This is a genomic window from uncultured Allobosea sp. (assembly GCF_945956895.1).
Classification (GTDB): Bacteria; Pseudomonadota; Alphaproteobacteria; order Rhizobiales; family Beijerinckiaceae; genus Allobosea.
This window is the reverse complement of sequence record NZ_CAMFJF010000029.1, coordinates 1-47,606: the sequence shown is the minus strand read 5'-3', so window position 1 is coordinate 47,606 and position 47,606 is coordinate 1. Positions and strand designations below refer to the sequence as shown.

The following is a 47,606-nucleotide window of genomic DNA, read 5'->3' as shown; positions in this document are numbered from 1 at the left end:
CGAACAGCATCGGCTCGGCGAAGGCGACGGCCGCCAGCACGATATTGGCCAGCGCCAGGATGACGCCAAGCCGCTTTTCGGGGCCGAGTTCACCGAGGACGCGGGCATAGAGCGAGAGCAGAGACATCGCAACGAGCTTTAGAGCATCGAATCAAGGCTGTCATTCCGGGTTCTTCGCTGCGCGAAGCCCCGGAATGACAAGCGTGGTGCCTATCACGAACGATCCATCAATCGTCCACGCGGCCTAGGAGCGGAGGGCTTCCGCCAACGCTTCCGCCGTCACCTCGGCCATCGCCATCTGCAATTTGTAGGCGCGGGTCTTCTCGCCGGGCTTCATCACCAGGATCACCGTCTCGTTGCCCGGGCAGGCGGGGTCGGCACAGATGATCTCGTTGACCGCGATTGCCGCCGCCTCGGGCAGGCCGAGCAGTTCCCTGACCTGCGCCTTCAACCGCTCGGCCAGAGCCTTCGCCTCGGCCTTCGCATCGCCGCCCTTGCGGGTCTCAGGCTTGCCGAAGAGACCGAAGCGCATGGCACTCAGCTCGGCAGGACAAGCACGCCGGCCGCGCCATCCTCGGCGCCGAAGGCGAGCCGCTTGCCGGCCTTGTCCCAGGCGAAGGCACTGATGCCGCTGTCGCGCAAAGCCGGCCGCACCAGCAATTCGGAGCCATCGGTCAGTCGGACCATCAGGATGCAGCCGTCATCATAGCCGATCGCCAGCACCAGCGCGCCCGGATGGAAGGCGACGCGGGTGACGCGGGCATGGCGCACGCCGCATTCGCGCGGCGCCTTGCCCTGCGGCCCATCGCCCTGGAACGGCCAGACGATCGCGCCATCCGCCCCGCTGGAGGCGAGCCAAAGCCCGTCATGCGACCAGGACAGCGAACGCGGCTTGGCGGGATAGCCGGTCATCCGCATATGGCCGGGCTTGTCGCCGAGCTTCCAGCCATGCAGCGCGTTCTCCTGCATCGAGGAGACGACGAAGCGCCCGTCCGGCGACCAGACGACGTCGAGATGCGAGCCCTTCCAGTCCAGGAATTCCGGCTTCGCCTCAGTATTGGGATACCAGAGCGAGACGCCGTTCATCTGAGCGATGGCGAGGCGATAGCCCTTCGGCGCGAAGACGAGGCCCTGCGGCGTGCTCGCGGCCTCCAGTGTGCGGATACGACCCTTCTCGTCGCGCGCCTGCACGGTCTTGCCGGTGTTCCAGGCGAGGTTGCCCGAAGGCGACAGCGTGATCGCATCGATCCAGCGGCGTTTCGGGTCCTTGGCCAGCTCCTCTGGCTCGCCCTCGGAGCGCGTCGCAACGACGCGCCCGTCATCGCCACCGGTGATCAGGCGCTCGCCATCGCCGATGGCGCAGAGGATGCCGCCGGCATGGGCCTCGACGCTGTCCACCACCGCGCCATCTCGCCAGCGCAGCACGCGCCCGTCAGCGAGCGCGAGCACGAGCCCCTGCTTCAGCCAGTGGACCGCGACGACATGCGTCTCGGCAGTGATCGGAGTGACATGCTCGCGCAGCGAGACGGGTGGGGTCATCGTCGTCATGCCGCCGGTCTAGCGCAGCTTGCAAGGAGAGGGAACGCGCTTGCCGTCATTCTCGGGCGGAGCGAAGTGCAGACCCGGGAATCTCGTCCAGGAAGAGGCTCCCGGCGCGTCAACGTCATGAGATGCCCGGGTCAAGCCCGGGCATGACGTGCCTGGTGTCACGCCGCGCAGGCTTCAAACCCCTTGCGCAATTCGTTCTCGTTGAGATCACGCCCGATGAAGACGAGGCGGCTCTCGCGGGTCTCGCCATCCTTCCAGTCGCGCTGCAGGTCGCCGTCCAGGATCATATGCACGCCCTGGAAGACGAAGCGGCGCGGCTCGTTCTTGAAGGCCAGGATGCCCTTGGAACGCAGGATGTTCGGTCCCTGGATCTGGGTGAGGTCGTTGATCCACGGCATGAACTTCTCGGGGTCGACATCCCCGGGAACCGTCAGCGAGATCGAGCGCACATCCTCGGCATGGTGGTGGTGATGCCCGGCCTCGAGGAAATCCGGCTCGATATCGAGGATACGGTCGAGATCGAAGGCGTTGCGGTCGAGCAGCGCGGCGATATCGACATTGGCGCGCTCGGCCTTGTGCAGCTTGGCATAGGGGTTGATGGCGCGGATCGCGGCCTCGACGTCGGCGAGCTCTTCCGCGGTCACCAAGTCGGTCTTGTTGAGCACGATCACATCGGCGAAGGCGATCTGGTTCTTCGCCTCCGGCGCATCCTTCAGCCGATCCTTGAGCCACTTGGCGTCGGTCACGGTCACGACCGCATCGAGGCGAGTGGCATCGCCAACATCCTGGTCGACGAAGAAGGTCTGGGCGACCGGCGCGGGGTCGGCAAGGCCGGTGGTCTCGACGATGATCGCGTCGAACTTGCCCTTGCGCTTCATGAGGCCATCGAGGATGCGGATCAGGTCGCCGCGCACGGTGCAACAGATGCAGCCGTTGTTCATCTCGAAGATTTCCTCGTCGGCACCGACAATGAGGTCGCCATCGATGCCGGCTTCGCCGAACTCGTTGACGATGACGGCGAATTTCTTGCCGTGGTCCTCGGTCAGGATGCGGTTGAGGAGCGTAGTCTTGCCGGCGCCCAGATAGCCGGTGAGCACCGTGACGGGGATTTTCTCGGACATGGCTTGACCTGCTCGATATTCAGGAATGGTTCTAGCTCGAACCGAAATCAAATCCGCAACCGTCATCCCGGCCGAAGCGCCGGGATCCATCATAGGGCGACGCCCTTCGATGGATCCCGGATCGGCGCCGCTTACGCGGCTTGTCCGGGATGACGGAGTGGTTCCTGCGGATTTGTCTCTCAGACCGGGCCGGCGGCGAGCGCCTTTTCGATTTCGCTTATATTGTGCTTCATCATCCGGATGTAAGTCCCCGCCGGCCCGGTCTCGGACGAGAGCGCATCCGAATAGAGCCGGCCGCCGACCTTGGCGCCGCTTTCGCGCGCGATCTGCTCGACGAGGCGGGGATTGGTGACGTTTTCGAGGAAGACGGCCGGTACTTTCTGCGCCTTCACCTGCCGGATGATGCGGGCGACATCCTTGGCGGAGGCCTCGGCCTCGGTCGAGACGCCCTGCGGCGCCACGAACGCGATGCCATAGGCCTTCACGAAATAGCCGAAGGCGTCATGGGTGGTGATCGCCTTGCGCCGCTCGGCCGGAATGCGGGCAATGGCAGCCTTCACCTCGCCTTCGAGCTTGTCGAGCTCGGCGAGATAGGCCGTGGCATTGGCCTCGTAGCTCGCCTTGCCCGCCGGATCGGCCGCGCTCAGCGCATCCCTGATATTCGCGACATAGAGCTTCGCATTGGCGATGCTCTGCCAGGCATGCGGATCGTCATGGCCATGGGCATGCGCGTGGCCGCCCTTGCCCTTCTCGTCATGGTCGTCATCGGCTTCGAGCGGGGTGACGCCCTTCGTCGCTTCGGCCATGGTCGCCTTGGTGCCGGAGGATTTCACGAGGCGCGGCAGCCAGCCCTCGAAATGCAGCCCGTTGACGACGACGAGCTTCGCCGCGGCCATCGCCTTCGCATCCGCCGGCGTCGGCGAATAGACATGCGCGTCGCCGTCGGGACCGACCAGCGTGGTCACGCTGACGCGATCGCCGCCGATCTGCCGGGTGAAATCGCCGAGAACCGAAAAACTCGCCACGACCGGCAACCTCTCCTGGGAGAAGGCACAGAGCGGCGCAGCGACTGCGGCAAGCCCGAAAGCAAGGCCGGCGACGAAGGCGCGACGGTTGGGCATGAGCGGCTCCAGAAAATGTAACGATATAACGTTTCTATCTCTGAAGATGGCCGCGAGGCAAGAGGCGTCGCGCAAGCCCGTCCTGCGAGCCGAACAGGAGCGAGCCGATATAGATCGCCCCGGCTGCGAGGATGATCGACGGCCCCGCCGGCAGGCTCGACCCCGCCGCATAGGACGTCACAAGCCCGGCATAGCCGGAGACCATGCCGAAGCCGGCCGCGAGCAACAGCAGGCGCGTGATATCCGCCGTCCAGAAGCGTGCCGCAGCGGCCGGGAGCATCATCATGCCGACGGCGAGCAAGGTCCCCAGCGCATGGAAACCGGCGACGAGATTGAGCACGACCAGCGCCAGGAAGGTCAGATGCACGAACCCACCGGAGCGGCTGACCGAACGCAGAAAGCCCGGGTCGACGCATTCCAGCACCAATGGCCGATACAGCGCCGCCAGCGAGAGCAGAGACACGGTCGCAACACTGGCAAGCAGGATCAACACCTGATCGTCAAGCGCCAGCACATTGCCGAACAGCACATGCAGCAGGTCGATCGCCGAGCCCCTCAGCGAAACGATGGTGACGCCGAGCGCGAGCGAGATGAGGTAGAAGGCGGCAAGCGAAGCGTCCTCCTTGAGCACCGTTGCTCGCGCCACGGCACCGGCCGCAAGCGCCACCGCGAAGCCGGCCGCAAGCCCGCCGATCGTCATCGCCGGCAACGAGAAGCCGGCAACGAGATAGCCCAGTGCGGCGCCGGGCAGGATCGCATGCGCCATGGCGTCGCCGGTCAGGCTCATCCGCCGGAGCATCAGGAAGACGCCGATCGGCGCTCCCGAAACGGAGAGCGCCGCCACACCGACGAGGGCGCGGCGCATGAAGTCAAATTCGGCGAAGGGACCGATGAGGAGATCGTAGAGCACGGGCGGGTCTGTTCCGTCGGTTGTCCTCAGCCCTCATCCTGAGGAGCCGCGAAGCGGCGTCTCGAAGGATGTTTCAGAGTGCACTGGAACATCCTTCGAGACGCAGCCTGAAGGCTGCTCCTCAGGATGAGGGCTTGATCTTTTACGCTGCGTCGCGCTGGCAGGGAGTGGCGTGGCTGTCGAAGGCCTCGACCATGCGCCGCGCCTTCAGCAGGTTCTCAGAGGTCAGCACGGTCGCAGTTTCGCCCCAAGCCACGGCCTCGCGCGCCAGCAGCAACGTCTGCGGAAAGGCCTGCCGAACCGTCTCGATATCGTGCAGCACGGCGACGACGGTACGGCTCTCGCCATGCCAGCGCCGGACCAGATCAAGCAGGTCAGCTGTGGTTCGCGCATCGATCGCGGTGAAGGGCTCGTCGAGCAGGATCACGTCGGCATCCTGCAGCAGGAGCCGCGCGAACAGCGCCCGCTGCATCTGCCCGCCGGAGAGCGTACCGATCGGCCGGCGCTCGAAGCCGGTCAGTCCCACCGCCGCAATGGCATGCTCGATCTTGTGGGCCGCTCTCGCGCCGATGCGGCCGAAGATACCGGCCCGGTTCCATAGGCCCATGGCGACGAGATCGTAGACATGGATCGGGAAGGAACGATCAAGATCGGCCGATTGCGGGAGATAGGCAAGCCGCTTGCCCTTGGCGAGCGAAACGCCGCCCGACAGCGGCGCGAGCGCCCCCGCAATGCCCTTGAGCAGGGTCGACTTGCCGGCGCCGTTCGGCCCGACGATGGCGGTGAGGCTCCCGGCCTCGATCTCGCCGGAGAGGTGATGCACCGCCGGATGGCGGTCATAGCCCAGCGTCAGGTCGGTCAGGCGGATGGCAGACATCGAACGCAAACTCACAGGATCACGGCCAGCGTCGCCAGCCAGAGCAGCGCGACGACGACAGCGGCCAATCCCACGCGCGTTCCCGCCGACAGGCGCAACAGCGACCACCCCGGGGCTTCCGAGGCAGCGCGATGCGTGCGAGGGGCGTGCGCGTGAGCCATGAGAAACGATATAATGTTACGCTCACGCCGGAGCAAGCGCGATTCCGCACCCGTCCCCGTTCAGAACGGCAGGTATTGGTAGAGCCAGGTCTCGGTCAGCACGGTATCGCCGGCCTTGAGATAGCAACGCATCTCGACGGGATCGCTGCCGGCAACGGAAAGGTCGAACTGGGCGCGCCAATGGCCGGGCACGTCGTCCGGCATCGCTTCGGCGAAAACATAGGAGAAGCTGCCGCGCGAGGTCGAGAGCACCACCTCCGGCTTCACACCAAAGGGAACAGACTCCAGTGCCGGCCCGAGGAACTCGACCATGAACTTGCGCACGCCGCGCGGCCGCGCCGTCCCCGGCTGGCCGCCATTGCCCAGCCGTGTCGCGACGACCCGGCCGAGCTGGGTAGGGAACGGCTCGTCGGCGAGCCAATGCAGCGTGTAGCGGAAATTGTAGGCGTTGCCGGCCCGGGCGGGCGCCTCCGGCACCCACATCGCGACGATGTTGTCGTGGATCTCGTCATCGGTCGGGATCTCGATGAGCTGCACGGAGCCCCGGCCCCATTGGCCATCCGTCTCGACCCAGAGGCTCGGGCGGCGCTCGTAATGCATACCGTCGAGATAATGCCCGGTCTCGCGGTCGCGCTGCATCAGGCCGAAGCCGCGCGGATCACTGTCGACGAAGGCCGAAGCCATGATGCGCGGAGGATTGTTCAGGGGGCGCCAGGCCCGCTCGCCCGGCCCGGTCCAGAGCGCGAGCCCGTCGGAATCATGCACCTCGGGGCGCCAGTCGATGGCGGTCGGCTTCGCCGTCTCGGAATACCAGAACATCGAGGTCAGTGGCGTGATGCCGAGCCGCGAGACATCCTTGCGCAGATGAAGCGCGGTCTCGATCTCCATGGTCACGCCCTTGCCGCGATGCATGCGGAAGCGATAGGCGCCAGCGAGACTTGGCCCCGAGAGCAGCGCGTAGATGACGACATATTCGGCGCCCGCCTTCGGCGTCTCCAGCCAGATATGGGTGAAGTCGGGAAACTCCTCCGCCTTGCCGGAGACGGCCGGATCGACCGCGACGCCGCGCGCCGACAGACCGTACTGGTAGAGCTCGCCGATGGCCCGGAAATAGGAAGCGCCAAGGAAAGCGACCCAATCGTTCGTCTTCCAGTCCAGCGCCTCGCCATTGCGCCCGGGATGACCGCTGCGGCTCTCCTGCAGGCGAAAGCCGGCGAAGCCCGCGCCGGCAGGCAGCTCGCGCGCCGGCGAATTCGCCGGCATCTCGAAATAGCTGGCATCGTAGACGATCTCGCGGGCCTTGCCGTCCTCGACGACATGCATCCTGACCGGCTTCTGGAAGAAGCGGCCGAGATGGAAGAAGGTCACCGGCCAGGGCGAGGGGCCATTCGCCCAGAGCGCCGAATCCGGCTTGAATGCGATCTTGCCATGCGCGTCATAGTCGATCCGCTGCATCACCTCGGGCCGCGGACTGGGCGGCGCCTCATAGGGCTTGGCCGCCATCTCCTTCGCACGCGCCTTCAATGTGTCGAAGCTGAAATCCCTGGAATCGACGAGCTTCAGCCCCTGCTGCGCCAGCGCTTCCGGCGCGAAGCCGAGCGCGGCAAGCGCCGCTGTCGCACCCGCGCCTGCGAGAAGAGTTCGTCGGTCGAGGCGAAGCCCCTGGCTGCTACCCTGCTCGGCGCGGTCGTGCATGTCGTCCCTGGTCACTCGTTGTTCGGAGGGCCCGGCCGGCTCGCCCCTGGCGAGATGGCCGTGTGAAACCGGAGATAGGCAGTCAATCATGGCGAAACCAGTCCGGCGCTTCGGCTAAAGGCGGACTGCCACCTGTCGTCGAGCGCTTTCCCTTTCCGGTTCAGCATGCTCTAAAAACGCGACAACTGGCCGCGTGAGCCGGACCTGACCAGGGAGACATCATGACATCGCTGTTCCGCAGCCGCCTTGCCGGCCTTGCTGCCGCCGTCGCGCTCGTCGCCGCACCGGCCGCCGCCAGCGCCCAGGACTTCATCAACGTCCTGACCGGCGGCACCTCCGGCGTGTATTATCCGATGGGCGTCGCGCTCTCGAAGATCTATGGCGAGAAGATCCAGAACGTCCGGCCGACCGTGCAGGCCACCAAGGCCTCGGTCGAGAATCTCGTGCTGCTGCAGCAGGGCCGCGGCGAGATCGCCTTCACGCTGGGCGATTCGCTCGACGCCGCCTGGAAGGGCGACGAGGAGGCCGGCTTCAAGGCCCCGCTGAAGAAGCTGCGCGGCATCACCGCGATCTATCCCAACTATGTCCAGATCGTCGCCTCCAAGGAGAGCGGCATCAAGACGCTGGCCGATCTCAAGGGCAAGCGCCTCTCGGTCGGCGCTCCGAAATCCGGCACCGAGCTCAATGCCCGCGCCATCCTCGCCGCCGCCGGCATCACCTACAAGGACCTCGGCAAGATCGAGTACCTGCCCTTCGCCGAGTCGGTCGAGCTGATGAAGAACCGCCAACTCGACGCCACCCTGCAATCGGCCGGGCTCGGCGTCGCCTCGCTGCGCGATCTCGCGACCTCCGTCGAGATCAATGTCGTCGAGGTGCCGAAGGCCGTCATCGACAAGGCCGGCCCACCCTTCATCAGCGCCCCGATCCCGGCCAACACCTATACCGGCCAGGCCAGCGACGTGAACACGGCCGCAGTCGTGAACTACCTCGTCACCCATGAAGGCGTGAAGGAGGAACTGGTCTACCAGATGACCAAGGCCATCTTCGAAAATCTCGGCGATCTCGCCGCCTCGCACGCGGCCGGCAGGGAGATCAAGCTGGAGAAGGCGCTCGACGGCATGCCGATCCCGCTCCATCCGGGCGCCGCGCGCTATCTCAAGGAAAAGGGCCTGAAGGCCGGCTCGTAAGGCGCCTGTCATCCCGTGCGCGCTGCAGCGTGTAACGCTGCTGCGCAGACACGGGACCGCGTGAAAAGAGCACTTTTTTCTGAAGACGATCCCGCATCTGCACCGCAGCACTGACGTGCCGCGGCGCGTGCGGGATGACACATGAGCATCGGCAGGACTTCGACCATGGCCGCTACCGAGACCGACCAGTTGGAAACCCTCTCCGGTGCGAAGCCGGGCGAAGTCGAGCGTGCCGATCTCGACAATTTCGAGCATGGTTTCCCGCCCGGCTTCGGCCCCGGCCGCTGGGGCGTGCTCGCCTATGGCCTGGGCCTCGCCTTCGCCGCCTTCCAGATCGCGATCTCCGCCTGGAACTTCCTGCCGAGCCAGGCGGCGCGCGGCGTCCATGTCGGCTTCCTGCTGCTGCTCTCCTTCGGCCTCGTCGCCAATTTCCGGGCCAAGGACACCCCCGGCCGGCTGCTCGGCTGGGCGCTCGGCGTCCTCGGCTTCGGCCTCGGTCTCTATCAGTGGATCTTCTACGCGGACCTGATCCTGCGCGACGGCGACCCCTCGACGCTCGATCTCGTCGTCGGCACGCTCCTGATCGTGCTGATCTTCGAGGCAGCGCGCCGGCTGATGGGCAATGCCCTGCCGATCATGTGCGGCATCTGCCTGCTCTACTGGTTCTTCGGCCAGTACCTGCCCTCGCCCTTCAACCATCGCGGCTACGGCTTCGACCAGATCATCGGCCATCTCTCCTTCGGCACCGAAGGCTTCTACGGCACGCCGATCTACGTTTCCGCGACCTATATCTTCCTGTTCATCGTCTTCGGCTCCTTCCTCGAGAAGGCCGGGATGATCCATCTCTTCAACGACGTCTCGCTCGGCCTCTTCGGCGGCACGCGCGGCGGCCCGGCCAAGGTCGCGGTGTTCTCGTCCGGCCTGATGGGCACGATCTCCGGCTCAGGCGTTGCCAATGTCGTCACCGTCGGCCAGTTCACCATTCCGCTGATGATCAAGTTCGGTTATCGGCGCGCCTTCGCCGCCGGCGTCGAGGCGACCGCCTCGATGGGCGGCCAGATCATGCCGCCCGTGATGGGCGCCGTCGCCTTCATCATGGCCGAGACGCTGGGCGTGCCTTATGCCGAGATCGTCAAGGCGGCGGTGATCCCCGCTGTGCTCTATTTCGCTTCGGCCTTCTGGATGGTGCATCTCGAAGCCGGAAAATACGGGCTCAAGGGCATCGAGCGCGCGATGCTGCCGAGCCCGCTCAAGGCGCTGCGCGAACGCTGGTACCTCGTGCTGCCGCTCGCCGTCCTCGTCTTCATGCTGTTCCACGGCTTCACGCCGCTCTTCGCCGGCACGATCGGGCTGGCGCTCACCGTCGGCCTGCTGCTCGGCGCGGGGGTCGCGGCAGGGCTGAACACGCAGACGCTGCGCGTAATCTTCTGGGTCGGGCTCGGCCTGATCGCCGCCGCGCTCTTCCGCGAGGGCATGGATATCCGCGTCGTCGCCGGGCTGATAGCGGTCCTGATCCTCGCCAACGCCTTCACGCTGGGCGGGCGTACAACGCTCGCGATCAGCCGTGACGCGCTCGCCGACAGCGCCAAGACGGCGCTGCCGGTCGGCATCGCCTGCGCCATCGTCGGCACCATCATCGGCCTGATGACGCAGACCGGCATCGGCACCACCTTCGGTGCCTGGATCATCGGGCTCGGCCAGCACAGCCTGTTCCTGGCGCTGATCCTGACGATGATCCTGTCGATCCTGCTCGGCACCGGCATCCCGACGATCCCGACCTATATCATCGTCGCCGCACTCGCCGCCCCCGCGCTGGAGAAGCTCGGCGTGCCGCTGATCGTCAGCCACATGTTCGCCTTCTACTACGGCATCATGGCCGATCTCTCGCCGCCGGTGGCGCTCGCCGCGCTCGCCGCAGCCCCCATCGCCAAGGAGAACCCGGACAAGATCGGCTGGGAAGCGATGCGCGTCGCGCTCGCGGGCTATGTCATTCCCTTCATCGCGGTCTATTCCCCGGCGCTGATGCTGCAGCCGGGCGATCCGATGGCCAATGTCATCGGCTTCTGGCCGGCCGTGGTCTACGCCACCTTCAAGGCGACAATCGCCATCGGCCTCTTCGGCATGGTCGCGATCGGCTATCTCTTCGGCAAGCTCACGGTACTGGAACGCGTGCTCTGCTTCGGCGCAGCGGTGCTGCTCTTCGGCGAATTCGCCTATAGCGACCCGCTCGGCTATGCACTCGCCGCCGCTGTCGTGCTGCGGCACTGGTTCACAGCGCGCAAGGCCGAGACCACCACCGCATGAGCCTGTGCCTCGCGGCCGGCGCGCTCGTGGTCGTGCTCGGCCGGGGCGAGATCACACTGGGCTGGCGCCATTCGGTGCAGAAGACGCTGTGGGAGGAGGTCTGGCGCGAGACGCCCGCCGGCCTCGAGATTGTCGAAGCGCGGATAGAAGGCTCCGGCGCCGGCATGGACCCGCCCGACGGCGCGAAGCTTGTCGGCGGCTTCTGGCGCTGGCATCCGGCGCTGCCGCCGCTAAGGGAAGTGGTGATGCGGCGTTCGGGCGTGACCGCCGACTGGCGCGTCTGCACAGCGTCGGGCTGTCGCGCGATGGGCGACTATCTCCCGGCTGATGCCGATCCGGTCACGTTGAAGATCTGCGACTAGAAGCGCCGTCATTCTCGGGCGATGCGAAGCGCAGACCCGGGAATCTCATGACGAGAGAATACGGATTTCCGAGGTGCGTGGGGCTCAAGCCCAAGCAGGACGCTCGATCAATCGACCTCGGTCAGATGCTCGATCTTGAGCATGCGGCGCATCAGGTTGACCAGGCCGTAGGCGGCGAAGACCGAGAAGATCGCCATCATGATGTATTCGAAGATGGCGCCCAGATCGAACAGGCCGGCCAAGGCCCAGCCGGCCGCCAGCGCCACGCCGAAGAGCTCGACGGCGATCAGGATCCCGAACGAGGTGACCATGATCAGGTTGCGCCAGTTGGTATGCCGTCCGGCCATGCTGTCCTTCCCGAGATCACCGCGCGTCCGACCGGACGCGATCACGATGATCGATCACAGTATCATCGCATCGGATGCATCCGATGCGATCGCGCCGGCCGCCTCACACGGTCATGCGTCCCACGCACCTAGCGGAGCTTGCCGCCCCATGCAACAAATTCGCGCCCATCGCGCAGATGGGCATGATCTCCGCGCTTGAAAAGTCCTGATGCTCGATACGCCCGTCTTCGCCTCCGCCGCCGTGGCAGCTCCCCATCGCCTCGCCTCCGAGGCTGGCCGGGCCGTGCTGGCCGAAGGCGGCAACGCCATCGAGGCCATGGTCGCGATGGCCGCGACCATCGCGGTTGTCTATCCGCATATGAACGGCATCGGCGGAGACGGCTTCTGGCTGGTCCATGAGCCCGGCGGGCGCCTGCATGGCATCGAGGCCTGTGGTCCGGCCGGTTCGCTTGCGACGATCGAGCACTATCGCGGCAAGGGCTATGACGCCATCCCCGCGCGCGGGCCGGAAGCGGCGCTGACGGTCGCGGGCGCGGTTGGTGGCTGGCAGCTTGCGCTTGAGCTGTCGCGGGCTCTTGGCGGGCGCATGCCGCTCAGCGATTTGCTGATGGACGCGATCGGCCATTGCCGGGAAGGCTATGCGGTCTCGGCTTCCGAACTCGCCAACAAGCCGAACGAACTGGAGGCGCTGAAGGCCGCGCCGGGCTTCCTCTCGACTTTCTGGATCGATGGCGCCCCGCCCAAGCCCGGCACCCGCCGCCGGCCGGAAGCGCTCGGTGCAGCCCTGGACCAGCTTGGCCATGCCGGCCTCGATGACTTCTATCGCGGCGATGTCGGCCGCGAAATCGCCGCCGATCTCGAACGCATCGGCGCTCCCATCACCCGCACCGATCTCACCCGCTATCAGGCCCGATCGGTCGTGCCGCTGAAGCTGAAGCTCCCTGGCCTCACCGTCGCCAACCTGCCGCCACCGACGCAGGGACTGGCCTCGCTCATGATCCTCGGCATCTTCGAGCGTCTCGGCGAAGCGAGGCTCGACTCGTTCGAACACCATCACGGGCTGATCGAGGCAACGAAGCGCGCCTTCGCCATCCGCGACCGCTATGTCACCGATCCGGTCGAACTCGACCACCCGCCCGCCGATTTCCTGACCGACGCCGCCCTGATGCGCGAGGCGGCGGCCGTCGATATGAAGCGGGCGGCGAAGCTGCCGCTGAGCCATGGCGACGGCGACACGATCTGGATGGGTGCGATCGACGGCAAGGGCCTCGCCGTCTCCTATATCCAGTCGATCTACTGGGAATACGGGTCCGGCTGCGTGCTGCCGATGACCGGCATCCACTGGCAGAACCGCGGCGTCTCCTTCTCGCTCGACAGGAATGCCTCCAATCCGCTGAGGCCCGGCCGCAAGCCCTTCCACACGCTGAACCCGGCCCTGGCACGTTTCGACGACGAACGCGTCCTGCCTTATGGCGCGATGGGCGGCGACGGCCAGCCGCAATTCCAGGCGCAGATCCTGACGCGCTACCGCGCCGGCCAGAATCTCGCCACGGCGGTCGATGCGCCGCGCTGGCTCTTCGGCAAGACCTGGGGCGCCGGCTCGACGAGTCTCAAGTTCGAAAGCCGCTTCGATCCGTCGCTGCTCGAGCGGCTCGATGCCGCCGGCCATCCGGTCGAGGAGAGCGGCCTCGCCTATTGCGAGGGCTTCGGCCATGCCGGCATGCTGGTCAAGCACGCCAAGGGCCATGTCGAAGCCGTGCATGACCCGCGTTCCGACGGCGATTCCAGGGGGATCTGACGCCAGATGACTTTCGACGATCCGTTCCGCTGCTTCCTCCCCTATCCCGACGCGCCGGTGAAACATGCCGTCGCCGGCCCGCTCGCCGGGCTGACGCTGGCGGTGAAAGACCTCTTCGACATCAAGGGCTATCCGACCGGGGCGGGCTCGCCGCTGGTGCTGGCGCAATCCGGCATCAAGGCCAAGACCGCGCCGATCGTGAAGGAGCTGCTCCAGGCCGGTGCCCGCTTCGTCGGCAAGACCCATACCGACGAGCTCGCCTTCTCGCTCAACGGCCAGAACGCGCATTTCGGCTCGCCGATCAACCCGGCCGCGCCTGATCGCATCACCGGCGGCTCCTCCTGCGGCTCGATGGCGGCGGTCGCCGGGCGCCTCGCCGATATCGCGCTGGGCTCGGACACCGGCGGCTCGGTGCGGGCGCCGGCAAGCTATGGCGGCCTCTTCGGCATCCGGCCGAGCCATGGCCGGCTCTCGCTGAAGCGCGCCTGGCCGCTGGCGGAAAGCCTGGACACGCCCGGCTGGTTCGCCCGCGACGGCGACATCTTCGCCCGCGTCGCCAATGTCCTGTTCGGCCCCGACAAGACGGAATTGCCGGAAGCCCCACGCCTCCTGATGGCCGATGACATGTTCGCCCAGGCTGTGCCCGAGGCCGAGACGATCCTGCGCAATGTCGTGCAGCGCACCGTGCCCACGCTCGGCCAGCCCGAAGGCGTCAAGCTCGTCCGCGATCTCGATGCGCTCTACTGGGCTTTCCGCTGGATCCAGGGCCGCGAAGCCTGGCTGTCCGATGGCCCGATGATCGAGCGCTTCTACCCGCCGCTCGGGCCGGGCGTGAAGGAGCGCTTCGCCTTCTCGAAGGCGGTGACCGACGCCGAATACGCCAAGGGCGAAACCACCCGGAAATCCTTCCGCACCAGGCTGTCGCGCCTGCTCGGCCAGAACGGGGTATTGGTCCTGCCGACCATGCCGGATGTCGCCCCGCTGATCGCGGCGAAGGAATCGGAGCTCGAGGATTTCCGCAATCGCGCCTTGCGCTTGCTTTGTCTTGCGGGCTTGTCCGGCTTCCCGCAGGTCACGATTCCCGTGGCGCAGCGCGACGGCGCCCCGCTCGGCCTGTCATTGATCGGGCCGAAGGGCTCCGACCGCTCGCTCGTCGCCTTCGCGGTGCGCTACGAACGCGCCGCGCGCATCCGGATCGCCTGAGAGGAGACCGCCATGAGCGGACATCACCACCACGATGACGACCACACCCATGACAACCACTTCACCGCCATCGAGGCGCGGGTGAAGGCGCTGGAAACGCTGATGGTCCAGAAGGGCTATGTCGATCCGGCCGCGCTGGACGCGATCATCGACACCTACGAGACCAGGATCGGCCCGCGCGACGGCGCCCGCATCGTCGCCAAGGCCTGGACCGACCCGGCCTTCGCCGAGCGGCTGAAGGCGGACGGCACGGCGGCAGCGGCAGAGCTCGGCTATGGCGGGCGCGGCGGCGAGCATATCGTCGCCTGCTTCAACACGCCCGAGCAGCACAACCTCATCGTCTGCACGCTCTGTTCCTGCTACCCATGGCCGGTGCTGGGCCTGCCGCCGGTCTGGTACAAATCCCCGCCCTACCGCGCCAAGGCGGTGATCGACCCGCGCGGCACGATCGCCGATTTCGGCGTGACGCTGCCGGAGACCCAGCGCATCCGCGTCTGGGATTCGACCGCCGAGACCCGCTTCATCGTCATCCCGATGCGCCCCGCCGGCACCGAGGGCTGGAGCGAGGAGAAGCTCGCCAGCATCGTCACTCGCGATTCGATGATCGGCACCGGCCTGCCCCGCGTGGAGGACGCGGCATGAACAGCGCCCATGATCTCGGCGGCCAGATGGGTTTCGGCCCGGTCGTCCCCGAGCCGAACGAGCCGGTCTTCCATGGCGACTGGGAGAAGCGCGTGCTCGCGATCAATGTCGCGGCCGGCGCCATGGGCGCCTGGACCATCGACGAGATCCGCCATGCCCGCGAGAGCCTGCCGCCGGCCCAGTATCTCTCCTCGACCTATTACGAGATCTGGCTTGCCGCGCTCGACAAGGTGCTGGTCAAGCATGGCTTCCTGAGCGCCGACGAGCTCGCCACCGGCAAGCCGGCCCCCGAGCGCCGCGAGCCAAAGCGCGTGCTCAAGGGCGAGGAGGTCGCCGGCGTCCTGCGCCGCGGCTTCCCCTACGAGCGCGAGGCCAAGGCCCCGGCCCGCTTCGCCATCGGCGACAAGGTCCGCACCATCGTGATGCACCCGCAGCATCACACCCGCCTGCCGCGCTATGCCCGCGGCAAGATCGGTGTAATCGAGCGCATCGTCGGCTGCCATGTCTTCCCGGATACGGGCGCGCAGGGGCAGCCGGAAACGGCGCAATGGCTCTACACGGTGGTCTTCGACGGCAGAGAACTCTGGGGCCGCGACGCCGACCCGACCTCCACCGTCAGCATCGAGGCTTGGGAGAGCTATCTTGAGCCGGCCTGAGACCGATCTGGCGGCAGCATTGGCCGCCGACACGCCGATCCCGCGCGATGCCGAGGGGCCGATCTTCGCCGAGCCCTGGCAGGCGCAGGCCTTCGCGCTGGTCGTCGAGCTCCAGAACAAGGGTGTCTTCACCGCCGAGGAATGGGCGCAGGCGCTCGGGGCTGAAATCCGTGAGGCGCTCGCAGCCGGGGGCTGCCGCGACGGCTCGGATTATTACGAGCGCTGGTGCGAGGCACTGGAGCACCTGCTGATCGCGAAGGGGCTGACCTCCCATGACGGCGTCGACGCCCTCGCCGCCTCCTGGGCCCGCGCGGCCGAGGCGACACCGCACGGCAAGCCGATCCTGCTGGAGAACGATCCGCTGCGGTAGCCACAGCGAGCGCGAAAGCCTCTGCCGTCATCCCGGGCTTGCCCCGGGATCCATCGGAGGGCTCGGCGCTCTACGATGGATCCCGGATCGGCGCTGCTGCGCCGCTTGTCCGGGATGACGGTGTGGTTCCGTACCAAGCCGACGCGCGTCAGCTCCCCATCCCGCCGATCCACAGACCGGTGAACAGCGCCGCGCCCAATACGGCAACGAAGGCTGCGGCCAGCAATTCGAGCCCGGCGATCAACCGGGCCGAGCGCAGGCTGCCGCCGCCCGCGAATTTCAGTGCCGCGAACTTGAAGAAGACGGCGAAGGCGGCCAGCGCCCCGGTGGTGAGCGCCGTGCCCAGTGCCATGGCGAAGGCTGCGGCGATGCCGGCCCAGAACAGCCCCTGCGCATTGGCGAAGACGAGGATGATCAGCGCACCAGCGCAGGGCCGCGCGCCGGCCGCGACGACGACGCCGGCCATGTCGCGCCAGCCGGCGAGCCGCGAGACCTGCTCGGCATCGGGCATATGGACATGGTCGCAAGTCGCCGGGTCATGCGCCCCGCCCGCTTCCAGCCGGACCAGCGCGCCCGCCTTCCGCCAGAGCATCAACAGCCCAACCAGCGCGACAAGCAGGAAGCTGCCCTGCTCGATCACGGTCGTCGCGGCGTTCATCTGCATCGCGGTCACCCGCAGCAGCAAAGTCGCCACCGTGACGATCGCGATCGCAACCAGCGCCTGCAGGAGCGCCGCCGCGAAGCTCAATCCCAGGCCCCGCTTCAAGCTGCGATTGTCGGCGACAATGTAGCCGGAGATCACCGCCTTGCCATGGCCGGGCCCGGCCGCATGGAAGACGCCATAACCGAATGAGAGCCCGAGCAGACCCCAGAGCGCGCCCGGAGCGGTCGCGATCGCCTTCAGCGTCGCCGTCAATTCGCGATAGAAGCTCGATTGCCAGGCGAGCAGAACCGCACCGAAGCCCGTCGTCGACGGCAGAGCCTCGCGCGGCAAAGCCGTGCCGAAGGGGTTGCGCGGCGGCGGCGGAGGCGGCGGGCTCACGCTCGCGATCAGCATGGCGAGCAGCGCGACCACGCCCCCGACCAGAAGCAGCGCCAGCGCGCAGGCGATCAGGCGCCGCGACAGCGCGTTACCCCTAAGCGAGCCCTCATCCTGAGGAGCGCTCGGAGAGCGCGTCTCGAAGGATGGTCCAGAGTGCGCTGGAACATCCTTCGAGACGCCGCTTCGCGGCTCCTCAGGATGAGGGCTGAGGGAGACACTCACGGACATGCCACCAGCGCCCGCGTCACGATTTCGAGACCGCTGACATCGGGCGTCGCAGTGATATCGGCCTCGGCCAGGCGCTTCTGCGTGGTGTCGTCGAGCTTGGGCGGGCGGTTGACCCGCACGACGCAGCCTTGCGGCGCACCTTTGGTCACGACCGCATCCGGCGCATCGACGATGTCGAAGGCGACGAAATAGGTGGGATCGCCGATCTCGATGCCGAAGGAGCGCGCCCTGGCCGGGGTCTTCAGCGGCAGCGTGAAGACCAGCGTCAGCACCTTGTTGTCGAAGGACATGATCTGCTCGCCCGGGGTGCCGAATTCCTGCTTGCGGCCGTTGAGCTTGGCGGCAGTGAAGAACTCGACATCGGGCAGCGATTCGACGTTGATCTTGGCGAGTTCGGCGAGCTCGTCCGAAGTCAGCTTGCCGTCGCCGTTCTTGTCGAGCCCTTGGGTGATGTAGGCCGAATAGGCCTCGTCGAAACTCCAATGGTGTCGGATCGCCTGCACCGCGCCGTCAGACGAAAAGACGATTTCGGCTTTGGCCGCGACGAAGACATGCGGATGCGCAGCTGCCGGCCCTGCCCCGATGGCGGCCAGCAGGAGCCCGGCAAGGGCCGTCAGAGATGCGCATCGCGTCAAAGCCAAGACCTCCGTGATCCCGACCTGCGTGGATCATGGCCAAGCGATCGTCAACGGCCGTGACAGGCCTGCGACGACCGCAACAGCCATCCCCGCCAAACAGGGCCAAATCGCGGCGCCCTCCACACGACGCGCCACATCTCGCCCGCAAGCCCATTGGACCGGGCCGCGAAAACTGGAATGATACCAGATCGATTGACCGCCTCCGGTCGATATGTCAGCTTTGCTGACATATTCGCCGCGGAGACGGCAAAGCATGAGGCCGGGACTACCGGCCCGTCGGTGGGAACGACGATCCGGGAGGCCGAGCATGGCCGAGATACCGCGTAAATCCGGCACCGAAACGGGCGCGCTGCCCCAGATCGGATTGCGCGAAGTCGCGCTCGACGACAAATACGATCTCGACAAGCGCGAGGTCTTCCTCACCGGCACGCAGGCCGTCGCCCGCATGCTGCTGATGCAGCGCGAGCGCGACCGGCAGGCCGGACTCGACACGGCCGGCTTCGTCTCCGGCTATCGCGGCTCGCCGCTCGGCGGATTAGATCAACAATTGATGCGCGCCGCGAAGCCCCTCAAGGCCGCCAACATCGTCTTCCAGCCCGGCCTGAACGAGGACCTCGCCGCGACCGCGATCTGGGGCACGCAGCAAGCGGGTTTGAGCGGCGAAGGCAAGCACGATGGCGTCTTCGCGCTCTGGTACGGCAAGGGACCGGGCGTCGACCGCTCAGGCGACGTCTTCCGCCATGGCAACATGGCCGGCACCGATCCCAAAGGCGGCGTCATCTGCCTGATGGGCGACGACCACACCGCGGAATCCTCGACCAACGCCCACCAGACCGAATTCGTGCTGGTCGACCGGATGATGCCGATCCTCAACCCGGCCGGCGTGCAGGAGATCATCGATTACGGCCTGCATGGCATCGCGCTCTCGCGCTTCGCCTCGGTCTGGGTCGGCATCAAATGCGTCAAGGACAACATCGAATCGACGGCCTCGATCGACGGCGCGCTCGATCGTGTCACCATCGTCACGCCAACCGATTACACTCCGCCGCCCGGCGGCCTCGCCATCCGCCGCGAGCTCGATTTCGTCGAGCAGGAGCGCCGGATGCATCTCTACAAGCGCGATGCGATGCTGGCCTATCTGCGCGCCAACAAGCTGAACCGCATCGTCACCCAGGGTGGGAAGAAGCCGCGCATCGGCATCGCCACCGTCGGCAAGTCCTATCTCGACGTGCAGCAGGCACTGGCCGATCTCGGCATCGACGAGGTCCGCGCCAATGATCTGGGTATCCGCCTGTTCAAGCTCGCCTGCCCTTGGCCGATCGACCCGGCCGAGCTGAAATCCTTCGCCAAGGGACTCGACCTGATCCTGGTGGTCGAGGAGAAGCGATCGCTGATCGAGGTCCAGGTCCGCGAGGAGCTTTACGGCGCCAAGCACCAGCCGATGGTGATCGGCAAGAAGGACGAAAAGGGCGACTGGCTCTTCCCCGTCCATGGCGCGCTCGACCCCAACGACATCGCGATCGCGCTCGGCTCACGCCTGCTTCAATACCGCGACGACCCCGCCCTGCGCACTCGGCTGGAGGAGATCGCCGCGGCGCAAGGCCGCCTCGCCGAGGCGCAGGAGATCGCCAAGCGCACGCCCTATTTCTGCTCGGGCTGCCCGCATAATTCCTCAACCGTGGTGCCCGAGGGCTCGCGCGCCTATGCCGGCATCGGCTGCCATTACATGGTGCAGTGGATGGACCGCGACACCGCCGGCTTCACCCAGATGGGCGGCGAAGGCGCAAACTGGGTCGGAGAGGCGCCGTTTTCGAAGCGCGGCCATGTCTTCCAGAATCTCGGCGACGGCACTTATACCCATTCCGGCTCGCTCGCGATCCGCTGGGCCGTCGCGAGCGGCGTCACCATCACCTACAAGCTGCTTTACAATGATGCCGTCGCGATGACCGGCGGCCAGCAGGCCGAGGGCCATCTCTCGCCCGACCAGATGGCCCGCCAAGTCGCGGCCGAGGGCGTGAGCCGCATCGCCGTGGTCAGCGACGAGCCCGGCAAATATCCGCCCGGCACGCAATGGCCGGCCGGCACGACACTGCACCACCGCGACGAGCTCGACACCGTGCAGCGCGAGCTGGCCGGAACCTCCGGCGTCTCGCTGCTGCTCTACGACCAGACCTGCGCCACCGAAAAACGTCGGCGGCGCAAGCGCGGCGCCTATCCCGACCCCGACAAGCGCGTGATCGTCAACGAGCTGGTCTGCGAGGGCTGCGGCGATTGCGGCGTGCAGTCGAACTGCGTCTCGGTGCAGCCGCTGGAGACCGAATTCGGCCGCAAGCGCCAGATCGACCAATCGAACTGCAACAAGGACTTTTCCTGCGTGAAGGGCTTCTGCCCCTCCTTCGTCACGGTTCATGGCGCGAAGCCGAAAAAGGCCGATCCGCTCCGGCTCGATGCCTCGGCGCTCGGCGAAGCTGAGCTGCCCGAACCGATCGTGCCGGCGCTCGATCGCAGCTTCGCGGTCATCGTCACCGGCGTGGGCGGCACCGGCGTCGTCACCATCGGCGCGATCCTCGGCATGGCCGCGCATCTCGAAGGCAAGGGCTGCGGCATGATCGACATGGCCGGGCTCGCCCAGAAGGGCGGCGCGGTCTTCAGCCACGTCAAGCTCGCCCCCCACCCGGACGATATCCACGCCATCCGCGTCACCGCCGGTCAGGCCGACCTGATCCTCGGCTGCGACTTGATCGTCACCGGCTCGAAAAAGGTGCTCGGCGCGGTCCGGCCCGAGCGTGGCACCGTCATCGTCAACACAGCCGAGAGTTTGCCCGGCGATTTCACCCGCAATGCCGATTTCTCGCTGCCGACCGAGCGCCTGAAACGCGCGATCCTCTCGGCCGCCGGCCGCGAGCAGACGCATTTCATCGACGCGACCGCGGCTGCCGTCGCCTTCCTCGGCAATGCCATCGCCGCCAACATGTTCATGCTCGGCCATGCCTGGCAGCTCGGCGCGGTGCCGCTCTCGCGCGACGCTCTGACCAAGGCGATCGAGCTCAATGGCGAGGCCGTCGCCATGAACAAGCAGGCCTTCGAGCTCGGCCGCCGCGCCGCACATGATCCCGAAGCGCTCGCCGGCCTCCTGTCGCAAAGCAAGGCGGCGACGCCGGCCCGCCAGCTCTCCCAGACGCTCGACGAGATCATCGAGCGTCGCGTCGCCTTCCTCACCGCCTATCAGAACGCCGCTTATGCGGCGCGCTACCGCCATCTCGTCGCCCGTGCCCAGACGCGGGAAGCGGCGGTGATGCCAGGCCAGACGGCACTCGCCGAGGCCGTCGCGCGCAATCTCTTCAAGCTGATGGCCTACAAGGACGAGTATGAGGTCGCCCGCCTCTACAGCGACGGCGCCTTCCGCAAGCAGGTCGCGGCGACCTTTGAGGCCAAGGGCAACGAAGGCAAGAAGCTGCGCTACGAATTCCACCTCGCCCCGCCTCTACTGGCACGGCGCGACCCGCATACCGGCCTGCCACGCAAACTGAGCTTCGGCCCCTGGATGATGGGCACCTTCTCCGTGCTCGCGAAGTTCAAGGGCCTGCGCGGCACCGCCTTCGACCTCTTCGGCTACACGCAAGAGCGCCGCACCGAGCGCCGGCTGATCGCGGATTACGAAGCGCTGCTGAACGAGCTGCTGACGCGGTTGTCGCCGGAGAATCACGCGCTCAGCGTGGCGCTGGCCGCGATCCCGGAAAAGATCCGCGGTTTCGGCCATGTCAAGGAGCGGCATCTCAAGGCGGCGAAGGCCGAGGAGGCGACGCTGCTTGGGCGGTTGCGTGAGGGTGGCTCCGCCGCGGCCTTGCCGCAGGCTGCGGAATAGCCCGCAGCATTCCGTAACGTCATGCTCGGGCTTGCCCCGAGCATCTCGTGACAAGAAGGCTCCGGAGCCCCTTCCTGAAGGAGATTCTCGGGTCTACGCTCCGCTTCGCCCGAGAACGACGCCACGCCGCCCGAAGCCTGCCCCGCCAACCCGGATAACCGCCACCTTGATCACCCCCGAGGAACTGCGCGCCATCGCTTCCTGGTCCCGCGACCTGTCGGAGGCCGAGTTCGAGGAGGCGCGGCGCGGCATCTCCTTCAAGAGCTACGGCAAGGGCGCCTCGATCTGCCATGTTGGCGACCGGCTGGAATCCTGGACCGGCGTCGCCGATGGGCTGGTCAAGATGGCGACGACCTCGAAGACCGGGAAATCCGCGACGCTCGCCGGCATGCGCTCCGGCGCCTGGTTCGGCGAGGGCACCGTGATCAAGGCCGAGGCGCGCCGCTACGAGCTGGTGGCGCTCCGCGAGACGCGGCTCGCGCTGATGCGGCGCTCGACCTTCCTCTGGCTGTTCGAGCATTCGGCCGCCTTCAACCGCTTCCTCGTCCACCAATTCAACGAGCGCCTCGCGCAGTTCATCTCGTTGGCCGAAACCGAGCGCACGCTCGATTCGACCGGGCGCCTCGCCCGCAACCTCGCCTGGCTGTTCAATCCGATCCTCTATCCCGATCTCGGCCGCACGCTGGCGATCTCGCAGGAGGAACTCGGCATGCTGGCCGGCATCTCCCGGCAGATGGCCAATCAGGGTCTGGCGAAGCTCGCCGATCTCGGCCTGATCGAACTCGGCCATGGCAGCGTCACCATCCGCGACCTCGACCGGCTCGCCCGCTACGAAGGGTGAGGAGCCTCGGCGGCACCAAATCGCGCTTCGTGCGTTCCTTCTCCGAACAGCCGCAGGCTGAGAAAGGAACCGCCGCCATGTTTGGCCTCCTCGACCTGTTCGCAAAGCGGGTCAACGCCCAGATCGCCGAGTACGCCGCCGCGCAGTCGGATATCGCCCGGCGCCTTTTGGGAAGCTGGTGTGCTTCCCTCCAGCCGTACCAGCCCGCGAAAGTCCGCGCCGCGCCGCGGAATCCCGGCATGGCATCGGAGCATTCGCCCACACAGCGGCGCCGTCATATCTGAACGGCAGCCAACACCCGCGTTCAGATTGCATTGCACCGGCATATGCTCTGATGACGCGCGTCAAAAGAAGGAGACGACCATGCGTGGAATTCTGATGGCCGCTGGCCTCGCTCTCGCTGCCTTCGCCGCAGCCCCTGCCGCAGCCGCGCCCGTGACGCTCCCGCAGGCCGAGGCTCTCGATCGCCTGCCTGCCGAATACACCCGCCATAACCGCGAGCACCGCATGTGGGAAATCGAGCGCAACATGGAGCGGCAGGAGCGATATGGCCGTCATCGCTACGGCCGCGACTATGATCGCGGTTACGGCTATGGCCGCCGCCATGGTGGCCCGCCGCCCTGGGCACCGGCTCAAGGCTATCGGCGTAACCACTACGAGCGCTTCTGAACGACCGCCGCTCCGGTTCAATTGCCCGCCATCTTCAGGATGGCGGGCATTTTCATGCTTTAGCGCGGCAAGTCCCGGAAGCGAAAACGCTACACCGGTTCGTTAAACACCGCCTCGATCGCATAGCCATCGGGATCGGCCACGAAAGCCGCGTAGTAATGCGGCCCGTAATGCGCGCGCAGGCCCGGCGCGCCATTGTCGCGCCCGCCCTGCCGAAGCGCAGCTTCATGGAAACGATCGACTGCCACACGATCCGGCGCGGCGAAGGCGAGATGGAAGCCCGGCCCCGGCGGCCGCTGCCCCTCCGGCTTGAGCTTCAGCGCGAGCTTGTCGCCCCCGCCCGGCAGGCCGTAGCCGACCGCCTGCCCCGCTTCGCCCGGTCGCAGATCAGACCAGACCCGGACATAGCCGAGCGGCGCCAGCACGGCATCATAGAAAGCACAGGCACGCTCGATATCGGAAACGCCGAAAGACAGATGATGCAGCATGAGTCGGTCCGCCATCGCGGCGAGAGCGAGAGCGCCCGCCGATTCAATCTACCGAATTCGTGAGGAAAATCAGGGCCGAAGCAGAAAAACCGCGCAACACAACTGCACGAAAAACAGACTTCGGCGGGACAATAGTCACCAAAAGGCGAATTGTCTGTCAAGCGGGTCCTTGCGAAGATGATGGCCGCCTGCAAGTCTTGCATGAGAACGAGGCCGGAAACCGGCCCGCGGAAGTCGCCACGACGCATGGCGGCTCGACAGGGAGAACGCAATCGTGGCAAGCGGCACCGCCGGCCGGGCGGATACCTTTCCGAAATTGCTGTTGCGCAACGCGAAGGAGCGCGCCTCGCGCGTCGCCTTCCGCCATAAGGACCTCGGCATCTGGCAGTCCTGGAACTGGGCAGAGGTCGCGGAGCATGTCCGCAACTTCGCCAAGGGCCTGCAGGACCTCGGCCTGAAGCGCGGCGAGAAGGTCGCGATCATCGGCCAGAACCGGCCGCGGCTCTACTGGTCGATGTGCGCGGCGCAATGGATCGGCGCCATTCCCGTCCCGGTCTATGCCGATGGCGTCGCCGAGGAGATGGCCTATGTCCTCGACCATGCCGAGGCGGTCTTCGCCGTGGTGCAGGACCAGGAACAGGTCGACAAGCTGCTCTCGATCGCCGATCGCCTGCCGCATCTCAGGCACATGCTCTATGACGAGCCGCGCGGCCTGCGCGACTACGACCACAGCAAGCTCCACGCCATCGAGACGGTGATCGCGGCGGGTAGCCGGGCGCTGAAGGATCCGCAGGCGCAGGCCGCGCTCGCCCGCGAGATGGACCAGGGCCAAGGCTCAGATCTCGGCATCATCCTCTACACGTCCGGCACCACCGGGCGGCCCAAGGGCGTGATGCTCAGCCATTACAACGTGCTGATCGCCGCCGAGATCGGCTGCGGCTTCGACGGACTCAACGAGACCGACGAGGTCATCGCCTACCTGCCGATCGCCTGGGTCGGCGACCACGTCTTCTCCTATGCGCAGGCGATGCTGGCCGGCTTCTGCGTCAACTGCCCGGAAAGCCTGGACACGGTGATCGACGACCGCCGCGAGGTCGGCACGACCTACGCCTTCGCCCCGCCGCGCGTCTTCGAGAACATGCTGACCGTGACCATGGTGCGCATGGAGGATGCAGGTGCGCTCAAGCGGAAGATGTTCCACTACTTCCTGGACGTCGCGAAGCGCTATGGCGAGCAGATCCTGAACGGCGAGAGCGTGCCGCTGAAGGGCCGCCTGCTCTACAAGCTCGGCGATTGGCTGGTCTACGGCCCCCTGCGCAACCGCTTCGGCCTGACCAACATCAAGGTCGGCTACACCGCGGGCGAAGCGATCGGCCCCGAGCTCTTCCGCTTCTACCGCTCGATCGGCGTCAACCTGAAACAGCTCTACGGCCAGACCGAGGCCGGCGTGTACATCACCATGCAGCCGAACGGCGAGATCAAGGCCGACACGGTCGGCAAGCCGGCGCCGATGGTCGAGATCCGCATCGACGACAATGGCGAGGTGCTCTACCGCTCGCCCTCGATCTTCGGCGGCTACTACAAGGACCCGGACAAGACCGCGGAAACCATGACCGCCGACGGCTATGTCCGCTCCGGCGATGCCGGCTTCTTCGACGATGGCGGGCACCTGAAGATCATCGACCGCGCCAAGGATGTCGGCAAGCTCGCGAGCGGCGACCTCTTCCCGCCGAAATACATCGAGAACAAGCTCAAGTTCTATCCGAACATCAAGGAAGCGGTCGCCTTCGGGCAGGGCCGCGACTACGCCACGGTGGCGCTCAACATCGACCTCGTCGCCGTCGGCAACTGGGCCGAGCGCAACAACGTGGTCTACGCCTCCTACCAGGAGCTCGCCGGCCACGATCTCGTCTACGACATGATCGCGAAACATGTCGACGAGGTGAACCGCTCGCTCGCCGCCGAGCCGATGATGGGCGGCGCCCAGATCAAGCGCTTCCTCATCCTGCACAAGGAACTCGACGCAGACGACGGCGAGCTCACCCGCACCCAGAAGGTCCGCCGCGGCTTCATCGCCGAGCGCTACGCCCCGCTGGTCACGGCGCTCTATGACGGTTCGGACGCCGCCGACATCTCGACCGAGGTCACCTTCGAGGACGGCCGCAAGGGCGTGATCGCGGCTCGTGTGAAGGTGCGCGACGCCAAGATCTACCCGACCGGACAGGAGGCGCCGTCCTCGGCGAAGGCGGCATGAACGCGGAGCCGATGAACGTGACGGGCACCCCCATCCGCGGCAAGGGCGAGGTCCTGCTCTCGGTCGAGAACATCTCGCTGCGCTTCGGCGGCGTGAAGGCGATCACCGATGTCTCCTTCGACATCCGCAAGGGTGAGATCCGCGCCATCATCGGGCCGAACGGCGCTGGCAAGACCTCGATGCTGAACTGCATCAATGGCTTCTACCAGCCACAGGAGGGCCAGATCGTTTTCAAGGGCGAGCGCCGCGCCAAGATGCGCCCGCATCGCGCCGCCGCCGGCGGCATCGCCCGCACCTTCCAGAACGTCGCGCTGTTCAAGGGCATGTCGACGCTCGACAACATCATGACCGGCCGCACGCTCAAGATGAAGAAGGGCTTCTTCTGGCAGGCACTGCGCCATGGCCCGGCGATGCAGGAGGAGATCGCGCATCGCCGCATCGTCGAGGACATCATCGACTTCCTGCAGATCGAACACATCCGCAAGCTGCCGGTCGGCAAATTGCCCTACGGCCTGCAGAAGCGCGTGGAGCTTGGCCGCGCGCTGGCGATGGAGCCGGAGTTGCTGCTGCTCGACGAGCCGATGGCCGGCATGAATCTCGAGGAGAAGGAGGACATGTGCCGCTTCATCCTCGACGTGAACAACCAGTTCGGCACCACCATCGCGTTGATCGAGCACGATATGGGAGTGGTCATGGACCTCTCCGACCGCGTCGTCGTGCTCGAATACGGTCGCAAGATCGCCGACGGCACGCCCGAAGAGGTCAAGGCCGACCAGCGCGTCATCGATGCCTATCTCGGCGTGGCGCATTGAGGAGCGTGGAGACATGAGCGACATCGCCACCCGCCCCGCCCCGAACCTTCTCGCCAACCCGCTGGTCAAGGCCGGGCTGATCGTCGCGGCCATCCTCGCCGCGCTCGCCATCGGTGTCCGGCTCGACCCCACCAACACGCTCTATGCGATCTTCGTCGATCCGTTCCAGCAGATGGTCCAGGCGCCGGACCTGCTGGTGCAGACGGTCTGGGAAGGCCTCGTCTCCGGCGTGCTCTATGCGCTGATCGCGCTCGGCTTCGTGCTGATCTTCAAGGCTTCGGGTGTGTTCAACTTCGCCCAGGGCATCATGGTGGTGTTTGCGGCGCTCACTCTGGTCGGCCTCTACGAGAAGGGCGTGCCGGCCTTCCTCGCCGTCATCATCACCCTCGGCGTCATGTTCGCGCTCGCCGTCACCATCGAGCGCGTGGTGCTGCGCCCGCTGGTCAACCAGCCGGACATCATCCTGTTCATGGCCACCTTCGGCATCACCTATTTCCTGATCGGCTTCGGCGAATCGCTCTTCGGCGGCAGCCCCAAGCAGATGATCGCCGAGCAGCTTTACCTGCCGAAGGGCGCCATCGACCTGCCGATTCTCGGCGGGCTCGTCTCGCTGCAGAAAATCGACATCGCCGCCGCCCTCATCGCCTCGCTGATGATCGCCGCGCTCGCTGCCTTCTTCCAGTACACCCGCATCGGCCGCGCGCTGCGCGCCGTCGCCGACAGCCACAAGGCCGCGCTCTCGGTCGGCATCTCGCTCAACCAGATCTGGGTGATCGTCTGGTTCACCGCCGGCATCGTCGCGCTGATCACCGGCATCATGTGGGGCGCCCGCTCGGACGTCTCCTTCGCGCTCGAGATCGTCGCGCTCAAGGCCCTGCCGGTGCTGATCCTCGGCGGCTTCACCTCGATCCCCGGCGCCATCGTCGGCGGTCTGATCATCGGCATCGGCGAGAAGCTGGGCGAGTTCTACTGGGGTCCGCTGATCGGCGGCGGCATCGAGAGCTGGCTCGCCTATTTCATCGCCCTCGGCTTCCTGCTGTTCCGGCCGCAAGGCCTGTTCGGCGACAAGATCATCGAGAGGATCTGATGGCTGCGCGGACGAACCTCTCCGTCATTCCGGGGCAGGCCGCAGGCCTGAGCCCGGAAGCCAGAACCGCAGGCGGCTCCGGCAAGGGCACGACCTCTTCGCAACCGACAATGTTCATGGATTCCGGGCTCGGCGCTTCGCGCCGCCGCGGAATGACGAGGTAAGCACATGCTCTACCGCGAAGCCGGCCAATACAAATCGACCTACGCCGCCGACATGGCTGTCTTCCCGCTGCGGGAAGACAGGATCGGGGTCGGCGTCATCCTGGCGATCGCTCTCGTCGCGATCCCCTTCCTGGGCAGCGACTTCTTCATCGCTTCGGTGATGATCCCCTTCCTCGTCCTCTCCCTTGCTGCGATCGGGCTCAACATCCTGACCGGCTATACCGGGCTGATCTCGCTCGGCACCGCCGCCTTCATGGGTGTCGGGGCCTATGCCTGCTACAAGCTCACCACCTTCTTCCCGAACGTGAACATCATCATCCTGATCCTGATGTCAGGGTTGTTCTCGGCCGGGATCGGCGTGCTCTTCGGCCTGCCTTCGCTGCGCATCAAGGGCTTCTATCTGGCCGTGGCCACGCTCGCCGCGCAGTTCTTCCTGCAATGGGCCTTCGTGCGCGTTCCCTGGCTGTTCAACTACAATGCCTCGGGTGCGATCGAGGTGCCGCAGCGCACGCTCTTCGACATTCCCCTGACAGGTGCTGCCGCGACACCTGAAACACGTTATTTCGTCTGCCTCGGCCTCGTCGTGGTGCTGACCTGGTTCGCCTCCAACATCGTCCACGGCAAGCTCGGCCGCTCCTGGATGGCGGTGCGCGACATGGACATCGCCGCCGAGCTGATGGGCATCAAACTGCTCAACGCCAAGCTGATGGCCTTCGCCGTCTCCTCCTATTTCTGCGGCGTCGCCGGCGCGATGATGATCTTCCTCTGGTACGGCGGCGGCGAGGCGAACGACCTCTTCACCATCCGCCTCTCCTTCAACATCCTGTTCATGGTCATCATCGGGGGGCTCGGCTCGCTGATCGGCTCCTTCTTCGGCGCGGCCTTCCTCTCGATCCTGCCGACCGCGCTGAAGTTCGGCCTGCCGGCGCTCGGCGTTCCGATCGGTGGTGCGACGGCCGAGCACGTCACCTTCATGCTGGTCGGCGCGCTCATCATCCTCTTCCTGATCATCGAGCCGCACGGCCTCGCCCGGCTCTGGCAGATCGGCAAGCAGAAATTGCGGACGTGGCCCTTCCCCTACTGAGGCTGGGGGCGGGCCCAAGAAACGACCGGCGACGCTGAAGCGCCGGCGCTGAAAGACCGATCCGGCACAGGCCCGGTCGGGAGGAAACGAACGGAGGAAGTCCATGAAGACCAGCATTCTGATGAAGGGCGCGGCGCTCGGGGCCCTGCTCGCAGCCGGTGCCGTCGCTCCGGCCCTGGCGCAGGACAGCATCTACTTCGCCAACAACGCCTATCGCACCGGCCCGTTCTCCGGCTCGGGCATCCCGATCGGCGACGGCATGCGCGACTACATCGCCATGATCAACGAGCGCGACGGCGGCGTGAACGGCGTCAAGATCGTCTATGAGGAGTGCGAGACCGGCTACGACACCAAGAAGTCGATCGAGTGCTACGAGCAGGCCAAGTCGAAGAACACCATCGTCTACTCGCCGTGGTCGACCGGCGCGACGCTGGCCGCGATCCCGCGCGCCCATGTCGACAAGATCCCGATCCTGTCGATGGCCTATGGCCTGTCCTCTTCGGCCGACGGCACGAACTTCCCCTGGGTCTTCATCCCACCCTTCACCTACTGGGACGGAGCCTCTGTCATGGTGAAGCACATGGCGGCCGAACTCGGCGGCATGGACAAGCTCAAGGGCAAGAAGCTCGGCCTGATCCATCTCGACGCACCCTTCGGCAAGGAGCCGATCCCGGTGCTCGAGAACCTCGCCAAGAAGTACGGTTTCGAGCTGAAGCTCTATCCGGTGGCCGCCGCCGACATGCAGAACCAGGGCTCGCTCTGGCTCTCGATCCGCCGCGACCGGCCGGACTTCCTCTACAACCAGGGCTGGGGCGCGATGAACCCCACCGCGGTCAAGGAAGCGGCCAAGAACAACTTCCCGATGAACAAGCTGGTCGGCGTCTGGTGGGCCGGCGGCGATGACGATGCCCGCGCCGGCGGCGAGCAGGCCAAGGGCTACAAGTCGCTGAGCTGGACGCTCTCCGGCACCGAGGCGCCCGCGATGCAGGACATCCTCAAGCACGTCGTCGACAAGGGCAAGAGCACGACGCCGAAGGAGAAGGTCGGCGAAGCGCTCTACAATCGCGGCGTCTACAACGCGATGCTCGTCGTCGAGGGCATTCGCAACGCACAGAAGCTCACCGGCAAGAAGGTGATCAACGCCGAGGACATGCGCCGCGGCCTGGAATCGCTCAACCTCACCGAGGCGCGCCTCAAGGAAATCGGACTGGGCGGCTTCGTCACGCCAACCACGATCTCCTGCACCGACCATTCCGGCCACAGCAAGATGTTCGTCTCCGAGTGGGACGGCGCCAAGTGGACAAAGAAGGGCGACTGGGTCGAGCCTCTGAAGGACGAGGTCCGCCCGCTGATCGAGTCCAACGCCAAGGACTATATCGAGAAGGCCGGCAATTGGCCCAAGCGCACCGAGTCCTGCGAGAAGTCGTCCTGATCTGACGGCAGCCGGCGGCGGAATCCCCGCTGCCGGCATCCCTTCGATACCGATTGTCCGGGAGAGGCCGATGTCGACCGCCACCCTCGAAAAGCCAACCGCCGCGACCGCGAGCGACACCATCCTGTCGCTCAACAATATCGAGGTCATCTACGACCATGTCGTGCTGGTGCTGAAGGGCGTCTCGCTCACCGTGCCCCGCCAGGGCATCGTTGCGATCCTCGGTGCCAATGGCGCCGGCAAGACCACGACGCTGAAGGCGATCTCCAACCTGCTCAAAGCCGAGCGCGGTGAGGTCACCAAGGGCTCGATCGTCTTCGACGGCGAGCGCGTCGACAAGCTCTCGCCCAACGAGCTGGTGCGGCGCGGTTGCATCCAGGTCATGGAAGGCCGGCACTGCTTCGGCCATCTCTCGATCGAGGAGAACCTGCTCACCGGCGCCTTCACTCGCCGCGACGGCAATGCCGCGATCAAGCGCGACCTCGAGAAAATCTACACCCTGTTCCCGCGGCTGAAGCAGCGCCGGGGCTCGCAGGCCGGCTACACCTCCGGTGGCGAGCAGCAGATGTGCGCCATTGGCCGCGCCATGATGTCGAACCCCAAGATGATCCTGCTCGACGAGCCCTCGATGGGTCTCGCCCCGCAGATCGTCGAGGAGATCTTCGAGATCGTCCGCCAGCTCAATGCCGACGAGGGCGTCTCCTTCCTCGTCGCCGAGCAGAACACCAACATGGCGCTGCGCTACGCCACCTATGGCTACATCATGGAGACTGGCCGCGTCGTCATGGACGGCGAGGCCAGGATGCTGCGCGAGAACGAGGACGTGAAGGAATTCTATCTCGGCGTCGCCGAGGGCAACAAGAAGTCCTTCCGCGAGGTGAAGAGCTACAAGCGCCGCAAGCGCTGGCTGTCGTGACCCCTAGCGATCCGGCACCGCACCCGACAGACGAGACCTTGCCATGACAGAGCACCACGACGCGCTCGAAACCCGTTCGCCTGCCGTGCGCGAGGCCGATCTCTTCGCCCGCCTGCCGGCGGTGCTGGCAGCGGCGATGCGGGCGCCGGCCTATGCCGAAAGGCTTGCCGGGATCGACCCTGCCGCCATCACCGACCGCAAGGCGCTGGCCAGCCTGCCGATCCTCCGCAAGGCGGAACTCCCTGCCCTGCAGAAGGCCGCCCTGCCCTTCGGTGGCTTCGTCGCGGAACAGCCCGGCTCCTTCGGTCGGCTCTTCACCTCGCCAGGCCCGATCTTCGAGCCGGAAGGCACCGCAAGCGACGCCTGGGGCGCCGCACGCGGCCTCTACGCCGCCGGCTTCCGGGCCGGCGACATCGTGCTGAACACGCTGAGCTATCACCTGACGCCGGGCGGCTTCATCCTGGATTCCGCCGCCCGTGCGCTCCATTGCGCCGTGATCCCGGCTGGCCCCGGCAATACCGAGCAACAGATGGAGGTGATCTCCGCCTATCGGCCGAGTGCCTATGTCGGCACACCCGACTTCCTGAAGATCCTGATCGAGGCGGCCGAGACGCGCGGCGTCGACATCTCCTCGATCAAGCGCGCTGTCGTTTCCGGCGCCGCCTTCCCGCCCTCGCTCCAGGCCTGGGTCAGGGAGCGCGGCATCGACGCCTACCAGCTCTATGCCACCGCCGATGTCGGCGTCATCGCCTATGAGACCTCTGCTCGCGAAGGCATGGTTCTGAACGAGAACCTGATCGTCGAGATCGTCCGGCCCGGCACGGGAGACCCCGTCCCCGAAGGCGAGGTCGGCGAGGTCGTGATCACCAATCTCGACCCTCATCATCCCCAGATCAGGCTCGCGGTCGGCGACCTCACCGCCGCACTGCCGGGTGTCAGCGCCTGCGGGCGTAGCAACACCCGGATCAAGGGCTGGATGGGCCGCGCCGACCAGACGGCGAAGATCAAGGGCATGTTCGTGCGTCCCGAACAGGTCGCCGAGATCGCCAAGCGCCATGCCGAGATCGCCAAGCTGCGTCTCGTCGTCGGCCGCGCCAACGAGACCGACACGATGACGTTGAAGGCCGAGATCTATGCCGAGCCTGCAGGCTTCGTCGACGCGATCTCCTCGACCTTGCAGCAGGTGACGAAGCTCAAAGGGGCGGTGGAGATTCTGCCGCTCGGCGCGTTGCCGAACGACGGCAAGGTCATCGCCGATGAGCGGCCGGTGGGGTAAAGTCCCGTCCTGCAGCGAGCTGAGCCGTCATGCTCGCCCTTGTGGCGAGCATCCACGTCTTGAACACAGCATTGCATCGGTGAAGACGTGGATGGTCGGGACAAGCCCGACCATGACGACAGCGTCCTTCACCAAGCGATCGGCTTCTCCCCCTGCCCCTCCAGCCAGGCGTTCGCCCGGCTGAACGGCTTCGAGCCGAAGAAGCCGCGCCGCGCCGAGAGGGGCGAGGGATGCGCGCTGGCGATCACCAGATGCCGGCTCTCGTCGATCAAGCCTCGCTTGGCTTGCGCCGGGTTGCCCCAGAGCAGGAACGCGACATGCGGCTGCTGGCGCGAGACCGCCGCAATCACCGCATCGGTCACCGCGCCCCAGCCGAGCGAGAGATGCGAGCCGGCCTTGCTCGCGCCCTCCCGCACCGTCAGCGCGGTGTTGAGCAGCAGCACGCCCTGTTTCGCCCAGCGCGTCAGGTCTCCGTCCAAGGACGCAGGTTCGGCCAGATCCTCCGCCCGCTCCTTGTAGATATTGACGAGCGAACGCGGCAGCGGCGGCGGGCCGACATAGGAAAAGGCGAGCCCGTTGGCATGGCCCGGCGTCGGATAGGGGTCCTGTCCCAAGATGACGGCCCGGACCGTGTCGAGCGGCGTCAGAGCCAGCGCGGCGAAGACCCGCTCCGGAGCCGGCGCCACGACGTGCCCCGCCAACCGCTCGGCATCGACGGCTGCGCAGGCCCGCGCGGCTGCTCCAGCAGCAGAGAAGACCGGCAATTCGCGCCAGCCCCGTGCCCCCTCGCTCGCCAGGAAGGCCGCGAGCGCTGTCTTGCAGCTCACTTCAGGACCGCCCGCCCCTCGACCTTGGCGTCGACCGTGCCGAGCTTGCGGACATAGACCATCACCTCGTTCGCCATCAGCTTGCCGTCGGTGAGGCCGAGCAACGTCCGGCCGCGACCGAGCGCCGTGTAGCCGTCGCCGCCTTCCAGCATGAAGTTGTTGGAAGCCACGGTGTACTTGGCCGCGGGATCGATCGGCTTGCCGTCAACCGTGACCGCGGTGACGCGCGAACCCTGCGGCTGCTTGAGATCGGCCTCGAACTTGAGCCCGGAGACGACGGGGAAGCGCCCGGCGCCCTGCGGCGCATCGCGCAACCCGTTCTCGATCGCGTCCTTCACGTCCTTGCCGGTGATCTCGACCATCACCGTGGCATTGCCGAAGGGCAGCTCGCTCAGCACGTCGCGGCGCGTGAGTTTCTGCCCGGCCGCATATTGCTTGTTGGCACGAATGCCGCCGGCATTGGTGATGGCAAGCTGGGCGCCGGTCGCGGAGCGGATCGCATCGGCGATCAGGTTGCCGATCGCGGTCTCCTGCGTACGGATGACACCGGTACGGGAATCGAGCGGTGCCGCGAGCGTCGCGATATCGACGTCGAGCTCCTTCGACAGCTCCGATTCGTAACCTTTCACGATGGCCGCGACATCCGGGTCCGGTGTCGCCGAGCGGGAATCGTTGACGCGGAAGGTCGGCGTCCACGAGACCTGCCGCGCGGCGCCCTCGCCCCGGACGCTCACGGCGATGTCGATCGCGGTGACGTAATTACCCTCCTCGTTCGACTCGACCATCACGACCTTGCCGTCATAGGCGATGGCGAGGTCATGGTCGTGGCCGGTGAGCACGATGTCGACGACGCGAGAGCGCACGATCTCGTAATCCATGGCCCGGTCGGCATGGACGACGGCGACGAGGATATCGGCGCCCTGCCCCTTCAGGGTCTTGGCCTCGCGGCGCAGCGCCTCCATCGTCGAGGAGAATTTCAGGTCGCCGGGATTCGAGAGCTGGGGCGTCGGATCGAAGGTCGTGCCAATGACCCCGACCTTGATGCCGCCGAGTTCAAAGATCTGCGAATCCTTGTGACCGGGCAACACGTTCCCGCCGGCGTCGCGCAGATTGGCGGCGAATGTCGGATAGGTCTGCGCCGCCGTCAGCTTGAGATAGTTGTCCTTGCCGAAATCGAATTCGTGGTTCCCGGGCACGAAGACGTCGAGGCCCATCTTGTTCTGCATGGCGACGATATGCGCGCCCTGGTCGAAGCCCGACATCAGCGAGGGCGAGTAGCAATCGCCCGCATGGCAGAACAGCACCGGCACGCCCCTCGCCCGCTCGGCCTTGGCAATCCCTGCGGCGCGGGCGAAGCCGCCGCGCCCCTTGTCGTCGCTCATCTTGTAGATGTCGTTGACGAGCAGGAGCGTGAAGCTCGGCGCCGGCTGCTGGGCCATCGCCACGGGCGCGGTCGCGGCGAGCGTCGCCGGAGCCGCCAGAACGCCGAGAGCCTTGCGGCGGGTGAGCTTCGTCATGGCGGGCGCCCCTTATGTCTTGAGAACGACGCCAGACTAGCAAGACCGGGGCCGGGCTGGCCAGAGGCCGAGATGTCCGAGGAAGCCGACGGCGGCAATGTCGCACCTCGCCTTTCGGAGGGCTTCAAGGCTGGACGAAAGCGCGAACTCGTCTAAATCACGAGGGCAGAGCATCGGACCGAAAAGTGGATTCCGGTTTTCGGAGAAATCCGATGCTCCCGAAAGAGATAGATCGCCACCTCGCGCCCGGTAGGACGCGCGGCGATCTAAGGAGAGCCTGCGCTCATGACCGCTGACATTGCCACGGCGTCCAGCCGCGAGACCGCTTCGCTGCCGTCGGATCATCCCAAAGTGCAATACGGACGCATCGGCGTGCTGCTGATGAATCTCGGCACGCCCGAGGGCACCGGCTACTGGCCGATGCGCGCCTATCTCAAGGAATTCCTCTCCGACCGCCGCGTCATCGAGGAGCCCCGCTGGAAATGGTGGCCGATCCTCAACCTGATCATCCTGTCGACGCGGCCGGGCCGGAAGGGCAAGGACTACGCCTCGATCTGGAACAAGGAACGCGACGAGGGTCCGCTCAAGACCATCACCCGCTCGCAGACCGAGCAGCTCGCCGAGCGTCTGAAGCCGCTCGCCGGCGAGCGCGTCGTCTTCGACTGGGCGATGCGCTACGGCTTCCCCGATGTGAAGAGCCGCTTGAAGGCGCTGCTCGACCAGGGCTGCGACCGCATCCTGCTGGTACCGCTCTATCCGCAATATGCCGCGCCGACCTCCGCCACCGCCTGCGACCAGGCCTTTCGCGCGCTGATGGAAATGCGCTGGCAGCCTTCGGTGCGCGTCGCCCCGCCCTATCACGACGACCCCGTCTATATCGGCGCGCTCGCCCGCTCGATGCGCGCCTCGCTGGCGAAGCTCGACTTCGAGCCCGAGGTCATCCTTTGCTCCTTCCACGGCATGCCGAAGGAATATCTGCTGAAGGGCGACCCCTATTACTGCCAGTGCGTGAAGACCTGGCGCCTGCTGCGCGCCGAGCTCGGCCTTTCCGAGGAACAGTTCCCGCTGACCTTCCAGTCGCGCTTCGGCCCGGACGAGTGGCTCCAGCCCTATACCGACGAGACGGTGAAGGCGCTGGCGCAGGCCGGCAAGAAGTCGATGGCAATCGTCGCGCCCGGCTTCTCGGCCGATTGCCTGGAGACGCTGGAAGAGCTCGACGGCGAGAACCGCGAGATCTTCCTGCATCATGGCGGCGAGAAATTCGCCTATCTGCCCTGCCTGAACGATTCCTGCGAAGGCATCGACGTCATCGCCGAGGTCGTCCAGCGCGAATTGATGGGCTGGCTCTGAGCTGGTTCTTCGTGATTTCTGACGGAACCGCGTCGTCATCCCGGACAAGCTGCGCAGCAGCGCCGAGCCGGGATCCATCGTAGAGCTCCGGAGTCCTTCGATGGATCCCGGGGCAAGCCCGGGATGACGGTCGTGGTTCCGAGAAAACTCGGCGCTTTTTAGCCCTCGCCTGCGAGAAAGCGCACCACGCTCTCGGCCACCGGCCGCGCCTTCAGGATACGGCGATGGCCGAGGCCTTCCGTCGCCTCCAACCGGACGAACGGACCGACTTCAGCCAGTGCCTGCGCATGCTGGAAACCGAGCTCGCGATCCTGCCGGTCATGGATCACCAGCGTCGGCAGCCCGATCGTCTTGAGCTGGAGAGGCGCCTCGAAAGCCTCCACCGGATTGCCGGCGACGACATGGATGCGCCGTTCCAGCGCAGCCTGTCCGCGCCTGCCGAGACCGATGGCCTGGCCGAATTGCCGGGTGATCCCGGTGATCGAGGACGGCGCGGCGATCAGGACGAGCCGGTCCGCGCTGACCGCCGGCTGCCCCCTGACCGAGCCTGCCAGCGCCGCGAGTGTGATCGCGCCACCGAAGGAATGCGTGACGATCGCGCGGAACGGCCCGAACACCCGCGCCACGGCGGCGAGGCTCGCGACGCCGAGCGGAATGTTGAGTTCGCGCCCGGTCGAGGCGCCATGGCCGGGCAGGTCGAAGGCGACGACCCGATAGCCCACGGCTAGCAGTGGCTCGACGAAACCCGCCATGGAGGCCGCATCGCCGGTCCAGCCATGGACGAGCAGCACCGTGCGGGTCGCAATGCCCGTTTCCGATTCGAAGACATAGGCCTGCGCGCTCCCGCAAGGGAACGGAATCGCGCGCAGGCTTGCCTGCTGCAATCGCGCGGGCAGCGCCTGCTCGCTCGCCTTGCCGTTTCCGTTTCGCTTTGCCGGCCTCGGCGGGGTACAGAAGAGGCGGAAGGCCAGCCGCCCCGTCGCGCCCGGGGCGACGAAGCTCGCCGCCCGGACCAGCGGGCGCATGTAACGGAGGGCGGAAGCGCTCATGGCGAAGATCCGATCTTGTTCAATGCTGAACTATTATGTTCAGCCATGAACAAAATGCAAGAGCCTTCTGTCCAAAGCCCGGCCCAGGTCCTGCCCTGGGAGCTGCCGCGCTTCCGCAACTGGATCGCCGTCGCCCGCGCCCATAGCCTGTGGGAGAAGGTCTTCACCGAGGCCCTGACGCCGCTCGATATCCAGCTCGCGCATTACGACGTGCTCGCCAATATCTTCCACACGCCCGGTCTCTCGCAGCAGGCGCTGGCCGAGAAGCTGCTGGTCGGGCGCAGCGCCATGAGCATGCTCCTGCCGGTGCTGGAGAAGCGCGGCCTGATCGAGCGCCGCAATGACGAGGCCGACAAGCGCCTGCGCCGGCTCTGGCTCACGCCGGCAGGCGAGGCGCTGACCCGCAAGGCGATGGCGGTCCATGTCGCCGAGATCGAGGCGATGATGCAGGTGCTCAGCGACGAGGAGTGCAATGCCGCGGGCGAAGCGATGCGCCGCGTCGGCAAGGCGCTGGAAGCGCGCAGCAGCGCAGCGGCGAAGGGCACGATTTGAAGGGCGCTACTTGAAGGGCGTCATCCCGTGCGCGCTGCGGCACGCAAGTGCCGCTGCGCAGACACGGGACCGCAGGACGAGAAGGCTCTTTCAAGCGAAAGGGCGCCCCCTTGCATCAGAGAGCGCCTTTACCGGAAAACGGTCCCGTGTCTGCGCAGCAGCACTTGCGTGCCGCAGCGCGCACGGAATGACACCCAGGCGCGAAGCTTAAGCCTCAGGCCGGCTTCTTTTCCTCGCCGAAGGCCGAGATGCCGCCATGCTTGGCCGACCAGGTCGCCGGGTCGTTCAGGAAGCTCTCGACCTCGGCCAGGATCTTCGGCTCGAAATGGCCGCTGTCCTTGGCGACGGCGAGCACGTCCCACCAGGTCGTGAGATAGTGCAGGTTGATGCCGATCTCGGTCATCAGCTCACGGCTCTTCGGGAAGATGTCGTAGTAGAACAGCACGAAGCAGTGCTGCACGTCGGCACCGGCATTGCGCAGCGCCTCGGCGAAATTGACCTTGCTGCGCCCGTCCGTCGCGAGGTCCTCGACCAGCAGCGTGCGCGCGCCCTCGACCACCGAGCCCTCGATCTGGGCATTGCGGCCAAAACCCTTCGGCTTCTTGCGAACATACTGCATCGGCAGCGAGAGGCGGTCGGAGATCCAGGCGGCGAAGGGGATGCCCGCCGTCTCGCCGCCGGCGATGATGTCGAGCGACTCGTAGCCGATATCGCGCACGATCGTCGTCGCCGCGAAATCGATCAGCGTCGAGCGCAGGCGCGGATAGGAGATGATCTTGCGGCAGTCGATATAGACCGGGCTTGCCCAGCCCGAGGTGAAAAAGAAGGGCTTGTCGCTGTAGAAATGCACCGCCTTGATCTCGAGCAGCATCTTGGCCGCTTCACGCGCGATCACCGTCCTGTCGGTGGGGGTGAACAGGTTGGACATGGCGGTGTCTCCGGGCTGAGCGACGCCGCTCGCCGGGAACGGCAAGGGCGCAGGGGCTGGTCGAATTGGCAAACGGCCCCTTCTGATCGCCCTCGCCCGACAGGTCAATCCCTCCACCGAGCGATTTTCACCACGGCTGGCGCACCTATTCCACCATCCATGGCCCTCTATCGCCGATCAGGCCGCAGGATCCCCCGGCGTTGCCGAAAAACGACCGCTGTCGCGTTTCCCACGACATCCACAGGCTGACTCACCGGCGATCGTTGCGCCGGCTCAAACCACATGAGATGCGAAATGATCCGAATTTCGACGATGCCATGCCGGCACCGTCGCTCCGCGGGGCTTGGCCGGAGCAGCAGCAAGGGGCTTTCACCATGAGCAATCTTCAGGCAGCGGCCGCCGCTGCGCCGACCGAGGTGGACGACAAGGCGCGCAAGGCCTTGTGGGGTGCTGCCATCGGCTATGCCATGGACGGGTTCGACCTGCTGATCCTCGGCTTCATGCTGCGCGCGATCTCGGCCGATCTCCAGCTCAGCCAGGCACAGGCCGCTTCGCTGGTCACCGCGACGCTGGTCGGTGCCGTGCTCGGCGGCATCGGCTTCGGCATGCTCTCCGACCGCATCGGCCGTGTCCGCGTCCTGACCTGGACGATCGTCCTCTTCGCCGTCTTCACCGGCATGTGCGCGCTCGCACAGGGTTACTGGGACCTGCTGCTCTACCGCACCATCGCCGGCCTCGGTCTCGGCGGCGAGTTCGGCATCGGCATGGCGCTGGTTGCCGAGGCCTGGCCGGCCTCGAAGCGGGCGCGTGCCTCCTCCTATGTCGGGCTCGGCTGGCAGGTCGGCGTGCTCGCCGCCGCGCTCGCCACCCCGCTGCTGCTGCCCTCGATCGGCTGGCGCGGCATGTTCGCCATCGGCATTCTGCCGGCGGTCGCCGCCTATTTCATCCGCCAATCCCTGCACGAACCCGAGGTCTTCGTCGCCCGCTCGAAGGATCGACCGAAGCAATCGGCACTGCGCCTGCTGGTCAAGGACCGTGAGACTGCCAAGCTCAGCCTCGGCATGGTCATCCTCTGCTCGGTCCAGAACTTCGGCTATTACGGGGTGATGATCTGGCTGCCGAACTATCTCGCCACGCGGTTCGGCTTTGCGCTGACCCAGTCGGCGATCTGGACGGCGGTGACCATCGGCGGCATGGCGCTCGGCATCTTCGCCTTCGGCCATATCGCCGACCGGATCGGGCGTCGCCCGGCCTTCTTCGGCTACATGATCGGCGCCGCGGTGATGGTGATGGTCTATTCGCGCCTGACCGACCCGTTCCAGCTTCTCGTCGGCGGCGCGGTGATGGGTTTCTTCGTCAACGGCATGCTCGGCGGCTATGGCGCGCTGATCAGCGAGCTCTTCCCGACCGCGGCGCGCGCCACCGCCCAGAACGTGCTGTTCAATATCGGCCGCGGCGTCGGCGGCTTCGGCCCGGTCGTGGTCGGTGCGATCGCAGCCGCCTACGGCTTCCAGACCGCGATCGCCCTGCTCGCCACCCTCTACATCCTCGACCTGATCGCCATGTGGCTCCTCATCCCCGAGAAGCGCGGCGCTGAGCTGGAATGAGCCGACAGGACGCAAACAGCCGCGAACACATCAGGAGGGCGCCACGGGGCGCCCTCTTGCGTTTGAAGCCGAGAGCTCCCGGCGATGGCGTGAGAAGGCCTGGAAAAACAAAAAGCGCCGGCAGGCCCGGCGCTTGGATGCTTCTCAAGTCCTGAGATGGCCTGGAGGGGCGAAGGAGCGCGGTCAACCCGCACGGCCGATACGGACACCCGCAACCGTTCCATGGATGCTCATTCCACAATGGTTGTCGCCGTGAAGGTGTAGCCGACGCCGTAAACGACCTTGATCGGTGCCGGCAGGCTGGTGCTGTCCTCGATCTTGCGCCGCAGCCGGCTGACGATGGCGTCGAGGTGACGGTTGCCGAAACTCGACCTGGGGCGGGCGAGCGTCTCCATCAGGTCTTCGCGCTGGCAGGTGCCACCGCGGCTGCACAGCGCGCTCATGAAAGCGTACTCGGTCGCGGTCAGTTTTAGCGAGCGGTGATTGGGGGCGGTCAGGAACCAGTTCGTGCCGTCGAGCACCCATCGATCGCCTTGGCTGTTCGCAGGCGTCGGCAGGGATCCGTTTCGCCGCAGCAGGCTGCGGGTCGCGGCCTCGATCTCGCGCAGCGTGCTGTGCTTGACGAGATAGATATCGGCGCCGCTCTCGAAGCCACGAATGCGGTCGTCGCTGTCGCCGAGCGCCGTCAGCATGATGATGCCGCAGCGATGGGTTCTGCGGATCTGGCTCGCAAGCTCGAAACCGTTGCCGTCCGGCAGCCCGACATCGAGGATGATGACGTCCGGCGCGGGGCCTTCCTCCAGGGTCTGCTGCAGCTCATACGCCGTGCCGACACCGCTGGCCGCGAACCCGCACAGCCCCAGGAAATCGACCAGATCCTTGCGCAGCCTGGTTTCGTCCTCGACGATCAGAATATGCATCACGCTGTCGTCTCCCCGGGCAGATCGGCGCCAGAGACCTCACGCGACGAAGGCAGGCGCACGACGGCCATCGTGCCCTGCCCGCCATTGGGGGCAAGCCGCAACGTTCCGCCGTGATAGGCCAGAAACCTGTGCGCAGCATAGAGTCCGAGGCCGGTTCCCGCGCTCGCCTTGGCATTCGAAGCCCGAAAGAAGCGGCGGCCGATCCTGCTCGCCTCGTCGCCGGGAATGCCGATGCCCCGGTCATGAACGCGGATCACCACGGCCCCCTCTTCTTCCCGGGCTTCGATGCGGATCGCAGGGTCTTCCGGCGCGTATTTCAAGGCATTGTCGATCAGGTTGATCATCACCGTTCCGAGCATTTCCGGGTCGGCATGAAGAGAGGCGGCTTCGTCCGCCACGACGAAGCGCAGACGATCACCGCGCGCCGTCATGTCGAAATGCAGCCGGACGTCCCCGATCAGGGCACCGAGTTGCAGCGGCTCCGGCTGAAAGCCATTCTCCCGGTCATCCGCCATGAACCGGTCGATCAGGGCGAAGAGGCGGTTGAGCGCCTCTCCAATGCCGGACAGGCGCTCTCGGGTCGCCTCGGGGGACCTGTCGCCGACGAGGCCGATCATCTCGACGGCGTTGCGGATGATGGCAAGCGGCGTGCGGAACTCATGGCTGACGACGCGCATGAAATCGGCCTGCTCGTCCCGCGCGGCGCGCTCGGCCTCGAGGCTGGCATTCAGCCGGCTTTCGAGCTTGCGTCGCTCCTCGACCTCCCGCAGCAGGGCATCATGGTTCCTGCGCAGGTCGGCGGAGAGTCGCGCGCTGACCATGAACAGCAGGCAGGTGAAGAACGCGATCAGAAAAAGCGTGCCCTGCAACAGATACCAGGCGTTTCGGTCGGCCAGGACCGGGCCGCTGTCGAAATCGGCAGGCAGGCGATATTCGGTAACGCTCTGCAGGATGCTGGCCGCCATATACTCGACAAGAAGGCCGATGGTGATCCAGCGCAGGAGCGAAGGCTGCGTCCTGTCCCGCAAGAGACCCCGGCACATCACAGACATCATGATGACCGTGAAGACCGTCGAGCTGTGAATGCGGATCGCGATGTTGTCGGTGTCGATCGCCACAGCCGCGCTCCAGACCGCGATCTGGCAGACGAGGAGCGAGACGCCGATCCAGGTGTAGCGCGGTTGCCCCAGGAAGCGGGCCGATCCCTCCGCAAGCAGGACGAGCCCAAGCTTGATGACGGTGTTGTGCAGCACGATGGCCAGGGCACCCGGCTCCGGGCCGCGGAGGATCATCAGAAGCAGGCCGAGGGCGATGGCCCCGAAGCCTGCGGCGAGAAACTTGAGCTCGTAGAGATGGCGCCATGCCCGCCATACGAAGACCCAGGCGGCCGCCTGCAGGCTTGCAGTCGCCAAGGCCACGATCAGAACCGTTTTGAGATCAAGCATCTCGCCGCTTTCTCATGAACCCTCCAAGCCAATACTCGATAATAGATAAAATTATACCCTTTAGAACACTTGCAGAAATCCGATAAAGGCGGCGAAAAGTAAGATTCTGTCAGAATATGAATGCATTCATCAGTAGAAATTCTCATCTAATTCGGCTTATTCAACAAGAAGCACAGTTGGCATTCTTGACTGCCGCCGGGTTGGTCGACCGCGACGTGGCAGCGGCCCGATCGCAGCGCGAAAAGAAAGCCTGCCAAAATCAATCTCGCTGGGGGGAGATTGCGGATGCCCGCTCGCGCGCTGATCGCGGCCTTCAAGTCCAGGTTTCTTCAAGCATGGACCTCCGGCTGGTCGGTCCCCACTGACGAGGTCTTCGTCTCGGCGCGGCTGCAGTCGCGTGATGTCGACGCGGGAGGCGACATCGCCGAATCCTGGTTGCGGATGGCGGCACGGTCCGTCGCTGTGAAATGGCGCGGCGAGGTGTGCGGGGTTCACCGGGGCGGGATTCGGAGCGTGGTGGTCGCCGGAGCCGGGCTGCCGCAACCGGCGTCGATCAGGGCGCGCGGAGCCGTGCATGTAACGGCCCGCTACTGCGGCCGGCTTCCGGGTGGAGGCTTCTGCTTTCGGCATAGCCTCTGCGATACCAGGGGCTCCGAGGTCCTGCATTTCGTCTCTCAGATTTATTTCAACCCGCCACCGGATCTCCCGGCATATCCGGCGCTGAAATTCGATTTCGACGATGATTCTCGAGATTTGTATCAAATCACCTTGCGGTCAGCCACAGCCTACCCAAATTTATCCGGCGACGGCTTCGTTTGAAATTCGATTGTTACTCAGAGTTATACAAGGTTACATGCCGCAACGGCAGATATTTTGTAAGAATCTGTTAGAATTCAACTGAATTCAACGGTGGCCATGCCGGTAGCGGGATTCTAAATCTGAAGCGACTTGTTTCGGTCTCCGTCAGGTGGAGAACCGGAACTGCCGACGTGGCGCCGAGCGCGGCGTCGCGGACAATGTCGCGAGATGAGGGGCGGGCGGGTCCTTGAACCCGTAGCCGGCAAGAGGGGTTCGATGACGCTTCGCAGCCGCGGTTTGCCGATGTGCTCCCTCGCACCCTGCAACGCCACGACGCCGATGACCTCCCTGCCAGGATCGAACGCCGTCTCTCCCGGCAGTGCCGCTGGAGACATCCGCACTTTCTCCAATTCCCTGGCGCGGCGGCGCAGGAACCTGTGCACGACGACCTCCCGGGTCTGCCTGGTGCTCGCCTTGTCGCTTGGAGCGGGATTGTCGCTATGGCCGCAAGCCGTGACTGCGCAGCAGATCACCCAGGGCGGCGGCAACGGCTCTGGCAACGCCTTCGGGCTCGGCGGCATCGCGGGCGGCGGAGGCGGGAGCGGCGACCGCAGCGCCGGCATTTCGGGGGGCGATGGTGGTTCGGCAGCACAGACGCCCGGTGGATCGGCCACGGCTGGGAGTGCCGGCGCCAATGACGTCGGTGGGTCCGGCGGAGCAGGCGGGGCGCCGGGCGCTCCCAATGACCTGGCTGCCGGTGGCGGTGGCGGCGGCGGCCATGGCGGTTATGATCCCGGATTCCCCAGCAATGGCGGAGCGGGCGGAGCCGGCGGCGGCGGCAACCTCCTCACGACAACCTCTCCGCTCTCCCTCGGCTCGGCTTATGCTGGTGGCACAGGAGCGACCGGGTCCTTTGGCGGCTCCCCAGCGGGCAGTGGCGGCGGTGGCGGTGGCGGTGGCGGCCTCATCCTGACGGGTGCCGGCGTCACCATGAATACGAACGGGTTCGCTGTCTCGGGCGGCGCGGGCGGAGGCGGTGCGGGCGCTGGCGGCGGCGGCGCCGGGCTGGTGCTGCTGAACGGCGGCACGATCACCGTCGCGGCCGGAGCGGGCGGCACCAGCGTCATTGCCGGCGGCCAGGGCAGTAACGAATATGAGGGCGGGCACGGCGGCGCCGGACTGTTCCTGTACAATGGCGGCAGCTTGTCCCACCAAGCCGGCTCGATCACCGGCGGCGCGGGCGGGGGGTGGGCCTGGGCCGGCTCCGGCGGTGCCGGTGTGCTGAGCAATCTCGGCATCATCGACAATCGGGCCGCGATCGCAGGCGGCAAGGGAGGCGACTCGAACGCAGGCGGGACTGGCTACGGCCGAGGCGGCGCCGGCTTGGAAGCCTGGGGCGGCTCGATCGCCAACACGGCGAGCGGCACCATCACAGGCGGAGCGGGCGGTAACCAGTCCGATAACAACCCTGTCTATGTCGCGGGCGTTGGCGGGGCCGGCATCGTCTTCCGGGACGGCCAGACCGCCAGCCTGGACAATGCCGGAGCGATTTCCGGCGGCAATGGCGGCATCGCCGTTTCCAGCAGCCACGGCGTTGGCGGTGCCGGCATCGTCGGCGCGGCGAGCGGCGGCATCTCGATCGTCAACTCAGGGTTGATCGCGGGTGGGCTGTCCGGCGACGGCGTGACGCGCGCCAATGCGGTCGAGCTCTTCGGCAGCAACAACCGCTTCGAGATCCGGGCGGGCGCGAGGACCGACGGCGATGTCGTGGTCCAGGGCGGTGGCGCCAACAATGTGCTGGCGCTGGGCGGCGCCGCGGATGGCAGCGTCAATATCGGCAACCTTGTGAACTCGCATACCGGCTTCACGGCTTGCGAGAAGACGGGTTCGTCGACGTGGACGCTGTCGGGCGCGGGCAACCAGAACTGGGCCATCCGAGAGGGGATTCTAAGTGGCAATTCCTCCAGCATGGCCGGCGATCTCGCCTTCGATACGGGGGTGGGCACGCGCGGCGTCGTCTTCGTCCAGGGGACGGGTGGCATCTATTCCGGGACGATCTCGGGGGATGGCAGCTTCACCTTGACCGGAGCGGCTGGCGGCGGCCTCACTTTGACGAGGGCGCAGAGCTACACCGGCATGACCACCATCAACGCCGGCACCTTGCGCATGGGCGTGGCCAACGCCTTGACCGCTTCGGCCGGCCTCCAGCTCATTGCAGGTAGCTGGGACCTCAACGGCTACGATCAGACCGTGAAGGGATTGGCGGGGAATCCCGGTACGGACGTCGCTCTCGGCAGTGCGACGCTGACCGTCGATAACGCCGGCAATACTGCTTATTGGGGCAGCATTTCCGGTGCGGGCGGCCTGACCAAGACAGGGTCCGGCATTTTCGAGCTCAATGGCACCAACACCTATTCGGGTGCGACGAATGTCGCTTCCGGGTTCATGAGGATCGGGACCGGCGGCAGCCTCCTCAACTCAGCCGCGGTCAACATCTCCAACGGCGCGCATCTCAGCGTCGGCGGGCCCAGCGCCCTGTCTCCCACGGTGGCCGTCAGCCTGACCGGCGCCGGCTCGCTGTTGTCTTTGACAGCCGGCCAATCGATCGGCTCGCTCGCCGGCACGGCGGGCACGGGCGTTTGGCTCGACCCGGGCATGATGCTGACGACGGGTGGAAACCACACAAGCACCGTCTTCAGCGGCAATCTCGGCCCCAATGGCGAGGGCTCCCTCACCAAGATCGGCACGGGCGCGTTCACCCTGGCCGGAACGAACGGCTATACCGGCGCGACGACGGTGAATGCCGGCTCGCTGATCGTGAACGGCTCGATCGCGTCCTCCTCCGGCGTGACGGTTGCGGCCGGCGCTGCGCTCGGCGGCACCGGCGTGGTTCCGACGACAGTGCTCAACGGCGGCACGCTCTCGCCCGGCAATTCGCCGGGCACGCTGACGGTCAACGGCAACCTGACCTTCAACCCCGGCTCGATCTATCTCGCCGAAATCCAGGGTGCGAATGCGGACCGTGTCAACGTGACCGGCACGGCCGCCTTGGCGGGCACGTTGCGGCTGGCGCCGCTCGGCGGTGCCTATGTGTTCAACAGTGCCTATACGCTGCTCTCGGCGGCAGGTGGACGAACGGGCACGTTCAGCCCGGTGGATACGACCGGAACCTTCGGCGACGGCGTGACCACGACGGTGAGCTATACCGCGAACGACGTATTGCTGACATTGGCGCCGAGGCCTCTGACGCCTGGAATTCCTGGGCCCCCCGGCTCGCCGACGCTCGGCGTGACCCATCCGCGCAATGCCTATGCCATCGCACGCTCGATCGACACGGCCGTGGAAAATGGCGGCGACCCATCCTCGCTGTTCGGGATCTACAACCTGCCGGCGGCCGCGATTCCGGCCGCGGTGAACAGCCTCTCGGGCGAGGTACATACGGCTGCTCCTGCGATGGCGCTGTTGATTTCCGCCGAGAAGTGACCCTGGGTTTCCACTGAGAAGTGACCCGC

42 protein-coding genes are annotated in these 47,606 nt (G+C 66.2%); 24 read left to right on the top strand and 18 right to left on the bottom strand.

Features of this window, described 5'->3' with window-relative positions:
- Window positions 1-244 precede the first annotated feature (244 nt).
- The 8 genes from Q0Q02_RS15740 to Q0Q02_RS15705 all read right to left on the bottom strand — a co-directional run bounded on the left by Q0Q02_RS15740 (window position 245) and on the right by Q0Q02_RS15705 (window position 7,433).
- Window positions 245-532, bottom strand: a complete 288-nt coding sequence (locus Q0Q02_RS15740; RefSeq protein WP_293810690.1) for a hypothetical protein — start codon at window positions 530-532, stop codon at window positions 245-247.
- A 5-nt stretch (window positions 533-537) separates the two neighbouring features.
- Entirely contained in the window at window positions 538-1,548 is a 1,011-nt protein-coding gene (locus Q0Q02_RS15735) for a WD40 repeat domain-containing protein (RefSeq protein ID WP_293810689.1), read from the bottom strand.
- 158 nt (window positions 1,549-1,706) lie between these two features.
- Window positions 1,707-2,669 carry a GTP-binding protein gene (locus tag Q0Q02_RS15730; RefSeq protein WP_142114002.1) on the bottom strand — a complete coding sequence of 321 codons (963 nt, stop codon included), beginning with the start codon at window positions 2,667-2,669 and terminating at the stop codon, window positions 1,707-1,709.
- Window positions 2,670-2,848: 179 nt separating this feature from the next.
- The gene (locus Q0Q02_RS15725; RefSeq protein ID WP_293810688.1) at window positions 2,849-3,790 is read right to left on the bottom strand and encodes a metal ABC transporter substrate-binding protein; all 942 of its coding nucleotides are present in this window, start codon (window positions 3,788-3,790) and stop codon (window positions 2,849-2,851) included.
- 34 nt (window positions 3,791-3,824) lie between these two features.
- Window positions 3,825-4,700 (bottom strand): metal ABC transporter permease, encoded by an 876-nt coding sequence (locus Q0Q02_RS15720; RefSeq protein ID WP_293810687.1) that lies wholly within the window; start codon window positions 4,698-4,700, stop codon window positions 3,825-3,827.
- Window positions 4,701-4,842: 142 nt separating this feature from the next.
- Entirely contained in the window at window positions 4,843-5,577 is a 735-nt protein-coding gene (aztA, locus tag Q0Q02_RS15715) for a zinc ABC transporter ATP-binding protein AztA (RefSeq protein ID WP_293810686.1), read from the bottom strand.
- An 11-nt stretch (window positions 5,578-5,588) separates the two neighbouring features.
- A complete protein-coding gene (locus Q0Q02_RS15710; protein ID WP_293810685.1) occupies window positions 5,589-5,738 on the bottom strand; it encodes a hypothetical protein in 150 nt (49 codons plus the stop codon).
- A 60-nt stretch (window positions 5,739-5,798) separates the two neighbouring features.
- The gene (locus Q0Q02_RS15705) at window positions 5,799-7,433 is read right to left on the bottom strand and encodes a glucan biosynthesis protein (protein WP_293810693.1); all 1,635 of its coding nucleotides are present in this window, start codon (window positions 7,431-7,433) and stop codon (window positions 5,799-5,801) included.
- Between the two features lie 221 nt (window positions 7,434-7,654).
- Here Q0Q02_RS15705 and Q0Q02_RS15700 point away from each other — a divergent pair, with 221 nt between their 5' ends.
- From Q0Q02_RS15700 to Q0Q02_RS15690, 3 genes are all read left to right on the top strand, one after another.
- The gene (locus tag Q0Q02_RS15700; RefSeq protein WP_293810684.1) at window positions 7,655-8,620 is read left to right on the top strand and encodes a TAXI family TRAP transporter solute-binding subunit; all 966 of its coding nucleotides are present in this window, start codon (window positions 7,655-7,657) and stop codon (window positions 8,618-8,620) included.
- A 165-nt stretch (window positions 8,621-8,785) separates the two neighbouring features.
- Window positions 8,786-10,924, top strand: a complete 2,139-nt coding sequence (locus tag Q0Q02_RS15695) for a TRAP transporter permease (RefSeq protein WP_293810692.1) — start codon at window positions 8,786-8,788, stop codon at window positions 10,922-10,924.
- Window positions 10,921-11,286 carry a DUF1850 domain-containing protein gene (locus Q0Q02_RS15690; protein WP_293810683.1) on the top strand — a complete coding sequence of 122 codons (366 nt, stop codon included), beginning with the start codon at window positions 10,921-10,923 and terminating at the stop codon, window positions 11,284-11,286. Before Q0Q02_RS15695 ends, Q0Q02_RS15690 begins: the two co-directional genes overlap by 4 nt.
- 107 nt (window positions 11,287-11,393) lie before the next feature.
- On the opposite strand, the gene Q0Q02_RS15685 is transcribed toward Q0Q02_RS15690, so the two are convergent.
- Window positions 11,394-11,633, bottom strand: a complete 240-nt coding sequence (locus Q0Q02_RS15685; protein ID WP_293810682.1) for a hypothetical protein — start codon at window positions 11,631-11,633, stop codon at window positions 11,394-11,396.
- Window positions 11,634-11,841: 208 nt separating this feature from the next.
- Here Q0Q02_RS15685 and Q0Q02_RS15680 point away from each other — a divergent pair, with 208 nt between their 5' ends.
- Genes Q0Q02_RS15680 through Q0Q02_RS15660 form a run of 5 tightly spaced genes read left to right on the top strand, consistent with a single transcriptional unit; the run spans window position 11,842 to window position 16,302 of the window.
- Entirely contained in the window at window positions 11,842-13,431 is a 1,590-nt protein-coding gene (locus Q0Q02_RS15680) for a gamma-glutamyltransferase family protein (RefSeq protein ID WP_293810681.1), read from the top strand.
- Between the two features lie 6 nt (window positions 13,432-13,437).
- Window positions 13,438-14,634, top strand: a complete 1,197-nt coding sequence (locus tag Q0Q02_RS15675) for an amidase (RefSeq protein ID WP_293810680.1) — start codon at window positions 13,438-13,440, stop codon at window positions 14,632-14,634.
- Between the two features lie 12 nt (window positions 14,635-14,646).
- On the top strand, window positions 14,647-15,276 hold the full coding sequence (gene nthA, locus Q0Q02_RS15670; protein ID WP_293810679.1) for a nitrile hydratase subunit alpha: 630 nt from the start codon (window positions 14,647-14,649) through the stop codon (window positions 15,274-15,276).
- Entirely contained in the window at window positions 15,273-15,932 is a 660-nt protein-coding gene (nthB, locus tag Q0Q02_RS15665; RefSeq protein WP_293810678.1) for a nitrile hydratase subunit beta, read from the top strand. Before nthA ends, nthB begins: the two co-directional genes overlap by 4 nt.
- A complete protein-coding gene (locus Q0Q02_RS15660; RefSeq protein WP_293810677.1) occupies window positions 15,919-16,302 on the top strand; it encodes a nitrile hydratase accessory protein in 384 nt (127 codons plus the stop codon). Before nthB ends, Q0Q02_RS15660 begins: the two co-directional genes overlap by 14 nt.
- A gap of 148 nt (window positions 16,303-16,450) precedes the next feature.
- Here Q0Q02_RS15660 and Q0Q02_RS15655 read toward each other — a convergent pair whose 3' ends face one another.
- Window positions 16,451-17,566 (bottom strand): nickel/cobalt transporter, encoded by a 1,116-nt coding sequence (locus Q0Q02_RS15655; RefSeq protein WP_293810676.1) that lies wholly within the window; start codon window positions 17,564-17,566, stop codon window positions 16,451-16,453.
- Window positions 17,563-18,213, bottom strand: coding sequence for a DUF1007 family protein (locus Q0Q02_RS15650; protein WP_293810675.1), 651 nt, complete (start codon window positions 18,211-18,213; stop codon window positions 17,563-17,565). Before Q0Q02_RS15650 ends, Q0Q02_RS15655 begins: the two co-directional genes overlap by 4 nt.
- Window positions 18,214-18,517: 304 nt before the next feature.
- Between Q0Q02_RS15650 and Q0Q02_RS15645 the strand changes: the two genes are divergently transcribed.
- The 4 genes from Q0Q02_RS15645 to Q0Q02_RS15630 all read left to right on the top strand — a co-directional run bounded on the left by Q0Q02_RS15645 (window position 18,518) and on the right by Q0Q02_RS15630 (window position 23,585).
- Complete coding sequence (locus Q0Q02_RS15645; RefSeq protein ID WP_293810674.1) at window positions 18,518-22,075, top strand: indolepyruvate ferredoxin oxidoreductase family protein; 3,558 nt, start codon at window positions 18,518-18,520, stop codon at window positions 22,073-22,075.
- A 166-nt stretch (window positions 22,076-22,241) separates the two neighbouring features.
- Window positions 22,242-22,916: a Crp/Fnr family transcriptional regulator gene (locus Q0Q02_RS15640; RefSeq protein WP_293810673.1), complete on the top strand. Its 675-nt coding sequence runs from the start codon at window positions 22,242-22,244 to the stop codon at window positions 22,914-22,916.
- 77 nt (window positions 22,917-22,993) lie between these two features.
- Window positions 22,994-23,200 (top strand): hypothetical protein, encoded by a 207-nt coding sequence (locus Q0Q02_RS15635; protein WP_293810672.1) that lies wholly within the window; start codon window positions 22,994-22,996, stop codon window positions 23,198-23,200.
- Between the two features lie 79 nt (window positions 23,201-23,279).
- Window positions 23,280-23,585: a hypothetical protein gene (locus tag Q0Q02_RS15630; protein ID WP_293810671.1), complete on the top strand. Its 306-nt coding sequence runs from the start codon at window positions 23,280-23,282 to the stop codon at window positions 23,583-23,585.
- An 89-nt stretch (window positions 23,586-23,674) separates the two neighbouring features.
- On the opposite strand, the gene Q0Q02_RS15625 is transcribed toward Q0Q02_RS15630, so the two are convergent.
- Entirely contained in the window at window positions 23,675-24,073 is a 399-nt protein-coding gene (locus tag Q0Q02_RS15625) for a VOC family protein (protein WP_293810670.1), read from the bottom strand.
- Window positions 24,074-24,347: 274 nt separating this feature from the next.
- Here Q0Q02_RS15625 and Q0Q02_RS15620 point away from each other — a divergent pair, with 274 nt between their 5' ends.
- The 7 genes from Q0Q02_RS15620 (at window position 24,348) to Q0Q02_RS15590 (ending at window position 33,098) form a co-directional block, all read left to right on the top strand.
- Window positions 24,348-26,327 carry a long-chain fatty acid--CoA ligase gene (locus tag Q0Q02_RS15620; RefSeq protein ID WP_293810669.1) on the top strand — a complete coding sequence of 660 codons (1,980 nt, stop codon included), beginning with the start codon at window positions 24,348-24,350 and terminating at the stop codon, window positions 26,325-26,327.
- Between the two features lie 17 nt (window positions 26,328-26,344).
- The gene (locus Q0Q02_RS15615) at window positions 26,345-27,139 is read left to right on the top strand and encodes an ABC transporter ATP-binding protein (RefSeq protein WP_293810668.1); all 795 of its coding nucleotides are present in this window, start codon (window positions 26,345-26,347) and stop codon (window positions 27,137-27,139) included.
- Between the two features lie 172 nt (window positions 27,140-27,311).
- Complete coding sequence (locus tag Q0Q02_RS15610; RefSeq protein WP_293810691.1) at window positions 27,312-28,226, top strand: branched-chain amino acid ABC transporter permease; 915 nt, start codon at window positions 27,312-27,314, stop codon at window positions 28,224-28,226.
- Window positions 28,227-28,394: 168 nt separating this feature from the next.
- Complete coding sequence (locus Q0Q02_RS15605; RefSeq protein WP_293810667.1) at window positions 28,395-29,474, top strand: branched-chain amino acid ABC transporter permease; 1,080 nt, start codon at window positions 28,395-28,397, stop codon at window positions 29,472-29,474.
- A gap of 103 nt (window positions 29,475-29,577) precedes the next feature.
- Complete coding sequence (locus tag Q0Q02_RS15600) at window positions 29,578-30,906, top strand: ABC transporter substrate-binding protein (RefSeq protein WP_293810666.1); 1,329 nt, start codon at window positions 29,578-29,580, stop codon at window positions 30,904-30,906.
- Window positions 30,907-30,976: 70 nt separating this feature from the next.
- The gene (locus Q0Q02_RS15595) at window positions 30,977-31,822 is read left to right on the top strand and encodes an ABC transporter ATP-binding protein (protein ID WP_293810665.1); all 846 of its coding nucleotides are present in this window, start codon (window positions 30,977-30,979) and stop codon (window positions 31,820-31,822) included.
- Window positions 31,823-31,865: 43 nt separating this feature from the next.
- On the top strand, window positions 31,866-33,098 hold the full coding sequence (locus Q0Q02_RS15590; RefSeq protein WP_293810664.1) for a phenylacetate--CoA ligase family protein: 1,233 nt from the start codon (window positions 31,866-31,868) through the stop codon (window positions 33,096-33,098).
- Between the two features lie 128 nt (window positions 33,099-33,226).
- On the opposite strand, the gene ung is transcribed toward Q0Q02_RS15590, so the two are convergent.
- Both ung and Q0Q02_RS15580 read right to left on the bottom strand, forming a co-directional pair.
- Entirely contained in the window at window positions 33,227-33,925 is a 699-nt protein-coding gene (gene ung / locus Q0Q02_RS15585) for a uracil-DNA glycosylase (RefSeq protein WP_293810663.1), read from the bottom strand.
- Window positions 33,922-35,442 (bottom strand): bifunctional UDP-sugar hydrolase/5'-nucleotidase, encoded by a 1,521-nt coding sequence (locus tag Q0Q02_RS15580; RefSeq protein WP_293810662.1) that lies wholly within the window; start codon window positions 35,440-35,442, stop codon window positions 33,922-33,924. Before Q0Q02_RS15580 ends, ung begins: the two co-directional genes overlap by 4 nt.
- Before the next feature lie 285 nt (window positions 35,443-35,727).
- On the opposite strand from Q0Q02_RS15580, the gene hemH reads away from it, so the two are divergent.
- Window positions 35,728-36,792, top strand: a complete 1,065-nt coding sequence (gene hemH, locus Q0Q02_RS15575; RefSeq protein WP_293810661.1) for a ferrochelatase — start codon at window positions 35,728-35,730, stop codon at window positions 36,790-36,792.
- A gap of 158 nt (window positions 36,793-36,950) precedes the next feature.
- Here the strand turns inward: hemH and Q0Q02_RS15570 are convergent, their stop codons facing one another.
- Window positions 36,951-37,841 carry an alpha/beta fold hydrolase gene (locus Q0Q02_RS15570; protein WP_293810660.1) on the bottom strand — a complete coding sequence of 297 codons (891 nt, stop codon included), beginning with the start codon at window positions 37,839-37,841 and terminating at the stop codon, window positions 36,951-36,953.
- A gap of 54 nt (window positions 37,842-37,895) precedes the next feature.
- Between Q0Q02_RS15570 and Q0Q02_RS15565 the strand changes: the two genes are divergently transcribed.
- Complete coding sequence (locus tag Q0Q02_RS15565; protein ID WP_293810659.1) at window positions 37,896-38,393, top strand: MarR family winged helix-turn-helix transcriptional regulator; 498 nt, start codon at window positions 37,896-37,898, stop codon at window positions 38,391-38,393.
- Window positions 38,394-38,607: 214 nt separating this feature from the next.
- Here Q0Q02_RS15565 and Q0Q02_RS15560 read toward each other — a convergent pair whose 3' ends face one another.
- Window positions 38,608-39,321: an orotate phosphoribosyltransferase gene (locus Q0Q02_RS15560; protein ID WP_265056738.1), complete on the bottom strand. Its 714-nt coding sequence runs from the start codon at window positions 39,319-39,321 to the stop codon at window positions 38,608-38,610.
- A gap of 374 nt (window positions 39,322-39,695) precedes the next feature.
- On the opposite strand from Q0Q02_RS15560, the gene Q0Q02_RS15555 reads away from it, so the two are divergent.
- Window positions 39,696-40,928, top strand: coding sequence for an MFS transporter (locus Q0Q02_RS15555; protein WP_293810658.1), 1,233 nt, complete (start codon window positions 39,696-39,698; stop codon window positions 40,926-40,928).
- A 230-nt stretch (window positions 40,929-41,158) separates the two neighbouring features.
- Here the strand turns inward: Q0Q02_RS15555 and Q0Q02_RS15550 are convergent, their stop codons facing one another.
- Window positions 41,159-41,848: a response regulator transcription factor gene (locus Q0Q02_RS15550; RefSeq protein ID WP_293810657.1), complete on the bottom strand. Its 690-nt coding sequence runs from the start codon at window positions 41,846-41,848 to the stop codon at window positions 41,159-41,161.
- Window positions 41,848-43,296, bottom strand: coding sequence for an ATP-binding protein (locus tag Q0Q02_RS15545; RefSeq protein ID WP_293810656.1), 1,449 nt, complete (start codon window positions 43,294-43,296; stop codon window positions 41,848-41,850). Before Q0Q02_RS15545 ends, Q0Q02_RS15550 begins: the two co-directional genes overlap by 1 nt.
- Before the next feature lie 285 nt (window positions 43,297-43,581).
- Here Q0Q02_RS15545 and Q0Q02_RS15540 point away from each other — a divergent pair, with 285 nt between their 5' ends.
- The gene (locus Q0Q02_RS15540) at window positions 43,582-44,115 is read left to right on the top strand and encodes a hypothetical protein (protein ID WP_293810655.1); all 534 of its coding nucleotides are present in this window, start codon (window positions 43,582-43,584) and stop codon (window positions 44,113-44,115) included.
- A gap of 255 nt (window positions 44,116-44,370) precedes the next feature.
- Window positions 44,371-47,577: an autotransporter-associated beta strand repeat-containing protein gene (locus tag Q0Q02_RS15535; protein WP_293810654.1), complete on the top strand. Its 3,207-nt coding sequence runs from the start codon at window positions 44,371-44,373 to the stop codon at window positions 47,575-47,577.
- Window positions 47,578-47,606: the final 29 nt, after the last annotated feature.

Coding starts and splice junctions, on each gene's coding strand:
- Q0Q02_RS15635 (WP_293810672.1), top strand. CDS start 22,994: ATGTTTGGCCTCCTCGACCTGTTCGCAAAGCGGGTCAACGCCCAGATC.
- Q0Q02_RS15535 (WP_293810654.1), top strand. CDS start 44,371: ATGACGCTTCGCAGCCGCGGTTTGCCGATGTGCTCCCTCGCACCCTGC.
- hemH (WP_293810661.1), top strand. CDS start 35,728: ATGACCGCTGACATTGCCACGGCGTCCAGCCGCGAGACCGCTTCGCTG.
- Q0Q02_RS15610 (WP_293810691.1), top strand. CDS start 27,312: ATGGTCCAGGCGCCGGACCTGCTGGTGCAGACGGTCTGGGAAGGCCTC.
- Q0Q02_RS15700 (WP_293810684.1), top strand. CDS start 7,655: ATGACATCGCTGTTCCGCAGCCGCCTTGCCGGCCTTGCTGCCGCCGTC.
- nthB (WP_293810678.1), top strand. CDS start 15,273: ATGAACAGCGCCCATGATCTCGGCGGCCAGATGGGTTTCGGCCCGGTC.
- Q0Q02_RS15725 (WP_293810688.1), bottom strand. CDS start 3,790: ATGCCCAACCGTCGCGCCTTCGTCGCCGGCCTTGCTTTCGGGCTTGCC.
- Q0Q02_RS15580 (WP_293810662.1), bottom strand. CDS start 35,442: ATGACGAAGCTCACCCGCCGCAAGGCTCTCGGCGTTCTGGCGGCTCCG.
- Q0Q02_RS15565 (WP_293810659.1), top strand. CDS start 37,896: ATGCAAGAGCCTTCTGTCCAAAGCCCGGCCCAGGTCCTGCCCTGGGAG.
- Q0Q02_RS15625 (WP_293810670.1), bottom strand. CDS start 24,073: ATGCTGCATCATCTGTCTTTCGGCGTTTCCGATATCGAGCGTGCCTGT.
- Q0Q02_RS15600 (WP_293810666.1), top strand. CDS start 29,578: ATGAAGACCAGCATTCTGATGAAGGGCGCGGCGCTCGGGGCCCTGCTC.
- Q0Q02_RS15555 (WP_293810658.1), top strand. CDS start 39,696: ATGAGCAATCTTCAGGCAGCGGCCGCCGCTGCGCCGACCGAGGTGGAC.
- Q0Q02_RS15570 (WP_293810660.1), bottom strand. CDS start 37,841: ATGAGCGCTTCCGCCCTCCGTTACATGCGCCCGCTGGTCCGGGCGGCG.
- Q0Q02_RS15695 (WP_293810692.1), top strand. CDS start 8,786: ATGGCCGCTACCGAGACCGACCAGTTGGAAACCCTCTCCGGTGCGAAG.
- Q0Q02_RS15680 (WP_293810681.1), top strand. CDS start 11,842: ATGCTCGATACGCCCGTCTTCGCCTCCGCCGCCGTGGCAGCTCCCCAT.
- Q0Q02_RS15630 (WP_293810671.1), top strand. CDS start 23,280: ATGCGTGGAATTCTGATGGCCGCTGGCCTCGCTCTCGCTGCCTTCGCC.
- Q0Q02_RS15730 (WP_142114002.1), bottom strand. CDS start 2,669: ATGTCCGAGAAAATCCCCGTCACGGTGCTCACCGGCTATCTGGGCGCC.
- Q0Q02_RS15590 (WP_293810664.1), top strand. CDS start 31,866: ATGACAGAGCACCACGACGCGCTCGAAACCCGTTCGCCTGCCGTGCGC.
- Q0Q02_RS15540 (WP_293810655.1), top strand. CDS start 43,582: ATGCCCGCTCGCGCGCTGATCGCGGCCTTCAAGTCCAGGTTTCTTCAA.
- Q0Q02_RS15595 (WP_293810665.1), top strand. CDS start 30,977: ATGTCGACCGCCACCCTCGAAAAGCCAACCGCCGCGACCGCGAGCGAC.
- Q0Q02_RS15605 (WP_293810667.1), top strand. CDS start 28,395: ATGCTCTACCGCGAAGCCGGCCAATACAAATCGACCTACGCCGCCGAC.
- Q0Q02_RS15690 (WP_293810683.1), top strand. CDS start 10,921: ATGAGCCTGTGCCTCGCGGCCGGCGCGCTCGTGGTCGTGCTCGGCCGG.
- Q0Q02_RS15560 (WP_265056738.1), bottom strand. CDS start 39,321: ATGTCCAACCTGTTCACCCCCACCGACAGGACGGTGATCGCGCGTGAA.
- Q0Q02_RS15740 (WP_293810690.1), bottom strand. CDS start 532: ATGCGCTTCGGTCTCTTCGGCAAGCCTGAGACCCGCAAGGGCGGCGAT.
- aztA (WP_293810686.1), bottom strand. CDS start 5,577: ATGTCTGCCATCCGCCTGACCGACCTGACGCTGGGCTATGACCGCCAT.
- Q0Q02_RS15705 (WP_293810693.1), bottom strand. CDS start 7,433: ATGCACGACCGCGCCGAGCAGGGTAGCAGCCAGGGGCTTCGCCTCGAC.
- Q0Q02_RS15685 (WP_293810682.1), bottom strand. CDS start 11,633: ATGGCCGGACGGCATACCAACTGGCGCAACCTGATCATGGTCACCTCG.
- Q0Q02_RS15735 (WP_293810689.1), bottom strand. CDS start 1,548: ATGACGACGATGACCCCACCCGTCTCGCTGCGCGAGCATGTCACTCCG.
- Q0Q02_RS15710 (WP_293810685.1), bottom strand. CDS start 5,738: ATGGCTCACGCGCACGCCCCTCGCACGCATCGCGCTGCCTCGGAAGCC.
- Q0Q02_RS15545 (WP_293810656.1), bottom strand. CDS start 43,296: ATGCTTGATCTCAAAACGGTTCTGATCGTGGCCTTGGCGACTGCAAGC.
- Q0Q02_RS15550 (WP_293810657.1), bottom strand. CDS start 41,848: ATGCATATTCTGATCGTCGAGGACGAAACCAGGCTGCGCAAGGATCTG.
- Q0Q02_RS15675 (WP_293810680.1), top strand. CDS start 13,438: ATGACTTTCGACGATCCGTTCCGCTGCTTCCTCCCCTATCCCGACGCG.
- nthA (WP_293810679.1), top strand. CDS start 14,647: ATGAGCGGACATCACCACCACGATGACGACCACACCCATGACAACCAC.
- Q0Q02_RS15645 (WP_293810674.1), top strand. CDS start 18,518: ATGGCCGAGATACCGCGTAAATCCGGCACCGAAACGGGCGCGCTGCCC.